Here is a 55076-nt window from a genome sequence, read left to right as displayed (position 1 = left end):
TCATCAGCGCCAGAGCCAGCAGGACAGTTGGCGAAAACAGGGACCGGATGTCGATCTGGGGCACCTAACGCTCCTAATTGAAGGCGATGAACGCGGTTGCAGCGCCCGCGGTTGGTACCAAAGACCCCAATGCGCCGGTGTGGGGCGAGTTCGTCTGTATTGGGATCAAAGGGGTTGCGGCCCCGGTGAAGGGATCGCGGGGCATGGCCGCAAGCCGGGGCTGGGCCGAGTCTTCAAGCTGTGCCAGTACCGTTTGAAACCGCCCTTTGTAAGCTTCGGCCAAGGACGTGGTGCGGGAATGATAAGCCCCGGCGGCGGCAGGCCACGAGCCAAGCTCGGCATGCAGGTCTTTCAGGAATTGGGCGGCGTAGGTTGCGTTTTCATCCGGATCGAACATCGCGTCGATCGAGCGGAATGCCTTGCCATGCCATCGATAGTTGATCTGAAAGCAGCCCACATCAAAGTTGCGCGTCCCCGCTTTGAAGATTTTGAACACGTAGCCCTTGGCCGCATCTTCGGACTTGAACCAGTATCCCTGACCTTCGACATTGATGGTCCAGGGCCAGGGCAGAAATTGACCCTTTAGTGTGCGGCCCGTTTCAACGCGCGAGATGGCGCGCAGAACGTCCAGGGGTACTCCTTGGGACAAAGCTGCACGTCGCGCAGCCTGATCGCACAGATGTCCTATGCGGGCATTGGGCGCGGCAAACACTGCCTGGGCCAACGTCACAAGCAGGAACACGAGAACGAGCGGGATCTTTTAATTTGGCATTCTGCCGGTCCGGGATTCTGAACTGTCCCGGCTAAGCTAGCCATTGATCGGTTTACAGACCGTTAACGCCGCTTCAGTTTCGGTCGATTTTGCGCCCGAAAACAATACTGGTATTTGTACGCAAAACACCTGGGATCTTGGCCAGTTCGTCGACCAGAACATCCAGATCTTCCAGCCGGGGTGCTTCGGCCGAAAGCATCAGATCGAATTCACCGTTGATAGACAGGCACAGTTTGACCTCGGGGTAGGCCTCAAGCCGCTTGATGATCCGGGTCGTTTCTTTCTGCTGCACTTCGAGCATGACGATCACCTGCACTTTGGGTGTATCTTCCGTTGACCCAAGGCGCACGGTGTAACCCGTGATGACGCCGCGCTGCTCCATTCGGTTGATCCGTTCATGTACCGTTGTGCGGGCCACACCCAGCGCGGCTGCGATCTGAGTGGTCGAGGCGCGCGCGTTGGCTTGCAGGGCGGCGATGATGCGACGGTCAAGCTGGTCCATTGGGGCTCCGGTTTGTGGCAAGTCCGGGTTTAGATCAGATTGAAGCCCTTGCTCAAGGCTCACTCGGGATGCGCGGGTGCAGATCGTCGATGATGATCGGATGAGCGTGGATGCCCGATCCGGCCAGATGCGGGTGATTGGGTGGCAGATCGGGATGTTCGTGGACGACGGGGTCCTGATCGACACGTGGCCACAAGCTGATCGCGCCAATCACACCCACCACGGACAATGTCGCCATGCTGCTGAGCGCGACAGTCGATCCAAACACCGTCATCAGCCACCCTGCAAGTGGGTAAAGCACCAGCCAGCACCCATGCGAAAGGGTAAACTGTGCGGCGAAAACGGCAGGGCGGTCTTCGGGATGGGCTGATCGGGTCAAAAGACGCCCCGAGGGTGTGAGCGTGGTAGAGTACCCGAAACCGGTAAACGCCCAAAACACGGTCAGAAGGCCCAGCGACAGAGGAACGGTTGTGGTCAGTATTGCGGCCAAGGCCATGGAACCGGTGGCAAAAACGGCCCCTACGACCATAACCCGACGGTCTTCGATCCGATCCAGAAGGCGGGGTAAGGTAAACGCCGCCAGCATCGATCCACCTCCGAACCCGGCCAAGGCAATGGCCACGGCGCTTTCCGACAGGCCCAGATTCGCGCGCACGATAACCACTGTGTTGACGATCACCATTGCGCTCAGCGCGGCCGCACTCCAGTTGAGCGCAAGCAACCCGCGCAGCCGGGGTGTTTTCAGATAGATGCGGATACCACGGGTGGTGCGGTCATATATGCCACGGGGTTTGCTTGGTTTGGGTGAAGGTAGTACGACCGAAACCACCAAAAGTGCGGAAGCAACGAATCCCAGTGCCGTACCCAAAAACAGGTTGTTGAAGCTGACCAGCAGCAACAATGCGGCGGCGAACATCGGGCTTAACAGGCTTTCCATGTCGTAAGCCAGACGTGAAAGGGACAAAGCGCGCGTGTATTCGCCCTCATCAGGTAATACATCTGGGATTGTTGCCTGAAACGCGGGTGTGAACCCGGCCGAGGCCGATTGCAGCACGAAGATCAGCACGTAAACCTGCCAGACTTCGGTCACGAAAGGCAGGCACAGGGCCACCACAGCGCGGATCAGGTCCAGCACGATCAGCATTTTTCGGCGGTCCAGCCGCTCGGCAAAAGCGGCAGCGAGCGGGGCAACGGTGACGTAAGCCACCATCTTGATCGTCAGTGCCGTGCCCAGAACCAGACCCGCAGCATCCCCGGCCAGATCAAAGGCAAGCAGCCCCAGCGCAACCGTGGCCAGCCCGGTTCCGGTCAGGGCGACGATCTGGGCGGCGAACAGGTGGCGGTAGGTTCGGTTTTTCAGAATGCTCAGCATGGCTCAGAGATACTTTGTAATCGCTTTGAAATCTTCAATTCCGCTGCCATCACCGTCGGCGGACAGGCAATGGTCGATGTGATCGTGAATCAGAGCGCGTTTGGCATTCGTGACGGCTTTTTCAACAGCAAACAGCTGCTGGGCGATGTCCGAACAGGGGGCCTGTCCCTCCAGCATGGCAATGACCTTGGCCAGATGCCCATGGGCTCGTTTCAGCCGGGCCGTGATCTGTGGATGTGACTCGTGGAGTTGATTTGACATAGCCTATCCTTATCCCCCCCATGGGGATATGATCAAGTGCCCGGCGCTGATTTGCCCGCGACTTTCGGACGGCGTTGAGTTTAGGGACTAAACCGCCTATCTCGGGGGCGATATCGCACAAAGGAATAGTCGCGTGGCGAACCATTTGTACAAAAACGACCTGCCGGACGGGCTGAATCTGGGCCCCGTCGTGGCCATTGACTGTGAAACCATGGGGCTGAACCCACATCGCGACCGTCTGTGCTTGATCCAGATGTCGGGCGGCGACGGCGACAGCCACATCGTTCAGGTGGAAAAGGGTCAGACCGAGGCACCGAACCTGTGTGCCATGCTGGAAAACCCTGACGTACTTAAGTTGTTCCATTTTGGACGTTTTGACATCGCCGCGATGTACCACACGTTCGGTGCGCTGGCTGCGCCAGTCTATTGCACCAAAATCACCAGCCGGTTGGTGCGCACCTACACCGATCGTCATGGCTTGAAAAACCTGTGTCAGGAACTGATTGGCGTCGATATCTCGAAACAGCAGCAGATGAGCGATTGGGGTGCTGAAGCCCTGACGGAGGCTCAGCTGGACTATGCGGCCTCGGACGTTCTGTACCTGCACCGCCTGCGGGACGAACTGAACAAGCGGCTGGCCCGCGAGGATCGGACCGAGATGGCACAGGCTTGTTTTGACTTCCTGCCGATGCGTGCGAAGCTGGACCTCGCCGGTTGGCCCGAAACGGATATCTTTGCGCACTCATGACCGATACCGAAGCCTTTCTGAGAACCGCCCGTCAGGTCATCACAGACGAAGCCCGTGCGCTGGACGTGCTGGCCGATAGCCTGGATGAACACTTTGCCGAGGCCGTGCAACTGATCCTGCAAGCAACGGGTCGCATCATCGTCAGCGGGATCGGCAAGTCCGGCCATATCGGCCACAAGATTGCGGCGACGCTGGCGAGTACTGGGACGCCTGCGTATTTCGTACACCCGGCCGAAGCCAGCCATGGCGACTTGGGTATGGTGTCCAAGGGCGACGTGGTCTTGGCGATCTCAAACTCGGGCGAGGCACCGGAACTGGCCAACCTGTTGGCCTTTACACGCCGCTTTGGCATCCCGCTGATTGGCCTGTCCAGCAAGCCCGAGAGCACGCTGATGAAACAGGCGGATGTGCATCTGCTGATCCCGTCGATGGGTGAGGCATGTGGCTTTGGCATGGTACCGTCGATCTCGACCACGTTGACTCTGGCGATGGGCGATGCGCTGGCGATTGCGCTGATGAAATATCGCGACTTCCGCCCCGAGGACTTCCGCGCCTTCCATCCCGGTGGCAAACTGGGTGCGCTGTTGAGTACAGTGCAGGACCTCATGCATTCCGGCGCGGCATTACCTCTGGTGGCAGCCGATACGCCCATGGGGGATACGCTGATTGTCATCAGCCAGAAAGGCTTCGGTGTGGCCGGTGTTACCGACGCCTCGGGCGCGTTGGCCGGGATCATCACTGACGGCGACCTGAGGCGGCATCTGGACGGTCTTATGGGCAAGTCAGCCGCACAGGTGATGACCTCGAACCCGACAACCATTGCCCCCGGCGCATTGGCTCAAGAGGCCGTCGCCATCATGAATGACCGCAAGATCACATCATTGTTCGTGGTCGAGCCCGAAGGCACCGGGCGAGCGCTGGGCTTGCTGCACATTCACGATTGCCTGCGCGTCGGTTTGGGTTGAGGAGAGCGACGTGGACAGGTATTCCCGCATGGTGCAGTTCCTGAAGGTGCTGTTGCCGCTTGCGGCCATCGTGATGCTGTCCACTGTTTTCCTGCTGTCCCGCAGTATCGAAACAAACGTGTCCGTGCCATTTGCGGAAAAAGACATTGATGAACGGTTGGCGCAGCAGGTGGTTACGCAGCCCAATTATCAGGGGACGACCCGCAAGGGTGAAAATGTGCATATCGAGGCTATTCAAGCCGCCCAGGGCAGCGAGGACACGACCCCGACGGCGTCCGAATTCCGGGGCCGGTTCGGTCTGCTGAGCGGTGGAACGATCACGCTGGATTCAAACTCCGGTTTGATCCGTCCTGACGAAGGCACGGCAACTTTTGTCGGCGACGTGGTGATCACCACTGCTGACGGGCTTCAGGTTACAACGGATCTGCTCAACACGTCTCTGGACGAAATCCGGGGCGACACTCCGGGGCAGGTGAATGGAACTGGGCCTATCGGTGACTTTTCCGCCGGTCGCATGACGTTTGGGACTGAAAAAAAGGATGGTCCAGTCCATATTGTTTTTACAGACGGTGTGAAGCTGGTATACGAGCCTGAAAAAGCAGAAAGATAACGTGTGTTCGATTTTCGTTTTGTTCCTTTGTGCCTCGCTTTGATCGCGGGTGCCGCGACGGCTCAGGAGGCGCAGGTGGCCTTTGGCTCTGCGAATGCCGATCCCAGCCTTCCAGTCGAAGTGACTTCGGAAACGCTAAACGTCAATCAGGACGACGGGTCTGCCGAATTCCTCGGAAATGTCATTGTCGTGCAGGGCGAAATGCGGCTGACCGCTGAACGGGTGCTGGTGATTTACAATCAGGAACGCTCGGCCATCGAACGGATGGAAGCGACCGAAAACGTGGTTCTGGTCAGCCCGCCGGATGCGGCTGAAGGCGATTGGGCGGAATACACAATCGATTCCGGCGTGATCGTGATGAAGGGCAATGTCCTTCTGACGCAGGGCCCCAGTATCATCAGCGGCGATCAGATGAACGCCAACCTGACGACGGGCACTGCGACGATGACCGGGCGTGTCAAAACGATCCTGCAGCAGGGCAACAACTGATGGCGCGCCCCAGCCTGACTTTGGCCGAAGGCAGTTCAGGTCTTTGCATCGAGAAGCTGCGTAAATCCTACCGGAAGAAAACGGTCATTCGCGACGTGTCGATGACATTGGACCGGTCCGAGGTCGTGGCACTGTTGGGGCCGAACGGGTCAGGTAAAACCACAACTTTCTATTCCGTGGCCGGCCTTGTGTTCCCCGAGGCGGGTAAGGTGACAATCGACGGGCAAAACGTCACGACTTTGCCCATGTATCGGCGCGCTCGAATGGGGATTGGGTATCTGCCGCAGGAAATGTCGATTTTCCGCGGTATGAGCGTAGAAGACAACATCGCCGCTGTTCTGGATATCACGGTCGCACACGCCCATAGGCGCAAAGAGCGGTTGGAAGAACTCTTGTCGGATTTCTCCATCGAGCATTTGCGCCGTGCCCCGGCCTTGGCGCTTTCGGGCGGTGAACGCCGCCGTGTCGAGATCGCGCGCTGTTTGGCTGCAGATCCGAAATACCTGTTGCTGGACGAACCCTTTGCAGGCGTCGACCCGATCAGTGTCGGGGACATCCGGCATCTGGTGGCCGACCTCAAAAAACGAGGAATCGGTGTGCTGATCACGGATCACAACGTCCGGGAAACGCTGGAAATTGTGGATCGCGCATATATCCTGCATGACGGTCAGGTTCTGATGTCCGGCACACCCGATGAGGTTGTCGAAAACGAGAACGTGCGTCGGGTTTATTTGGGCGAAAACTTCCGTATTTCATAGGTTTGCGCCGGTTTGCGTCGGGTGCATGGCGGAAATCGCGTATATACACGCCTGTTTTGATTGACTCTTCCTTCGTCTCTTGCCTCAATTGGTCCATGGCATTTACTCGGTTCCAGTCTGGATCTCGATGTCCCTTCATTGAAGGGCAGGTATTGAGGCAACCGCAGAAAATGTCGCGACCCCCCACCCGATAAAAACAAGTTCGTCGCGGCCTGCGACGTCAGAATGGGTGTGAATTGTGAAGGAGATCACATGCGTTACCAAATCAGCGGAAAACAGATCGACATCGGCGCGGCCCTGCAGACACATGTGCAGACCGAGCTGGGCGAGGTTGTGGGCAAGTATGCTCAGCGGCCAACAGATGCCAACGTCGTCTTTTCCCGTTCAGCGCATGAATATGTATGCGAAACAACTGTGCACCTTTCCACGGGCCTGACGGCACAGGCCAAGGCGCACGCGACCGAGATCTACGCAGCGTTTGAGGCATGCTGCGATAAGATGGAAACCCAACTGCGCCGCTATAAGCGCCGCCTGAAGGACCACCACAAGGACCGGGCAGAGCCGGTTGAACTCTTTGGTGCGTCCTCTTATATCCTCGCTTCTGACGAATCGGATACAGCGGATGAGCCCGAATCGCTGCAGCCCATGATTGTGGCTGAGATGGAGACGAAGATTCCATCGCTGAGCGTTGGGGAAGCCGTGATGCAAATGGAACTTGCCGGTGCTCCGGTACTGGTGTTCCGGAACGAGAACAAGGATGGATTGAACGTTGTTTACCGTCGTGATGACGGTAACATCGGCTGGATTGATCCATAACAGGCAAGAAAAACGGGACCGCACCCGCATAGGCGGGTGCCGTGCCATGGAGCGTGATCATGGAGCTTTCGAGCATACTGAAGCCCGAGGCAGTGCGTGTACTTTCTGCCGCTTCCAGCAAGAAGCGGTTGTTTCAGGAAATCGGCGACGTGGCCGCCGCAACCCGGGGCCTTGATGCTCAGGCCGTGGTCGATTCCCTGCTGGAGCGCGAAAGCCTTGGACCAACAGGCGTTGGGCATGGTGTGGCGCTGCCGCACGCGCGCCTGTCCGAACTCGAGTCGGTTTCGGGTGTATTCGTCATGCTGGAAAAACCCATCGATTTCGGGTCGGTTGATCGCCAGCCCGTGGACATTGCCTTTGCGTTGTTTGCGCCGGAAGAGGCGGGTGTGGATCACCTAAAAGCGCTGGCTCTGGTGTCGCGTACTTTGCGGGATACCTCGGTCTGTACCAAGCTTCGGGCAAATCCCGACCCGGTCAAACTTTATGCGATCCTGACCGAAGCCCAATCCGTGCAAGCTGCATGATGGAATAAAAAAAGCCCCCGAAATCCGGGGGCTTTTTTGTGTAAACCGTGATCGGGATCAGCCGCCTGTTCCCATTTCCAGCGTCCACCAGATTTTCCCGCCGCTTTCCTGATGCCAGGCGAATCCCATCTGAGTTGCCTTTGGATCCAAGATGACCGCCCGCGGTCCGGGTTCTTGCATCCAGGCGGCCAGGGTTTCGGTCTCGGTCTCGTAGGTTTCAGAAATGGTCTCGCCCAGGAATGTGCCGAAGTAACCCACCCGTGCGGCCCGATCGATCGGGGATGACCCATCTGATCCAAAGTGCCAGGGTCGGTTCTGCCGGGCCATATCTTTAGAATGAGTAGCTGCGGCAGCGTTCAGCTGAGAGTTCAGTTGCACAGATTGGAGGCCCTGAGCCTGACGCAGCGCATTGACCGAATCAAGCATTCGGAATTGCAGCTTTTCCGGGTTGCCCCGGATTTTGTAAACCGACGGCAGGGGGCGGCCATCTGCGCCAAGGGCTGTCGTGCGGGTGTCAGTACATGCCGCAAGCGCGACAAAGCAAATCAACAGTAAAGAAACGATACGCGTCATGATCGACCTGATAATTGTGTTGTCACCCGGCATAGCGTGCCTGACGGCGCTGAGCAAACGTACAATCGTCTATACTTGCGTGATTCTGCCGGTTTGGTTTGCGACTGAAGCATTCTCGCAATAGAATAGGTCAGATTTCAAAGCTCTCTAGAACACAGGACCCATTGTCATGGTCAAAAAGCGTTTTCTGTCGCCCACACGCCGGGGGTTCCTGGCCGGGGCCACCGCATCGATGGCGTCACCGGCGCTGGCGCAATACACTCCCGGTGATCCGCTGCGCCCCGCGCCCGAACCCGAGCCGTCTGTGCGTCGCAACGTGTCCGGGTTCCGGGCTTTGGACTGGCAGCCGTATTTTTCAAACACCAGAAACGGCGCCATTCTGGTCGACACCGTGTCACGCGCGCTGCATTATTGGTCAGATGATCAAGCAATATACAAACTCTACCCATCCTCGGTGCCTTTGACCGAAGAAATGACCCGCCGCGGACGCACAAGCGTGATCCGCAAAGTCGAAGGCCCCAGCTGGTCGCCGACACCGTCGATGAAGAAAAGAAACCCGGAATGGCCCGACCATATTCCACCGGGTCCGGATAACCCGCTGGGAACACATGCTTTATATCTGGGTTGGAAGTATTATCGCATTCACGGCACACACGATACACGCAAAATCGGGCGACGCTCGTCAAATGGCTGTATCGGGCTCTTCAATGACGATATCGCCGAGCTCTTTTCTATGACGAAGGTCGGTACGCAAGTGTTGCTAATATGACGACATTTTCCTGCGCGAACCCGCTTAACGCTCAAGTTGCAATTGCATTCCCGCGCCAATGCTGATTAGAAAAAACCACGAGGTAAGTCTTAGATGTGCGGTTCCGGGCATTGGAACTGTGCAAATTCTGGAGGTTAATATGAAGAAACTCGTTCTCGCTGCTGCACTGACTGCTGCTGCTTCGACCGCTTATGCTGGTAACCTGGAAGAGCCGGTTGTTGAAGCACCTGTTGTTGTAGAAGAAACTCAGGGTTCGTCGCAGGGCATCATCCTGCCGCTGATCCTGTTGGTCGTAGTTGCTGCTGCTGTTGCTGCAAGCTAAGCCGACACGGAATTCGTGAGAAAGGCGGTGGAGCAATCCACCGCCTTTTTTTTGTTTTGAGTATCTGTTCCGGCGTCCGGCGTTTCTTTGCTGAACGAATCACCTGTGCAAAGTGTTGCGGCGATTTCCCGAACTGAACTATTCCAGCCAGCCGCGCAGGTTATCCTCAACGACCTTCCCAAGGGCCGCAATGTGCGCGTCGTCGTCGTTCAGGCAAGGAATATAGGTGAAGGTCTCACCACCGGCTTCTTCGAAACTTTCCTTGATTTCTTCGTTGATCTCTTCCAGCGTTTCGATGCAATCGGCCGAGAATGCGGGAGCAATGACGGCAATGTTTTTCTTGCCCTGTTTTGCCAAGTCCGCCACGTGATCAACGGTGTAAGGCTTCAACCACTCTTCGGGGCCGAATCGAGATTGGAAGGTCGACACCAGTTGATCATCCGACCAGCCCAACCGCTCTTTCAGCAGACGTGATGTCTTGGCGCACTGGCAGTGATAGGGATCCCCCTGCTGTAAATAGCGTTCGGGCATTCCGTGGTAGGAACAGACCAGAATGTCCGGTTTGACCTCCAGTGCCGCATAGGCGTGTTCAACCGATTGCGCCAACGCGTCGATATAGCTGGGCTCGTCGAAATAGGCGGGCACGGTGCGGGTTGCCGGTTGCCAGGTTTCCTCCATCAAGGCGCGGAAGAACTGGTCATTGGCGGTGGCCGTCGTCGCGCCTGCGTATTGCGGATAGAGCGGGAAAAATAGAATGCGGTCGCACCCTGCGGCCACCATCTCGCGCACCTTGGATTTGGTTGAAGGGTTGCCATAACGCATACAGAAATCGACCATTACCTGGTCACCATATCGATCATGCATCGCCGCCTGCAGCTTGGCGATCTGATTCTTGGTGATCGTCATCAACGGGCTTTCGCCTTTGTCGTGATTCCAGATCGATTTATAAGCTTCTCCCGAGCTGAAAGGTCGTTTGCTCAGGATTATGGCCTGCAGAATCGGCTGCCATTTCCATTTCGGATAGTCGATAACGCGCTGGTCCGACAGAAACTCGTTCAGATAACGGCGCATCGGCCAATAAGTGTAGTCGTCCGGTGTACCCAGATTAGCCAGCAGAATGCCGACGCGACCCATCCTGATCTTGGGATGATCCGTAGGAGCGTGTGCAGGGCGGGTAGCGTCGAACATATGGGACTTCCTGAATTTCTTGTGGTCCGGCCTGAGATAAGGGAATTTATCCGCACGTCAATCAGGCAGTTTGCCCTCGGTGGTGCGCAAGGCGTCTGCCAGACGGGCTTGGGCCGATCCCGCGCGCAACGGTTTGGGTTGGCTATCGTGCGGCGACCATCCGGTCAGGCAGATCAGCTCGAACGTCGTGGTCAGGCGGCCTGAATCGGTTAAAAAGTGATCCGCATAGATACGCTGTGCGGCCTCGAACACAGCCCGCCCGGTTGGGCGCTTCAGCCGGGCAGACAACGCGTTGGTTTCGCCCATATGGCGCAGATCGCGCATCAGATGCCAAATGTCGCGATATTCTGCGGTGAGTGGTACAGAGTCCGCCACGGGCAAGGACAGACCTGCCCGCTGTAGCAATCCGCCCAGATCGCGTAGCTCAGCCATTGGTGCGATGCGTGGGCTCAGCCCGCCGTTAATTTCGACTTCGGCCTGACCCAAAGCCGCACGCAGTTCATGCAGCGTTTCTCCGCCCAAACACACGACCAGCAATAGCCCGTCGGGCTGTAACGCCCTGTGGCATTGGATCAGCTGCCCAACAGGGTCATTGGCGCTATGCAAGGCCATTGCGTGGATGATCAGATCATGGGCACCGGGCTGAAGTGCCAGCACGTCATCATCCTGGGCCAGGGCCGCACCTGGTAAAATACCGTCCCAAAACTTTGGAAACGGGCTCACGATGGCGGGCGCCGTAAAGGCTTTGTTAACCATAGAGAGCCGATCCTGCACTTCGTCCATTGCGGCCCGATGCAGGAACAGGGCGTCTTCCTGCACACGGGCGCGGTGGCGCAGGATGGTTTTACGATCAAACAGAGAGGGTGCGTTGGGTTCTGGCAGTTTCATAGCTCGCAAGTATCGCATAGCGCAGCGGATTCAAACCGCACTTGTACTGATTTACCCGCCCCGCTGCATGGGATGCGGCGCGCTTACAGAGTCCGACTTTGGCCTGTGCGGGGCCTGCTGGTGTGAAACGCCGTTTATCGGTGGCACCGTATGCGAAGGCTGCGGGGTGCCGCTGATGGGCGCACAGGATGGATTCCGGATCGAGTGTGATGACTGTCTGAAAGCCCCGCCGCTCTGGAAGTCGGGCCGATCGGCGCTGTTGTATGATGGCAAGGCGCGTGCCTTGATCCTGGCCTTGAAACATGGCGACCGGCCCGAACTGGCCCGCTTGGCAGCCCGTTGGATGGCGCAGTCGGGGCGTGAGCTGTTACAGCCGGATATGGTGATTGCCCCGGTGCCATTGCATTGGTCTCGCCTGCTCAAACGGCGTTACAATCAGTCGGCGCTGCTGGCGCAGCATCTGGGGCAGGACACCGGGCTGGACTGTGTGCCCGATCTGTTGGTGCGTAAAAGGCGGACACCGGTTCTGGATGGCAAAACCGCGCAAGAACGGGCCAAGGTCCTGAATGATGCGATTCGCGTCCACCCGCGCAGAGTACATCATCTGAAAGGCCGGGACGTATTGCTGGTGGATGATGTGATGACCTCTGGCGCGACACTGGCAGCCTGTACCCGTGTATGCCAGGCCGCAGGAGCAAATCATATTTTCGTGTTGGCACTGGCGCGCGTTGCCAAGGATGCCTAATTCGCCCAAGATTGCGCGAATTCCAAAGGGAACGGAAAATGAAGCCGGTAGAAATCTACACCTCGCCGCTATGCGGTTTTTGCCATGCGGCCAAACGTCTGCTGAAACAGAAAGGCGTTGAATTCAAAGAAGTCGACGTGCTGATGCACCCCAAACGCAAACCCGAGATGATCCAGCGGGCCGGTGGCAAGCGCACCGTGCCGCAGATCTTCATCGGCACGCAGCATGTGGGTGGCTGTGACGATCTGTACGAACTGGAACGTCAGGGCAAGCTCGACCGGCTACTGGCGGCCTGATGAAGACCGCGCTGCTGCAGATCACCTCGTCGGATGATCCGGCAGAGAATCTGGATATGGTGCGCGCCATGATGGCCGAGGCGGCCGCACAAGGCGCGCGGTTCATCCTGACCCCCGAGGTCACGAACTGCGTTTCGACCAGCACCACACGGCAGCACGAAGTTCTACAGCATGAAGAAGACGACATCACTCTGGCGGGCTTGCGCGAAGAGGCCGCCAAACTGGGTGTGTGGCTTCTGATCGGTTCGCTGGGGATCAAAACCCATGATGCGGATGGCCGTTTTGCAAATCGGTGCTTCATGATCGACCCGCAGGGACAAGTTGTGGCACGATACGACAAGATTCATATGTTCGACGTTGCGGTTTCCGAATCCGAGACCTTCCGCGAATCGAAGAACTACCGCCCGGGCGAGAAAGCCGTGATTGCCGAGACCGATTTCGGCAAGGTCGGCCTGACCATCTGCTATGACATCCGGTTCCCCCATCTGCACGCTGCGTTGGCGCAGTCCGGCGCGCGCACCCTGACGGTTCCCGCGGCGTTTTCGCCCGTGACCGGTGCCGCGCATTGGGAATCGCTGCTGCGCGCCCGCGCCATCGAGACCGGGTGTTGGGTGCTGGCTCCGGCCCAGACCGGAGAACACCCGAAGACGCGCGGAAAAACACGATATACTCATGGTCACAGCATGGTTATCGACCCGTGGGGAGAGGTGCTGATCGACGCAGGTACCGATCCGGGCATTCACATTTTCGATTTGGATGATAGTTCTGTGACAGAGGCACGCCGTCGCGTGCCCTCCTTGACGCATGTGCGGCCCTTTGACGGGCCCTGATCCAGAACCGGACTAATGACGGACGAAAAGAATGCCTTGGCGGTCACGCTGTTCAGCGAGATTCTGACTGCAGACCAGTTATTGCGCAACCGGCTGAGCCGAGTGCTGCCCAAAGGCATGGAAATCTCGCATTTCTCGGTGCTGAACCATTTGGTGTTCGTTGGCGACGAGCGCAGTCCGGCGCAATTGGCCAACACGTTCCACGTGACCCGAGGCGCGATGACCAACACTTTGGCCAAGCTGGAATGGGCCGGATACATCCACATCCGCCCTGATTGGGATGATGCCCGCCGCAAGATGGTCGCGATCAGCCCCGCTGGCCGGAGGGCGCGGGATCAGGCGATTTCGTCGATTGCCCCGCTGATCAACCGCGTGGTCGGAGAGCTGGGGTTGGAGCGGGTGCGCAGTACCTTGCCCGTGCTGCGGGATTTGCGGTTGCAGTTGGAGGGGGAGTAGGGCCAAGAGTCTTGGGCGGCGTTCACCGCCAAAGCTTTCCCATCAGCCTTTTCTATTGATCACTGTAGGCAAGTGTTTGGGGTGCCCTTCGCAACAACTTCAGCCAAATTTGCTCCTAATGTAGTTCTCGCATCGATTGCGTTCTTGGCTTCAGGATCTTGTTGCTTAAACATTATAGCCACAATAGCCGCATCTTGCGTGCCACCATAGATCGGCGTCGCAGTCGTGTATCCGGTGTTTCTGCCAGTATTTCCATAAGTGTTCAACGTCCCGGTTGTATTGTAGTTCGCGCCGACAACGCGAACATTGTTCTCGGCATCCATCGCAGCAATTAAGTACTTGTCGTAGCCCAAACGGATTGTCTCTACTGCGGCCATTCTGGAGACAAGTTTTCGTGCACCGGATGAGCCGCAAGCGGGAGCCGTGCTTACGTCGATTCGGACAATGTTCTGAGCAAGTCGTGTCGTGGTTGAAGAAGAGCATGCGCCCAAAAGCGCAATTGCTGACAAGACAACAATTAGTCGGGGTAGTCTCATCGGTTTCCTCGTGAGTGCACTTCAGTGCAATAAATCAATGCGAGACTTCATTTGGGTAATGATTTGGGTCAAATCTTGATTAGATTCTGTCGGATTCAAGGCTAAGGTCACTCAATTGATGATAAGAGTTCGAGCACCCGCCCTAAGCTTATTCGATACTCTAGCTCACCCCGGCTTCACACTCGCCGTCACATAATTTACACTCAAATCCCGGTCCGAGATCGACCAGCTCCAGAGGATCGGGTTGAAGACGAAACCCTTGCGGTCTACCGGCTCCAATCCGGCCTGACGCAGCAGGTCGAACAATTCATCCGGAGTGATGAACTTGTTCCATTCGTGCGTGCCGCGCGGCAACCAGCGCATGACGACCTCGGCCCCGAAAATGGCCATCGCATAGGATTTCGGGTTGCGGTTGATAGTCGAGCAGAGCAACAACCCGCCGGGTTTCAACAGCTGCTGCGACGCGGTCAGGAAGCCTAAAGGATCGGCTACATGCTCGACGACCTCCATGTTCAGCACCACGTCGAATTGCTCGCCTGCGGCAGCCATGTCCTCGGCCGTGGTGTGGCGGTAGTCGATCTCAAGCCCGGATTGCTCCGCATGGATACGCGCCACAGGTAGATTGCCCTCAGCAGCGTCAGCACCCACGACCTCGGCCCCTAAACGGGCTATCGGTTCGCTCAACAAGCCGCCGCCGCAGCCGATATCCAGCAGGCGCAGGCCCTTGAACGGGTTCGGCGCCTTCAGATCGCGGTCAAACTCACCCGCAATCTGCTGTGTGATATAATCCAGACGGCACGGATTGAGCATGTGCAAAGGTTTGAATTTCCCATGGGGATCCCACCATTCTGCCGCCATCGCCTCGAATTTTGCGATCTCGGATGGGTCCACCGTGTTCGGATGCGCTTGCATTCCTGTCTCCGTGTGCTCTTTTACGCTAAAGGACTATATAGGGCCATAATGGACAAGTACCCGGACCAAAAGCGCGCAGTTCAATATCTGTACCCGCCGATCGATCCTTTCGATCAGCGTGTGGTCGATATGGGCGATGGACACCGTATTTATGTGGAACAATGCGGCAATCCCGATGGGATACCGATTGTCATCCTGCATGGGGGCCCGGGCGGCGGCTGCAGCCCTGCGATGCGGCGGTATTTCGATCCGCGCACTTTCAGGGTGATTCTGTTTGATCAGCGCGGATGTGGTCGGTCCAGACCCACGGCGTCGGTCGAAAACAATACGACGTGGCATCTTGTCGCCGATATCGAACGTTTGCGCGATTTGTTCGAAATTGATGAGTGGATCGTGTTTGGCGGCAGTTGGGGGGCGACACTGGCGCTGATCTATGCACAGACGCATCCTGACCGGGTCAGTCGTTTGGTGCTGCGCGGTGTGTTTCTGGCCACACAGGCCGAGCTGGATTGGTTCTATGGCGGCGGGGCTGGCCGGTTCTGGCCTGAGCTCTGGCAGAAATTCACCGCTCTGCTGCCCGATGGTGAGCTGGACGATACCATCGCCGCATACAACAAGCGTCTGTTTTCGGGCGATCGGGCGACCGAGATTCTGTACGCGCGCGCATGGTCGCATTGGGAAAATGCGCTGGCCTCGATCCATACCAACGGGGCGGTTGGCGAAAGCCCGGGCGAATACGCCCGAACTTTTGCGCGACTCGAGAATCACTATTTCATCAACAGAGCCTTTCTGGAAACGGATGGGCAAATTCTGGAACAGATGGACCGGATCGCGCACATTCCCGGCAACATCGTACAGGGGCGGTATGACATGATCTGCCCGCCTCAGGCCGCCTGGAACCTGGCCGAACGCTGGCCAAATGCCGAGTTGAAGGTGGTCCGGCGGGCGGGCCATGCGTTGTCTGAACCCGGCATCAGCGCCGAGCTTGTGCGCATCATGGATCGCGTGGCGGAGGGTGTGGCATGACCCGGATTGACCGCCGTGCTCTGTTTGCCTCGGGTGCTGCTGCTGCGCTGTTGGCGGCGACGGGAGCGTCCTTGGCTGATACGCCCAAAAAGGGCGGGACTTTGCGTCTGGCCGTTCCCCGCGACGACAGTCTGGAACAGGTGGCGCGCGGGGCTGTCTTCGACACATTGACCGAGATCGCGCCCGACGGAACGCTGCGGGGCGAACTTGCAACGGGGTGGCAAACCGATGCCGAAGCACGGGTCTGGACATTTGATCTGCGCGATGATGCGGTGTTCCATGACGGAGAACCGTTGGAGGTTACGGACATTCTGGCCGTTTTGGCGGACGTTGGTCACGTCGAGGTTCTGGCCCCCAATCGCCTGCGACTGGAACTGGCTCAGGCCAATCCGGGCCTGCCCTTCATGTTGGCAGACAGTCGGTTTGTCATCACGCGCATAGGTCAAACTGTTTCGCCGTTGCAGGCCGCCAATGGCACCGGGTGTTACCGCGTTGAACGGGCCGAGGACGGGCGACACTTCCTCGGACGTCGAGTGGCAGGACATTACAAGGATGGTCAGGCCGGGTGGGTCGATGCGATTGAAGTTATAGTGATTCCGGATGCCAGGGTGCGGGCCGAAGCACTGCGCGACGGCTATGTCGACGTTGCGGCGTTGCCGGACAGGGCCGAAATGCAGGACGTGCGCGGTCTGCGGTTCCATCCGTCTGAGGCGGACATGGCTCTTGCCGTGGCTGGCGCTGTCGGGATGCCACGTCAGATCGCAGGGCCCTCGGCTTTGGACGATGGCCGTATCGCCGAACGGTGGTGGATGGCGTAAATCCGATTGTGAACCCGCCAGGGGTTGCAGACTCGGACCATCCTGCGTATATGCAGTTTCAACAGCGGCGCGTTGGACTTCTGGTTCAAGGCTCCACCGGAAAATTCGACGGGCCGCGCGCCCGTTTTTTTGTGCCCGATTGAAGGGTAGAGCACCAGATGACAAACGACCTGATAGCCAAGGCTGCCATCGACCGGCGACTGGCCGAGATCATAACCCCCGTGATTGAGGATCTGGGGTACGAGCTCGTCCGTATCCGCCTGATGAGCGGCAAGCAGACCACCATGCAGATCATGGCTGACAAGCCCGACGGCGGTATCGAAGTTGATGACTGCGCGGAAATCTCGAACGCGGTCAGCGCCACGCTGGACGTCGAGGACCCGATCCTCGACGCCTATACGCTTGAGGTGTCCAGCCCTGGTATCGACCGTCCTTTGACTCGTCTGAAGGACTTCGAGGCGTTCGAAGGCTATGAGGCCAAGGTTGAGACCGCCGAAATGATTGACGGCCGCCGCCGATTCAAGGGTGAATTGGCTGGGATCGAGGGGGATGAGGTTCTGATCAACATCCCCGAGGGAGATGAAACGATCACCATCGGTCTGCAATTTGACTGGCTCAGCGATGCCAAGCTGGTCCTGACCGATGATCTGATCAAGGAAATGCTGCGCCAGCGCAAAGACGCGGGCGCCCTGAACGAAAACGCTTTCGACGAGATTGAGACCGAAGGGTCCGAAGAGGAGACGAACTGATGGCAATCACCTCAGCCAACCAGCTGGAGCTGCTGCAGACCGCCGAGGCCGTGGCCCGCGAAAAGATGATCGACCCCGGTCTGGTCGTCGAAGCGATGGAGGAATCGCTCGCCCGTGCCGCCAAGAGCCGTTACGGCGCGGAAATGGACATCCGTGTCAGCATCGACCGCAAAACCGGCAAGGCGACCTTCACCCGCGTCCGCACCGTGGTTGAGGATGAAGAGCTGGAAAATTATCAGGCCGAGATGACCGTCGAGCAGGCGCGTCAGTACATGGAAGCGCCCGAAGTCGGAAACGTCTATGTCGAAGAAGTTCCCCCGGTCGAAATGGGCCGAATCGCCGCTCAGTCCGCCAAGCAGGTTATCCTGCAGAAGGTCCGCGAAGCCGAGCGGGATCGCCAGTACGAAGAATTCAAGGATCGCGCAGGTACCATCATCAACGGTGCCGTCAAGCGCGAGGAATTTGGCAACGTCATAGTCGATCTGGGCGGGGCCGAAGCCGTTCTGCGCCGCAACGACAAGATCGGTCGCGAAAGCTATCGCCCGAATGACCGTGTGCGTGCGTATATCAAGGAAGTCCGCCGCGAGGTTCGTGGCCACCAGATCTTCCTGTCGCGCACCGCGCCCGAATTTATGGCCGAGCTGTTCAAGATGGAAGTGCCGGAAATCTATGACGGCATCATCGAGGTCAAGGCAGTGGCACGTGACCCCGGTTCACGCGCCAAAATCGCTGTGATTTCCTATGACGGATCGATCGACCCTGTCGGGGCCTGTGTTGGTATGCGCGGTAGCCGCGTGCAGGCTGTTGTGAACGAGCTGCAGGGCGAGAAAATCGATATCATCCCGTGGAACGAAGATCAGCCGACCTTCCTGGTGAACGCGCTACAGCCCGCTGAGGTCTCCAAGGTGGTTCTAGACGAAGAAGCTGGCAAAATCGAAGTTGTTGTCCCCGAAGAGCAGCTGTCGCTGGCAATTGGTCGCCGCGGTCAGAACGTGCGTCTGGCCAGCCAGCTGACCAATCTGGACATCGACATCATGACCGAAGCCGAAGAATCGGCGCGTCGTCAGAAGGAGTTCGAGGCCCGCACCAAGCTGTTCATGGACAGCCTGGACCTGGACGAATTCTTTGCACAGCTGCTGGTTTCCGAAGGGTTCACCAACCTCGAAGAAGTTGCCTATGTCGAAATCGATGAGCTGTTGGTCATCGACGGTGTTGACGAAGGTACCGCGCAGGAGCTTCAGACACGCGCGCGTGAATTCCTGGAAGCACAGGCCAAGGCAGCTTTGGATGCTGCACGTGCATTGGGTGCCGAGGACAGTCTTATTGAATTTGAAGGTCTGACGCCCCAGATGGTAGAGGCGTTGGCCAAGGACGATGTGAAGACCTTGGAAGACTTCGCGACCTGCGCGGACTGGGAACTGGCCGGTGGCTGGACCACGGTCGATGGCGAACGCATCAAGGATGACGGTGTGCTGGAGCCTTTTGGCATGACGCTGGAAGAGGCACAGGATCTGGTCATGACCGCACGCATCATGTTGGGCTGGGTTGATCCGGCCGAGCTGGAGCAGGCGGAAGAGGATGTCGACGGCGACGTAGAAGACGAGGAGGTCGGGGCCTGATTTCGGGCCTCGGGTGGCGCGTATGGGTCGCAGTGGCGTCCATAAGGATCGGTCTGACGGACCTGAACGCAAGTGCATCGCCACGGGCGAGGTCCAGCCCAAATATGGGTTGATCCGCTTTGTGATGGGGCCGGATGGTCAAGTCGTTCCCGATGTCGCGGCGAAATTGCCGGGACGCGGGGTCTATGTGGCGGCAGATCGCGCCGCGTTGGACAAGGCCATTGGCAAGAAGTTGTTCGCGCGCGGGTTCAAGGCGCAGGTGAGTGTGCCACAGGACCTGACCGAAGAGGTCGAAAAGCAGATCGCGCGCCGTGTGGTTGAGTTGCTCAGCCTGGCGCGCAAGTCCGGCGATGCAGTTGCCGGGTATGAAAAGGTCAAGACGTGGCTAGACCGGGAAGAGGCGCAAGTGCTGCTTCAGGCCATTGATGGATCGGGGCGCGGCAAGTCCAAACTCAGCACGCCGCACTTCGGAAAATACATCGGTTGGCTGACGGCAGACGAATTAGGGCAGGCATTTGGGCGCCAAACGGTGATTCATGCGGCCTTGGCCTCTGGCGGACTCGCCAAACGTGTTGTAGAGGAAGCGCAGCGCCTGCGTGGCTTGCGCGAAACGGATGACGGCGGCAAGGGCCGCACGGAAGGGTAAGAAGCTTTATGAGCGATAGTGACGGCAAAAAGACATTGGGTCTTCGTGGCGGGGCACGCCCCGGAAATGTGAAACAGAGTTTCAGCCACGGACGCACCAAGAATGTCGTGGTGGAAACCAAACGCAAGCGCGTGGTGGTCCCCAAGCCGGGCGCGGCAAAGCCGGGTGGCGGTGCTGCACCTTCGGGTGATCCGTCGCGTCGCCCTGCGGGTATTTCCGACGCGGAAATGGCGCGCCGCATGAAAGCGCTGCAAGCAGCCAAGGCGCGCGAGGCTGAAGAGGCCGCCGCCCGCGAGGCCGCTGAAAAAGCGCGCGAAGAAGAGCGCGCCCGCCGCCGTGCGGAACAGGAAGCCAAGGAACGCGAGCAGCGTGAGGCCGAAGAACGTGCCCGCGCCAAGGCCGAAGAAGAAGAACGCAAGCGCAAAGAGGCTGAAATTGCTGCCCAACGCGCTGCTGCGCCTGCCGCCCCGGCAGAGCCCAAGGCCGCTGCACCCCGCAGCCCGGCCAACAAGCCTGCACCGGCTGCGACGCCTCGGAAAAACGATCGCGAGCGTGAGCAACGCGGCAATCGTGGTAAAGGCCGTGATGACAACCGTCGGTCCGGCAAGCTGACACTGGGTCAGGCCACCGGTGGCGAAGGCAACCGCCAACGCTCAATGGCTGCGATGAAGCGAAAGCAAGAGCGTGCGCGCCAGAAAGCCATGGGCGGCGCGGTTGAGCGGGAAAAGGTTATTCGTGACGTTCAGTTGCCCGAGGCCATTACGGTCTCCGAGTTGGCGAACCGTATGGCCGAGCGCGTGGCCGATGTTGTCAAATCGCTGATGAACATGGGCATGATGGTAACGCAGAACCAAACCATCGATGCCGACACGGCTGAGTTGATCATCGAAGAATTTGGCCACAAGGTGACTCGTGTCTCTGATTCGGATGTCGAGGACGTCATCAAAGAAGTCGAAGACGACGATGCTGATCTGAAGCCGCGTCCTCCGGTCATCACCATCATGGGTCACGTCGACCACGGTAAGACCTCGCTGCTGGATGCAATCCGCGACGCACGCGTCGTGGCGGGCGAAGCTGGCGGCATTACTCAGCATATCGGCGCCTATCAGGTGAAAACCGATGGTGGCACAACGCTGACCTTCCTGGATACACCGGGCCACGCGGCCTTTACCTCGATGCGTTCGCGCGGGGCTCAGGTGACGGATATCGTGGTTCTGGTCGTCGCCGCCGATGACGCGGTGATGCCGCAAACCATCGAGGCGATCAACCACGCCAAGGCGGCCGAAGTGCCGATGATCGTGGCGATCAACAAGGTCGACAAGCCTGGTGCCAACCCGGACAAGGTGCGCACCGATCTGCTACAACACGAAGTGATCGTCGAGAAGATGTCGGGTGAGGTTCAGGACGTCGAAGTGTCCGCCATCACCGGTCAGGGTCTGGACGAACTGCTGGAAGCCATCGCGCTGCAATCAGAGATTCTGGAGCTGAAAGCCAACCCGAATCGCGCCGCCCAAGGGGCCGTGATCGAGGCGCAGCTGGATGTGGGCCGTGGCCCCGTGGCCACCGTTCTGGTTCAGAACGGCACGCTGCGCCAGGGTGATATCTTCGTCGTGGGTGAGCAATACGGTAAGGTCCGCGCGCTGATCAATGACAAGGGTGACCGCGTCAAGGAAGCTGGCCCGTCGGTCCCGGTCGAGGTTCTGGGTCTGAACGGCACGCCAGAGGCTGGTGACGTTCTGAACGTGACCGAGACCGAAGCACAAGCCCGTGAGATCGCCGAGTACCGCGAGCAAGCCGCCAAGGACAAACGCGCCGCCGCCGGTGCCGCGACCACCCTTGAGCAGCTGATGCAGAAGGCCAAGGAAGACGAGAATGTCGACGAACTGCCAATTCTGATGAAAGCAGACGTTCAAGGCTCGGCTGAGGCCATCGTTCAGGCGATGGAGAAGATCGGCAACGACGAAGTGCGCGTGCGCGTGCTGCACTCGGGCGTAGGTGCAATTACCGAAACCGATGTCGGCCTGGCCGAAGCATCCGGTGCGCCGATCCTTGGCTTCAACGTGCGTGCCAATGCGTCGGCGCGGAACACTGCGAACCAGAAGGGTGTCGAGATTCGTTATTACTCGGTGATCTATGACCTTGTGGATGACGTGAAAGCCGCCGCATCCGGTCTGCTGAGCGCCGAAATCCGCGAGAAGTTCATCGGGTACGCCGAAATCCGCGAAGTCTTCAAGGTTACCGGTGTTGGCAAGGTTGCCGGCTGTCTGGTCACCGAAGGCGTTGCCCGCCGTTCCGCAGGCGTCCGGCTGCTGCGCGACAACGTGGTGATCCACGAAGGCACGCTGAAGACACTCAAGCGCTTCAAGGACGAAGTGGCCGAGGTTCAGTCGGGTCAGGAATGCGGTATGGCGTTCGAGAACTACGACGATATCCGACAGGGCGACGTGATCGAAATCTTCGAACGCGAAGAGGTCACCCGGACGCTGGACTGATGTGGTTCGGGATTAGTGATTGAAAACAGCGGCTCGATTGGGTCGCTGTTTTTTTTTGAAGGTCGCGAAAACTCGATCGTAAGTCTGCGTATTTCTGGGCTTCGTCAGTACCAAGCACCTTACAATCCTGGCCTAAACGTTAAGTTGTCTAACCTAGTGTCCGCTCTGCGGGACACAGCGGCCATCGTAAAGGGTCGATCCGTTATTCGAATCCCCGCCAATCCCTCTCTTTCGGTCCAGACTGCCGACTCTATTGCCAAAAACCTCGGTGACCCTTGGCGACTTCGTCCTCAATTTCGCTGTAAGGACCACGGGTTTCGACGGTACGTTGGCCTGCGCTGAAAACGGTCTCGCAGGACAGATTCAGCGTTAAGTTTTCCGGATTGTCGCGCGTCAATACCGCCAGGCGCTTTTCGGTCATGCCGTAGACGACCGTGCCGACTCCGGCCCAGTAACAGGCTCCCGCGCACATGCAGCAAGGTTCTACAGAGGTGTATAGCGTGCATTTTTCCAGGAATTCAGGATCATAGAGACGACTCGCCTGCCGGGCGACATTCAATTCAGCATGGCCGACACCCTTGTCCTTTCGATAGCTATTGCCGGTACGGATAAGAATCTCTCCGTTTGGACCGACCAGCGTCGAACCAAAGGGATGATTGCCAGCCTCACGGCTTTCCCGCGCTATCCTGATAGTTTCGCGTAAATGCTTGAGGTCTCTTTCTTTCATGTCAGTTTCCTGTGTGTTGAGGAGCACCAGCGCAGATTTCCGCTCGTGTTGGCAACATTGAACCCAACGCGATTGCGCGTGGGTCTAAATGGTCAGCCCGATGGAGTGTTCATCGACTGAAAACCTCTTCACCAGAATGATAGCACGGTCTGAAGAGAGCGTCTGCTACGGGCTCGAACCGGACCATTTTGTTTCAGCCACAATTTTCCGGTTCGTGGTGGTTGCTTCCGATTTAGAAGCAAAGGTCAGATTTGACAGACGTCCAACACGTGTGACTAGCGAGATGTGGGCAGAAACGTTTCTGAATGCATGATGATATCAAAATGCTGCATCCCTTTTTTCAGATCGAAGCTGACGGAATGCCCGGCCTTGCGCAGCCGTTCCGCATAGTCGCGGCTTTGGCGGATGAACTCGGGAGTGTCCCGTTCGGCCACTGTCACGTAATAGCGTGGCCCGGGTCGGGGAAGGTTTCGAATGGGCGAGAGGTCGTTTACTTCAACCGGTGTCAATTGCAGCGGGTCGTTTACAGACATCAGGCTTATAGGCTCCAGATCGTAAATACCGCTGATTAGAATCACATCCCGAATCCGCAGCCCTGCTTTGGCCAGCGCGTCAGACGAGGTCGCTATGATCATCGCCGCCAGGTGCGCTCCGGCACTGTGCCCTGACAAGGTGATCCGTGAGGGATCGAACCCAAGCGTTCCGGCCTGAGCCGCCAGCCACAACAGCGCGTCGCGGCATTCCTCGATCATCTCGCCGATCCGCGCGTCCGGGGCGAGTGTGTAGTTCAGAGTTGCAAAGGAGTGTTCTGCCTCAATCAGCGCCGGGGCCATCATCGCCGACTCTCGTTGGCTGAGCGCCTGCCAATAGCCGCCGTGAATGAAGACATGCAGCGGTGCGCCTGCCCCTTTTGCTGGAAAGTAATCCAGAACCTGGTTCGGGCTGTCGCCATAAGCCAGCTTTTCCTGCACGGGAAACTCTGACCGCGCCTGCGCGCTCAGCGCCTGATAGCTTGCAAGATAAGGTGACAGGTCGCCGCCGATCATCGTGCTTGGGGAATATTCCTGTTCCAGCTCGGTTTGCGAAAAACCACGATACAGCATGTTTCAGCCCTGCTCGCTATACATAAGTTCGGTGCGCATATCATAGAGGTCGTGGAAAAATCGCAGTTCAAGTGCTTTGCGCAAAAATGCGACGCCGCTGGATCCCCCGGTACCCGGTTGCATCCCGATCACGCGTTCAACGGCTGTGGCGTGGTCAAAGCGCCAACGCTGAAACTGGCTTTCCACGTCCATCAGTTTTTCAGCCAGTGCATACAGATCCCAGTACTTGTCCGTATTGCGGAACACTTCGACCCAGATCTGCACCACGCGTGGATCACCAGAGTAAGGCTGGGCATAGTCGCGTTCGATCAGTTCCGCGGGCATATCGAATCCCTGACGGGCCAGCATATGCAGCACTTCGTCATAAAGCGACGGTTTGGTTAGGGCGGCATTCAGCATCTCCATCACCTCGGGGTCATGCTGGTGCACTTTCAGGGTCGAAGGATCCTTGTTGCCCAGAATGAACTCGATTTGCCGATACCCATAGCTCTGAAATCCCGAAGAGTTGCCCAAAGCTTGCCGGAACGTCATGTAATCGGCGGGCGTCATGGTCAGCAGGGTTTCCCAGGCCGCGATCAACTGTCTCTGGATCGCCTTGATCCGATCCAGGTTCTTCATGGCCGGGCCGAACTCATCCTGCTGCAGAAACCGGCGCACTTCGACCAGTTGGTGATGCATCAGTTTCAGCCACAGCTCACTGACTTGATGGATGATGATGAACAGCATCTCATCGGGTTGCGCGGGGTCCTGAAAGGTCTTTTGCAGGTTCAGCAGCGTTTTGAGCTGAAGGAAATCACCATAGCTTTTGCGATGGGTCTGCGCGAAGTCCGTGACTAGCGAATCCTCGATCCCGCGTTCCAGAAACCTGTCATCCTTGTCGCCCATATGCTCCTCCAACGCGGGTTTACCTCTGTTTAGGGTCAAATCCCGCGCAGTTCCAGAGCCTTAGGTCCAATCCAAAACAACCTTGCCGGACTGCCCGGATTTCATGGCTGCAAAGCCTTGAGCGAATTCATCGACCTTGACTCGGTGCGTGATCACACTGGATACATCCAGCCCGTTTTGTAACATGGCGATCATCTTGTACCAGGTTTCGAACATTTCACGCCCGTAGACACCCTTGATGGTGATGGCCTTGAACACGATGCGCGACCAATCGACCGGAGATTTACCCGGAGGAATCCCCAGCAAGGCGATTTTCCCACCCATCACCAATGCCTCAACCATCTGGTCCAGCGCCGCTTGAGAACCAGACATTTCCAGACCAACGTCAAAGCCTTCCTTCATGCCCAATTCTGTGACGACATCTTGCAAATCTTCCTTGGACACGTCGACTGTGCGGACGGTTGGCACCACATGCTCGGCTAGTTTCAGACGGTCGGGGTTGATGTCGGTGATCACCACGTGACGCGCGCCTGCATGACGGGCGACGGCTGCGGCCATGATACCAATCGGTCCAGCGCCGGTGATCAGAACATCTTCGCCAAGCAGATCGAAACTCAGCGCCGTATGAACAGCATTGCCCAAAGGGTCGAGGATGGCACCGATTTCATCCGGCACGTCATCCGGCAGAGGCACGACGTTGAAGGCGGGAAGTTTCAGATATTGTGCAAATGCCCCTTGTTCGTTCACGCCTATCCCGCGCGTGCCGGGGTCGAGGTGGAACTTTCCTGCGCGGCTCTGTCTACTGTCGGTCGTGATCAGATGACCCTCTCCGGAACACCGTTGGCCGATCTCAAGCCCGGTTACGTTTCGCCCTATTTCCACGATCTCTCCGGCGAACTCGTGGCCCGTGATCATCGGGACCGGCACAGTGGCGGCAGCCCAATCATCCCAGTTCCAGATATGGATATCGGTGCCGCATATACCAGTCTTGTTGATCTTGATCAGCACCTCTTCTGCGCCAATTTCGGGAACCGGGGCCTGAACCATCCACAGCCCTTCCCGAGGCTTGGATTTCTCCAGTGCTTTCATCGTGTTGGGTCGCATTTTGTTACTCCCACAAATCGGTCGAAAGGTATTTCAAGCCGCTGTCGCACATGACGATTGCGATGCAGCCGCCTTCTTCAGGGCCGCGAAGCAGCTCAATTGCGGCAGAAAGGTTCGCACCTGCCGAGTAGCCGGCGAATATTCCTTCGGTACGGGCCAGAAGTCGCGCACATTCCCGCGCAGCCTCTCCGGACACAGCGAGATGTCCGGCAAGTGCGGTGCCATTCATATGCACCAGTTCACTCATGGCATATCCGCCACCCTGTATGGGGTGGTCGGGGGTCGAAATCGTTTCACCGGCGAGGGCCCGTGCGCCTTCGGGTTCAACGGCATAGCAGCGCACGCCATGTCGGTTTAGGAACTTTGCGGCACCCGCCAGCGTGCCGCCGGATCCGGCAAAATCGCAAAACGCGGTGACGGCACCTTCGGACTGCGCCCAAATCTCGGGTCCGGTTCCTGTTTCATGGGTTTTGGGGTTTCCTGAATGCCCGAATTGATCGGCGCGAAACGCATTGCGTTCGGTTGTGATACGCTTCGCCTCGGCATCGACCAGTTCAAGATCAGCCCCCGAGACTTCACCTGGCTTGCTGCCGTGGGCTTGGGGCACAATGATCACTTGTGCCCCCAGGGCTCGCATCATGCGCGCTCGCTCGACTGAGTTACCGGCACTCATGACCGCGATGAAAGGGTGCCCGAGGATACCACACACAATCGCGAGCCCTGTGCCCATGTTGCCGGATGTCAGCTCGACCACAGTTTGTCCCGGCGCAAGCGTACCATCCGCACGGGCCATTTCGATGATGGACCTTGCAGCCCGATCTTTCTTCGAGAAACCGGGCAGCAAGTAATCCAGCTTGGCGACGATACGCCCGTTCAGGTTTAGCCGGGCACACAGACGCGACAACTCGACCATTGGGGTGTTGCCGATTGCGTCTATGACCGATGGCAGGATCATTCGATGACCCCTAGTTCCTTGCCAACCTTGCCAAAGGCCGCCAAGGCGCGATCCAGTTCATCCTTTGTGAGCGCCGCATTCATCTGCGTTCTGATCCGTGCTTGCCCGCGTGGGACGACCGGAAAGAAGAAGCCTGAAACGTAAACGCCCTCGCCGAACAATCGTGATGCCATTTCCTGCGCCAGCGCTGCCTCACCCAGCATCACCGGGATGATCGGGTGCTCGCCGGGCAGCAGGTCAAAGCCCAGCTTTTCCAACCCGGCGCGCCAGTATTTGGCGTTTCCGAACAACTGGGCGCGCAGCATGGCACCTTCTTCGACCAGGCGGATCGCTTCCAGCCCGGCGGCGACGATGGAAGGCGGCAGCGAGTTTGAGAACAGATAGGGCCGCGCCCGCTGCCGCAGCAGGTCGATCACTGGCTGCGGCCCGGCGATGTAACCGCCGATTGCCCCCCCAAGTGCTTTGCCCAAAGTGCCCGTCAGAATGTCCACGTCGACGCCAAAGTGATCCGGCGTACCCGCGCCGTTCGGCCCCATAAAGCCGGTGGCATGGCAGTCATCTACCATGACAATTGCATCATACTGGTCAGCCAACTCGCGGACTTTCGGCAGATTGGCCAGATAGCCATCCATCGAAAATACGCCGTCGGTCGCAATCATGATATGCCGTGCGCCATCCTCGCGCGCCTGTTTCAACCAGGCTTCGAGGTCGTTCATGTCATTGTTCAGATAGCGATAGCGCTTGGCTTTGCACAGGCGTACCCCGTCGATGATCGAGGCATGGTTCAGACTGTCCGAGATAATGGCATCTTCGGGCCCGAGCAGCGGTTCAAAAAGACCACCATTGGCATCGAAACAGGCAGCAAACAGGATGGTGTCGTCCTTGTTCAGGAATGCCGCCAGTTTCTGTTCCAATTCACGATGAATATCCTGCGTGCCGCAAATGAACCGAACCGAGGCCATGCCAAAGCCTTTTGGGCCCATGGCTTTCGTAGCGGCATCGATCAGCGCGGGGTGATCGGCCAGACCCAGATAGTTATTGGCGCACAGGTTGATGACCTGTTTTTCGCCTACCGTAATCTCACCGCCCTGAGGCGAGGTGATCATTCTTTCGCGCTTGTACAATCCTTCGGATTCGATCTGCGCGAGTGTGTCCGTGATGTGGGACAGGAATGCATCTGCCATGGCGACCTCCGTTCAACTGAGTCGCACATCTAACATAGCGGATGAATTTCCCAAATAGGGGAATTACAATATGGAGGAAAAATTTCCGTGAAGGCGGAAATCTGCCGGTTTCAGGCGTTTTTCACGATCAGGAAGACTCTTGCGGGCCCTTTGGCGGAAATGGAATGTGCAATGTCTGCGGCATAGCGGGCGGTGTCTCCTTGGCTGAGGTCCGAGACGGCGCTGCCGGACGTGACTCTGACTGCGCCTTCCAGCACCGTCAGTTGTTCACGAGCGCCACGGGCGTGAGGCTGGCTGTTCAAAGCTCCGCCTTCTTCAAACTCAATATCGTAGACCTCGTGCCCTCCGGCCTCTTCCGGCGGGGATAGGATGCGAATTCGGCAGTTTTGTCCCATATTATCGATGCTGGGGACCTCGGACGTTCGCAGAACCTCAATCTGGTCACTGGCTTTTGCGCCTTCCAGCAGACCTGCAAAATCCACCTGCAAGGCGCGGGTCAGGTTCCATAGGGTCGAGATCGTAGGGCTGCTTTCTCCGCGCTCAATCTGGCTGACCATGGACCGGGAAACGCCGCTGAGGTTCGCAACTGCCTCGAGGGATAGCCCTTTGGCCCGACGCGCTTCTTTCAGGCGTGCAGGTAAAAGGTTCAGGATATCGTCTGTATTTTCCGTCATGACGGAATCCATGCGTGTTGCGCAACGTAATGTCAATTCCGGGCGTGACAGTGAGTCAAATTTGAAGATCATGCTGCACGTGCATAATGCGCGCGGGTTTTGGAGGAGAAAACATGACTGACGTAGTGATTCTGGATGGTGCGCGTACCGCCATCGGCACATTTGGCGGCACTTTGGCCTCAACGGCTCCGATTGATCTGGCCACTGTTGCAACGGAAGCGGCCCTTGAACGCTCGGGAGTCGAAGGTGGGCAGATCGGCAGTGTTGTCTTTGGTCATGTCATCAACACCGAACCACGTGACATGTATTTGTCGCGTGTGGCCGCGATGCAGGCGGGCATTCCCAACGGTACACCGGCGATGAACGTAAACCGTCTGTGTGGTTCCGGGGCTCAGGCTATCGTATCCGCAGTGCAGTCCTTGATGCTGGGCGACGCAGAATTTGCCGTGGCGGGCGGTGCTGAGAGCATGTCGCGTAGCCCTTACATTGTTCCTCAGGCGCGCTGGGGCGCGAAGATGGGCGACGTTTCTTCGCTGGATATGATGCTGGGCGCGCTGAATTGCCCGTTTGGCACAGGGCATATGGGTATCACGGCCGAAAATGTGGCGGATGAACACCAGATCAGCCGTGAACAGATGGATGAGTTTGCCATGACCAGCCAGGCCCGTGCGGCAGCTGCGATTGAGGGGGGATTTTTCGAAAACCAAATCGCGTCGGTGCAGGTCAAGGTCAAGCGAGACATGGTCGATTTCAAGGTCGATGAACACCCCAAAGCAACGACGGTAGAGGCGCTGGCTGGCTTGAGGCCGGTATTCAAGAAAGACGGGCGCGTGACGGCAGGGAACGCGTCGGGCATCAATGACGGCGCTGCGGCGATGGTTCTGGCAACGGCGAGCGCGGCAGAGAAAGCTGGTCTGAAACCAAAAGCACGAGTGATCGGCTATGCTCATGCCGGCGTGCGGCCCGAAGTTATGGGTATTGGCCCGGTTCCGGCTGTTCAAAACCTGTTCAAGAAGACAGGTTTGTCGGCTGGCGATTTCGATGTGATCGAAAGCAACGAAGCCTTTGCCGCACAAGCACTGGCTGTGAATCAGGAACTCGGTCTGGACGCCGCCAAGGTGAACCCGAATGGGGGTGCCATTGCTTTGGGCCATCCGGTTGGCGCAACCGGCGCGATCATCACCTTGAAAGCGCTGTATGAGTTGGAGCGTACGGGTGGATCAAAAGCTTTGATCACCATGTGCGTTGGCGGTGGTCAGGGGATTGCACTTGCCATAGAGCGGCTCTGAGCCAGACCGGGGGAGGGGGGCTGTCTGCCCCCCATTGCGCCGTGGCGCAATTCCCCCCGAGGATATTTTTAGCCAGATGAAGCCGGCGGGTTTGCCTTAGCTGAGTGCTATGGCAATCAGCGTGGCGGCTATGCCGAACCCGGCGCCGAGAACCGCAGATAAGACATACGTGCCAAGGCCATTGTTCTTCTGATCGTCTTTTTGGGTTTGCGCAATCAGCGCGTTTTCGACGAGTGCCGGCAGGCGCGGGCCGAAACGGGCAAGAACCATTGCGGTTTTTCCAAAATCCCGTAGAGCGGCGCGTGGACCGATAGAGCGTTTTATATAGTCTTCGACCACCGGGCGGGCGACCTCCCAGATGTTCATGTGATCGTCAAGTGAGCGCGCCACGCCTTCAACCACCACCATCGTGCGTTGCAGCAGGATCAGTTCGGTTCTAGTTTCCATGCCGAACCGTTCTGTCACCTCGAAGAGGTAGTTCAGCAGGCGGCCCATCGAGATATGAGAGGCATCCATCCCGAAAATGGGTTCACCGACCGCGCGCAGGGCGCGGGCGAATTCATCCACGTCCCGGTTGGCGGGGACATAGCCCGCTTCGAAATGCACCTCGGCCACGCGCTTGTAGTCGCGGCGGATGAAGCCAAAGAGAATCTCGGCATAGACCCGGCGGGTATATTCGTCGATATGACCCATGATGCCGTAATCATAGGCGATGATGTCACCGTTCGCGGCGACCTTCAGGTTGCCCTGGTGCATGTCGGCGTGGAAATAGCCGTCACGCAGGGCGTGCAGCAAGAACAGGCGCAGCACACGTTCGGCCAGATCGCGGCGGTTATGACCTGCCGCATCAAGTGCGGCGTTATCGCCCAGCGGAATACCGTCGGCCCAGCTGAGCGTCATGACACGACGGGCTGAAAGGGACCATACCACAGGTGGCAGCCAGAACCCGGCATCATCCTTGGTATTCGCGGCGTATTCCGATGCAGCGGAGCTTTCCAGCCGCAGATCAAGTTCACCTCGGACAACGCCATCGAAATGTTCGATCACCTCCATCGGGCGCAAGCGGCGCGCGCCGGGGGCAAAAAGCTGCACGATTCGGGCCGCGAAATAGAACGCGTCCACATCCTTACGAAAGGCGCGTTCAATATTGGGGCGTAGGACCTTGACGGCTACATCCTCACCGTTGCTGACCAGTTTGGCTTTATGGACTTGCGCGATTGATGCGGCGGCAATGGGTTCACTGAATTCACTGAAGATCTCGGCGACAGGCTGACCCAGTTCCTTTTCCACCTCGGCCATGGCTTCAGATTTGGAGAATGGGGGCAATTTGTCCTGAAGCACGCGCAACTGCTCGGCCAGTTCGTTGCCGACGACATCGGGGCGGGTAGACAGCACCTGACCAAACTTGATGTAGGCAGGACCCAGCGCCGTCAGGGCACGGGTGGCCGGCGGCATATCAGGATCGCCTTTGTAGCCCAGCCATTGGAACGGTTTGCCCAACGCATGGGCAACAAACCGCAGCGACCGGGGGGCCTCAAAGGCGTCCAGCACCACGTTCATGGCTCCGGTGCGCTCCAAAGTGGCGCCGGTGCGGATCAGGCGGATGATGTTGTGAGGGCCACGCATCAGATTTTCCAGCCGGAATGCAGCGCGGCGATGCCCATGCTCAGGTTTCGGTATTTGGCGTTCTCGAAGCCCGCGGTGCGGACCATGCCCAGAAATGTCTCTTGATCGGGGAAATTGCGGATCGATTCCACCAGGTACTGGTAGCTGTCATAATCGTTGGCGATCAGCTTGCCCATGCGGGGGATGACGTTGAAGCTGTAGAGATCATAGAGCTTTTGCAGCCCGTCATTGGGCAGCTGACTGAACTCCAGAACCATCAGACGGCCACCGGGTTTCAACACGCGGTAAGCTTCGTTCAGGGCGTCTTGCGGGCGGGTCACGTTCCGGATGCCAAAAGAGATCGTGTAGACATCAAACGTGTTGTTTTCGAACGGCAGGGCCATGGCATCGCCGACCACCCAGTTCAGGCTGTCCGACATCTGATCTGCCTCGGCGCGTTGCCGGCCTTCGACCAGCATCGGTTCGGTCAGGTCCAGAACGGTGGCGTGGCCATGGCCTGCGCGTTTGAGGAAGCGGAAGGAGATGTCGCCCGTGCCGCCCGCCACGTCCAGAAGAAGTTGGCCGGGACGCGGTGCCAGCCAGTCCATCATCGCGTCTTTCCAGACCCGGTGGATGCCCATCGACATGACATCGTTCATAACGTCATATTTCGAGGCAACCGAGTTGAACACGCCCTGCACGCGCCCGGCCTTGTCGGCCTCGCGCACGGTTTCGAACCCGAAATGAGTGGTCTTGTCGCTGTTGTCGGACATTTGCCTTGCCGTTTGTCGAATTTCGTCTCTGTTATAGGGCCAAGAGAGACGGGCACAATGCGGCCCTTTGAATTAGGAGCCGTGTAATGCCGGAACTGCCCGAGGTCGAGACAGTAAGACGCGGCCTGAGTCCTGCGATGGAAGGGGTGGTCATCGAAAAGGCCGATGTGAATCGCCCTGATCTGCGCTGGCCGTTCCCCGAGCGCATGGCCGAGCGGTTAACCGGGCAGCGGGTGGATCGTTTGCGACGGCGGTCGAAATACATTCTGGCAGATCTCACCAGTGGCGAGACGCTGCTGATCCATCTGGGCATGTCGGGCCGCATGACCGTGTCGGGCGATCCGTTGGGGCAGTTTGTGCATGAGCATCCGATGACTGAGAAACATGACCACGTCGTTTTTCACATGGCTAACGGTGCCCGCGTGACATTCAATGACCCGCGTCGGTTCGGTGCTATGGACCTGCTGCCGACAGCAACGGCCGAAGACCACAAGCTGCTGTCGGTTCTGGGGCCAGAACCTTTGGGCAATGATTTCCACGAACAACACCTGATCGACGCATTCAATGGAAAGAACACCCCGGTTAAATCGGCGCTGTTGGATCAGGGAATCGTTGCCGGATTGGGGAATATCTATGTCTGTGAGGCGCTTTATCGCGGCAAGGTGTCGCCACGTCGCAAAGCCGGACAAATTTCGGCATCACGTGTCGCAGCTTTGGTTCCGATCATCCGGCAGGTGTTGCAGGACGCCATCGAAGCGGGTGGCTCATCCCTGCGGGATTTTCGCCAAGCCGATGGAGAACTTGGATATTTTCAGCACAGCTTTGACGTCTATGGGCGCGAGGGAGAGCCCTGCCGGACAGAGGGCTGTAGCGCCGCAATCAAGAGAATCACCCAGTCCGGTCGCTCATCCTTCTATTGTGCGCAATGCCAAAGATAACTTGATCCAAGTTTTTCGCGTGGTAAGGAATCGTACTTGAACGGAACAACCGGAAGCTTACACCTCATGGCTTTTGAGACGATCATCGTCGAAATCGAAGACCACGTCGCCCTTATCAAGCTCAATCGACCGGACGCGATGAACGCGCTGAACACCCAGTTGCTGGGTGAGCTGTGCGAGGCGCTGGAAGATGCAGACCGCAACGACAAGGTGCGGTGCATCGTGATCACCGGATCGGACAAGGCTTTTGCCGCAGGCGCGGACATCAAGGAAATGTCCGAGATGAGTTTTGTGGACGTCTACAACGTGAACCTGTTTGCCGATGCCAATGATCGGGTTTCGGCGATTCGCAAGCCGGTCATTGCGGCTGTTGCAGGTTATGCGCTGGGCGGCGGATGCGAATTGGCGATGCTGTGCGATTTCATCATCGCGGCGGACACGGCCAAATTCGGGCAACCCGAAATCAATCTGGGCGTTATTGCCGGTCTGGGCGGCAGCCAGCGCCTGACGCGGTTCGTGGGCAAGTCCAAGTCGATGGACATGAATCTGACCGGTCGTTTCATGGATGCCGAAGAGGCCGAGCGCGCCGGGCTGGTCAGCCGTGTGGTTCCGGCCAAGAAGCTGATCGAAGAAGCTGTTGGCGCGGCCCAGAAGATTGCCGAGAAATCGCAACTGACCGCGATGGCGGCCAAAGAGGCGGTGAATCGCAGCTATGAACTTCCGCTGAGCGAAGGCATGTTGTTCGAACGCCGCGTGTTCCATTCGATGTTCGCGACAGAAGATCAAAAGGAAGGCATGGCAGCTTTCCTTGAAAAGCGCGCGGCGCAGTTCCGCGACAAGTAAGCCAAACTTAGCGGATACAAAGCAGGCGGGCCCGGCCCGCCTTTTTTGTGGCCAAAGCCCCGACGGGAAGAATCGGCTTGGCAAACACTGAAAACTTGGGTAGAGACCCCCGCTATACATGCGCGTGCGGCCCGCTTGGCCCGACTCACACTCGTGATTTCTGATCCGGTGCGGATATGTCCGTGGCGCGCAACACAAGATAACCGTACCGAACGAAGGTCAGAAACACATGGCAAATTCGCCCCAGGCAAAGAAACGCGCACGTCAGAACGAAAAGCGTTTCGCAATCAACAAAGCGCGTCGTTCGCGCATCCGTACCTATCTGCGCAAAGTCGAAGAAGCGATTGCTTCTGGTGACAAGGGCGCGGCAACCGATGCTCTGCGTGCGGCTCAGCCTGAACTGATGCGCGGCGTCACCAAAGGTGTGTTCCACAAGAACACCGCAGCCCGCAAGATGTCGCGCCTGTCGGCACGCGTCAAAGCACTGGGCTAATGCCTCAGATTGACCATGGGTCATGTCAGCAGGGCTGATATAATATTCAGGGCGTCGCGTAGAGCGGCGCCTTTTTTCGTGTTGCCCGAAAACCGCGCCTTCACAAATCTGAGAGATTCTTTCGGTCAAAGAACCGAGTCAATATCAGAGTTTCGTTGCCGGGCCCTATCCCATCTTGCTACCACTGATGTCAGCGATTCACTCGCTTGGGGGGACAGGCTGTTTCTCTGGTCGGACTGACGGGCATCAGGGCGATTGGAAGAAGTTGTCGACGACTGGCTGTTGTCAGGCTGCCGATCTGCCGTGAACTCCGGGATAAACCCGGTACTCTCGGCCCTGTCTAATAAAATGAGAGTACGAAATGCAGCCCGGTTTCCGGACGCTCGCCTATTGCCGAGCGTCTGCTTCCGGACATGCGCGTATTCGTGAAGACATCCCGCCAAACCGGTCAGGTTTGGCGACGGGATAGCTTTGAGCGTGTGAATTCTTAACCGGGCAACCGGGTTGTATGAATAAGGCCGACAGGCCAATAAGAATGGGATGCGTGAGGCGCTGAATGACACAAGAGAAATGGGGACTATTGCGAAACAAGTTGCTGAAGGCTGTTGGTCGGAACAATTACACTACCTGGATCGAGCCTTTGGAATTCAAGGAGCTGCAGAATGGCGTAGCGGTCTTTTCCGTGCCGACCAATTTTATGGGCAACTACGTCAGTCAGAATTTTGCAGACCTTATCTTGTATGAGCTGAACACAGCGGGTGAAACTGTACAGCGACTGGATTTCCATGTTGCTGCAAATTCCCCGGCACGTCCGAAGCCGACGGTTCCGGCGACCCGTGCAGCAGATCCGGAACGCGTTACCGCACCTGTGACGGAAGTTGCGCAAGATGCACTGGATTCGCTGCAGGCCGCGCCGCTGGATTCCCGCTTTACCTTTGACAGTTTTGTTGTGGGCAAACCCAACGAACTGGCCCATGCCGCCGCGCGCCGAGTGTCGGAAGGTGGTCCCGTGACGTTCAACCCGCTGGTTCTGTATGGCGGCGTGGGTTTGGGTAAAACCCACCTGATGCACGCCATCGCATGGGAACTGAAAACCAAGCATCCTGAGTTGAACGTGCTCTACCTGTCCGCCGAGCAATTCATGTATCGCTTTGTTCAGGCCCTGCGCGAACGCCGGATGATGGATTTCAAACACCTGTTCCGGTCGGTCGATGTGTTGATGGTGGATGACGTGCAATTCATCGCGGGCAAGGATTCGACCCAGGAAGAGTTCTTTCACACCTTCAATGCGCTGGTGGATCAGAACAAGCAGATCATCATTTCGGCCGACCGCGCTCCGGGTGAGATCAAGGATCTGGAAGACCGTGTGAAGTCGCGCCTGCAATGTGGCTTGGTGGTTGACCTGCACCCGACCGATTATGAACTGCGGCTGGGCATCTTGCAGAACAAGGTTCAGCAATACAGCAGTTCGTATCCCGATTTGTCGATTGCCGACGGTGTTCTGGAATTCCTGGCCCATCGTATCTCGACCAATGTCCGCGTGCTGGAAGGCGCTCTGACTCGCCTATTCGCCTTCGCTTCGCTGGTTGGTCGCGAGATCGATATGGAGTTGACGCAGGATTGTCTGGCAGATGTGCTGCGGGCCTCGGAACGCAAAATCACCGTTGAAGAGATCCAGCGGAAAGTGTCCGAGTACTACAACATTCGCCTTTCTGATATCATCGGCCCCAAGCGCCTGCGCTCTTACGCGCGTCCGCGTCAGGTGGCGATGTATCTATGCAAACAGCTCACCAGTCGCTCTTTGCCAGAGATTGGCCGCCGTTTTGGCGGGCGGGACCATACAACAGTCATGCATGGTGTGAAACGCATCGAAGAGCTGAAGTTGACCGATGGTCAGATCGCTGAAGATGTGGAAATGCTGCGCCGGGCGCTCGAAGCCTGATCCGCGCCTGCATTGTAAGAAAATGCCCCGGACATACATTCCGGGGCATTTTCTTGTGCGCATTTATCCACGGTTGGACCGGAACTGATGCCTGCCGGGCACGCTGCCCTTGACGCTTGGGGTATTCCAACCCAGAAATCCGTAAAAAATCCTTGTGCCTCAGGGTGGAACCGCTAACGTGCCAGTCCCGCCCATGTCGGTACGCAAGTCAGAGGAACTGAGGGTATGAAGATCAGCATCGAACGCGGCACCCTTCTCAAGGCCGTTTCGCAGGCCCAATCCGTAGTGGAACGCCGCAATACCATTCCCATACTTGCCAACGTGCTGATTGAGGCTGAAGGCGATGTGGCGCAGTTCCGCGCCACCGATCTGGACATTGAAGTGGTCGACAAGGCTCCGGCGCAGGTCGAGAAAGCCGGGGCGACCACAGTTGCGGCGACCACCTTGCATGAAATCGTGCGCAAACTGCCCGACGGTGCGTTGGTCACGCTGACCGCTGACAGCGCTGCAGGCCGTCTGACGGTTGAGGCGGGGCGGTCGAATTTCTCGCTGGCGACGCTGCCAAAAGAGGATTTCCCGGTAATGGCGTCCTCGGAATATCAATCGAATTTCACCGCGTCGGCGGCACTGCTGCGCCGGTTGTTCGACAAATCGAAATTCGCCATCTCGACGGAAGAGACCCGGTATTATCTGAATGGTGTCTACATGCACGTCGCTGACGGCTCGGACAGCGGTAAGGTTCTGCGCTGTGTGGCCACCGATGGCCACCGTCTGGCGCGTATCGATGCGGATCTGCCGGACGGGGCGGCAGACATGCCCGGAGTGATTGTTCCGCGCAAAACCGTGGGTGAGTTGCGCAAGCTGCTGGATGACGATGAAATGGATATCGCCGTTTCGGTCAGCGAAACCAAGGTGCGCTTTGCCACGCCGGATATTACGCTGACCTCGAAAGTCATCGATGGCACCTTCCCCGATTACACACGCGTCATCCCGCAAGGGAACACCCGCAAGCTTGAGGTCGATGCTGCCGAGTTCGCGCAGGCCGTCGACCGAGTGGCCACTGTGTCTTCGGAACGGTCTCGGGCGGTGAAGCTGCAACTGGACGGTGACAAGCTGATCCTGTCCGTCAACGCGCCAGATAGCGGCGCGGCTGAAGAAGAGCTGGCCGTTGCATACGGCGACGAACGGCTGGAGATCGGGTTCAACGCCAAATACCTGCTGGAGATTGCGTCTCAGGTCGATCGTGAGAACGCGGTTTTTCTGTTCAATTCGGCTGGAGACCCAACGCTGATGCGTGAAGGCAATGATCTCAGCGCGGTTTATGTGGTCATGCCGATGCGCGTCTGATCGCGCTGACGCGCCAAGCCTCCGGCGGGAGTATTTTTGAAAAGATGAAGGGAGGGGTCATGGGATTGGCCCTGACCGAACTTACGGTCTCGCATTTTCGATCTCATAAACTGGCGCGGTTGTCGTTGGATGGACGGCCCGTTGCCATTCATGGACCCAACGGCGCGGGCAAGACCAACATATTGGAAGCGGTGTCCCTGTTTTCACCCGGGCGCGGGATGCGACGGGCGAGCGCGGCTGAGATGGCGCGACGGCCCGAGGCGCTGGGCTGGAAGTTGTCTGGGGTATTGGACGCGCAGGGGCAGCGTTATGAGATCGAAACCTGGTCCGAGGGCGGCGCGGCGCGGCAGGTTCGGATTGACGAAAAAACCTCGAACCAGATCGAGTTGGGGAAACTGGCGCGGGTTGTGTGGCTGGTGCCTTCGATGGACCGGCTATGGATCGAAGGGGCCGAGGGGCGGCGGCGGTTTCTGGACCGTATCGCGCTGAGCTTTGACCCGGCCCATGCCGAAGCGTCTTTAACCTATGAAAAAGCCATGCGGGAACGGAACCGTCTGCTGAAAGAGCAGGTGCGTGATGCGCATTGGTATGCCGCGCTTGAGGGGCAGTTGGCCGAGACGGGACATCGCATTCATATGGCGCGTCTGGCGGCGCTGGAGCATCTGCGCGCGGCACAGGAACTTGCGGAAACGGCTTTTCCGTCTGCTGAACTGGAACTGGTGCAAACGGAAGGCGCGATGCCCCGGTCGACAGAGGATCTGCGTGAGGCTTTGAGCGAAAGTCGGTTCCGTGATCTGGCGGCAGGCCGGACTTTGGTTGGGCCTCATCGTTCAGACTTGTACGGTGTGTTTGCGGCGAAGGGCGTTCCGGCCAAAGATTGTTCAACCGGAGAACAGAAGGCGCTTTTGGTTTCGTTGATCTTGTCGAACGCGCGGGCGCTGGCCGGGATGGTGGGGGCGCCGCCAATTGTTCTGTTAGATGAGGTGGCCGCCCATCTTGACGCGGATCGGCGCGCGGCGCTTTATGACGAGATTTGCGCGCTGGGGGCTCAGGCCTGGATGACGGGCACCGGGCCTGAACTGTTTGCGGAACTGGGGGACCGAGCTCAATCGCTGGTGGTTACCGAAGGCGTTGAGGGCTCGGTCGTGGCTGCTTAGGCCGGTTCGCTGACTTTACGTTCCCACAGGAAGCCGCGCATAACTTCGTCGACCGGGGTTTTGGCCATGTGGTTGACGTAGTTCGACATGGTTTTCTGCGCCAGACCCAGCACCACATCCAGAACCGCACGGTGCGAATAGCCCGCGTCAAAGAACGCCTGCAGCTGTTCCTCGGTCGGGTTGCCGCGTGTTTCCATCACCTGCAGGGTGAAGGTACGCAGCGCCTCAAGCTTGGCTGAGGGCAGCGGAGTTTCGTTGCGCAGGGCCTCGGAAATCTCGTCCGAGACCTTCATCATCTTGGCGATGCCGGTGTGCGCGGGCACGCAGTAGTGGCATTCGTTTTCCACGTTGATGGTCTGCCAGACGACGGTTTTCTCTTCATTGTCGAAATCGGTCTGCAGGAACAGGCCATGCAGGACCTGATAACCTTCCAGGTGTTGAGGGCTTTCGGCCATCACCTTGTGCAGGCCAGGCAAGCGACCAAATGCGGCCTGAGATTTTTCAAGAAGTGGTTTTGACCTTTCAGGGGCGGTTTCGAGGTCATGAGACGGGAAAGTGGCCATGTCGGAACTCCTGTTTGTGGCGCGATGGATCGTATTTAGGGTTTCTTGAGCGATCACTCAAGTATATATTTGAGCGAACGTTCAAGAATTGGTGATGCTGATGCCCCGCAAACCCGCATATGACCGTGACGCATTGATCGCAAAGGCGAGAGATATCTTCTGGCGTCAGGGCTGGGCTGGGACATCGCTGAAGGATCTGGAGCGGGAATTGAAACTGAAACCTGGCAGTTTCTATGCGGCCTTCGGGTCGAAGGATGCGCTCTATGCTCTGACGCTGGAGAGCTATGCGAATGAGGGTGTCGCACGCATAAAGGCCCTGGCGGAGAAGCTGGGCCCGAAGGAAGCGCTGAAAGCGCAACCTCGTTTGGTAATTGAGGCCGTCGAGAACCCGACGAAGGCTTGCATGCTGGCAAAGACATTTGCCGAGTTGCAGGCGAAGGATCACGATCTTGCGGATCAGGCTGCGCGCCACATGACTGAGATGAAGGCATGTTTTGCTGAGTTGTTTCGAAGTGCTCAGGAAACAGGCGAAATCAGGGCTGATCATGATCCGGATCGGCTGGCAGCGCGGTATCAGTCAGACATTCTCGGGCTGCGATTGTCGGCGGAACGCAAGGATGTCGATGCGCTGGAAATTGCTGCGGATATCGCGTCTGATATCGACCGGCTATGAGCCGGGCCCGGGCGGGCAAAAAACAACTCATACAAACACAAAATATTGGGGGATCGCGTGACAATCCCCACAAGAAAACGTATAAGTTACCAAAATAATATAGGTACTGACTGAATGTCCGAAGACGCACAGGCTCCTCAAGAATACGGCGCAGATTCCATCAAAGTTCTCAAAGGCTTGGAAGCCGTTCGTAAGCGCCCCGGCATGTATATCGGGGACACGGATGATGGTTCGGGTCTGCACCATATGGTGTATGAGGTTGTCGATAACGGGATCGATGAAGCCTTGGCTGATCACGCAGACCATGTAACAGTAAAAATCCACGCGGATTCGAGCGTTTCGGTCAGCGACAACGGACGCGGAATTCCTGTCGATATTCACCCTGAAGAAGGCGTCTCGGCCGCTGAAGTCATCATGACTCAGCTGCATGCTGGTGGTAAATTCGACAGCAACTCGTACAAGGTGTCGGGCGGTCTGCACGGTGTGGGTGTTTCGGTGGTGAACGCATTGTCGGATTGGCTGGAGCTACGTATCTGGCGCTCTGGCAAGGAGCATGTCGCGCGCTTTGAAGGCGGAGAGACGGCAGAGCATCTGAAAGTGGTCGGTGAGTGCGGCGACCGGACAGGAACCGAGGTGCGGTTTCTGGCCTCGACCAATACGTTCTCGAACCTTGAATACTCGTTTGAGACGCTGGAAAAGCGTCTGCGCGAGCTGGCCTTCCTGAACTCGGGTGTACGGATCATCCTGATCGACGAACGCCCCGCCGAGCGGTTGGAGACCGAGCTTTTCTATGAGGGTGGCGTCAAGGAATTCGTTAAGTACCTGGACCGCTCGAAAACCCCGGCCATGTCTGAGCCGATCTACATCAAGGGTGAGCGCGACGATATCGGTGTCGAAATCGCGATGTGGTGGAATGACTCGTATCACGAGACTGTGCTGCCCTTCACCAACAACATCCCGCAGCGGGACGGTGGAGCCCACGTGGCGGGCTTCCGGGGTGCGTTGACCCGGACGATCAACAACTATGCCCAGTCCAGCGGGATTGCGAAGAAGGAAAAGGTCAGCTTCACCGGTGACGATGCGCGCGAAGGTCTGACCTGCGTGCTGTCAGTCAAAGTACCCGACCCGAAATTCTCGTCTCAAACTAAGGACAAACTGGTCTCGTCCGAGGTGCGGCCGGCGGTCGAAGGCTTGATGAACGAAAAACTGGCCGAGTGGTTTGAGGAAAACCCCAATGAAGCCAAGGGCATCGTCGGCAAGATCATCGAGGCCGCCTTGGCCCGTGAGGCTGCGCGAAAAGCCCGTGAACTGACCCGCCGAAAGACGGCGATGGATGTGAACTATCTGGCGGGCAAGCTGAAGGATTGTTCTGAAAAAGATCCGTCCAAGACCGAAGTCTTCCTGGTAGAGGGCGACTCGGCCGGGGGATCTGCGCAGACAGGTCGAGACCGGTTAACTCAGGCTGTTCTACCTTTGCGCGGGAAAATCCTGAATGTGGAACGGGCCCGGTTTGACCGGATGCTTTCGTCTCAGGAAATTGGCAACCTTGTGATGGCTCTGGGTACCGGCATCGGCCGCGATGAGTTCAACATCGAAAAACTGCGCTACCACAAGATCGTCATCATGACTGATGCCGACGTGGATGGCGCGCATATCCGGACGTTGCTTCTGACCTTCTTCTACCGGCAGATGCCTGAACTGATCGAGGGCGGATACCTCTACATCGCTCAGCCACCGCTTTATAAGGTTTCCCGTGGTAAATCAGAAGTTTACCTGAAAGATCAGGCCGCACTGGATGACTACCTGATCAATCAGGGCGTCGATGGGGCCGTGTTGAAACTCGGCTCGGGTGAAGAGATTGTCGGCCAGGACCTCGCCCGCGTGGTGGACGAAGCGCGCCAGTTGAAGCGTGTGTTGGACGCCTTCCCGACTCATTATCCGCGCCACATTCTGGAACAGGCCGCCGTTGCCGGGGCCTTTGTGCCCGGCGCGGTCGATGCAGACTTGCAAGGTGTGGCCGACAAAGTCGCGGCCCGTCTGGACCTGATCGCACTGGAATACGAGCGCGGCTGGCAAGGTCGCATCACGCAGGACCACGGCATCCGTCTGGCCCGCATCTTGCGCGGCGTGGAAGAGGTGCGCACGCTGGACGGTCCCATGCTGCGCTCAGGCGAAGCGCGTAAGACCGGCAGCTTCACGCAAAGCCTGCAAGAGGTTTACAACACTTCGGCGACACTGGTCCGCCGTGACCGGTCTCAGCTCATTCACGGCCCGCTGGATCTGCTTCGCGCGATTCTGGAAGAGGGCGAAAAGGGCCTGTCGTTGCAACGCTACAAAGGTCTGGGTGAAATGAACCCGGATCAGCTATGGGAAACCACGTTGGATCCGGATGCACGTACACTTTTGCAGGTGCGCGTAGATGACATGGTTGAGGCAGATGATCTATTCACCAAACTGATGGGCGATGTTGTCGAGCCCCGCCGCGAATTCATCCAGAAAAACGCACTGAGCGTGGAGAATCTAGATTTCTAACTGTGTGTAGGTTTGCGCATAACACTTCGCGCACCCCATAAGTTTGCGTAGTTCGCCCATAGTTTTGCGCTGCGCGTTTGTCTGCATTAGCGACGAATTCAATCAGTTTATGGCTTAGTCGTCGCGATTATGGCCCTTTGCATTGCTCAATCCCACAAAGGGCCTCCCTAAGGAACCTTGGATTCTCGCGAAGGTCTGCGATGCGCAGAAAGCTGACTTTGCAAAGTCTAGCTTGAGCCCAAAACGAACGTGCACTGAATTAAACGAAATTGGCTTTCGCCGCTTTCAGAAAAAAGGGTTATGAGTTTCCTTCTTTAATTCGAAGTATCCCAAATCATACCTAGGTAGGAGGAGTTACCATGAAGACAGCGGTTGTGACCGGCGCCGCGGGAGGGATGGGGCAGGCCATCTGCCGCCAATTGCAGACAAACGGATTGCATGTGATTGGTCTGGACCTCAAAGAAGAGCGTCTGAACGAACTGGCATCAGAATTTAGTTCGGACTTCACACCTATTTACGTTGACTTAACTGATCCTATGGCCGTGGCTCAAACGTTTGAGCGCATAAGGACAGCCCATGGAGGTCTGGATGCTTTGGTAAACAACGCTGGCACCTGCTTTATGTCTGACTTCCCGCACATTCCGCCCGAGGAACTCGAAAAGCAGATGGCAATCAACTTTAATTCTGCATTCCATTGTTGCCAGCAAGCGGTCCAATTGATGTTAGAACGCGAAGGCATCAAAAAGATTGTAAATATCTCATCGAACGGTGCTTACAATTTCGATGTGTTCGACCCTCCGCACTACCGCGCGTCAAAAGCAGCGATGGATACCCTTACAAAAGACCTCGCCCGTCGATACGCACAGGATAAAATCTGTGTAAATTCTCTGGCACCTGCCATGACTGAGACACCGTTGTTCAATGTCTTGACCGAGGAAGTCTTGAGGAAAGCCGTTAGTGCCATGCCACATGGTCATGCGATGCTACCTGAGCAAATCGCCTCTTGGGTTGGTTTTCTCATTTCACCGGCAGGGGACGTTTCCAGTGGGAATGTGATTATTCTGAACCAAGGGCGCGACGTCAGATAATTCTTTGGTGCGACATCACTTTCCGGAAAAATGGTCCAAGGGGTGGGATCAGCTGTAGACTTCTGGTGCTTTCTTCAGAACACCCCACTGCTTTGGACAATGCCCATAGATTACAAAGGCATCTCGCTCGGATGCCAGACGCATCAACCTGTCTGCGCTGGCAATTGCTGCATCTTCGTCCCAAGACCCGGCAAACTTCTCGTCGATTTCTGCTGGTCGGGAAATCGCATCACTGGTCAATAAAATCGCCCCCGACGGAAGATCGACCATTACCGCGATCTGGCCAGGCGCATGACCGGGTGCCATCAAAACGAAGATACCTGATCCAATTTCTACGTCGTCATCAATAACCAGGTAATCCTGCTCGGGCCATTCCATCGGCCGCATATCGCCCCAATACAAGGGGCGAGGTAAGGCTCGCTCGGCAGAGGAGATGAGAATGGGACTGTTTGGAAAGTCGCCCAATGCACCGATATGGTCGATATGGGAGTGCGTACAAATCTGTAATGTAATGTCTGACGGAATAAGCCCGAGTTTTGCCAGCTGTGCGCGTGGCAGATTATCAGGTTCGCACTTCAGAACCTCGCCAAACTCGAACAATCGATCTTCTTTGACCGCAGCGTCGGTATCAATGGCGTATTTTTCAGGAAATCCAGTGTCGATGAGTATTGCTTCTCCCAAATCTGTTCGGATCAGAAACCCGCAGATACCTATGATGCGGCCAGTGGAATGGACCTTGAACAGCCCGTAGTCCAAAACCACAAGGTCAATCGGTCGCCCTTTGACAAATCCCTCTGCTTGCACAGACTCTCTCCCTGATTGACTACAAAGATTTTGAGTAGAGCATGAAAGTCAAGATACACACACTTTTTCAATACCTACTGGATACCACGGAAGCGGATCCAGAAGCTTTCGTTGGGTTTTCCTTGTCCGAGTCGCCGCGTTTGGGTGAGTTCATGGATGCGCTGGATCCAGCGCTGCCGTTGGATTGGAACCAAAAGAGCTTTCGGGGTCTACCTGCTTTACGACGGCATGTTTTGGACCGCGCCGGCTTGTCTGATGTTTGCAAGCCAGACGACGTTCTGATCACCGCCGGCGCCGCGGAAGCCAATTATCTTGCATTCATGCAATTGGTCCAACCGGGCGACGAAGTCGTAACGGAACGCCCGGGCTGGCCACAAGCGGGCGTATTGGCAGAGGCAGTTGGCGCGACGCTAAAAATTGTCGACCGCGAAGAGAGTGCTGGTTGGGTATTGCCCCTCGACAAAGTTGAGGCCGCAGTAACAGCGCGCACGCGGCTCATCTTTATGACCAACCCCAATAACCCCACCGGGCAGTTGATGACACAAGCAGAGATGGAAAGGCTTGTCCAAATCGCAGATCGCGTAGGTGCATGGCTGGTTGTTGACGAGGTTTACGCGGGATTGGAGTGGGACGGGTCCCGTGCCCCTTCGATTGCTGGTTTGTATCCAAGGGGTATCACGACGGGCAGCGTTTCCAAGGCACTGGGGCTCCAGGGGCTACGCACCGGCTGGATGATATGCCGTGATTCAGATCTCATTTGGGACGCTATTGTTCTGCGGGAAAACTCGAGCGAAATTATGAATATTCTTGGCGAAGTCATCGCCGAAATCGCCTTGAGGTCTGACCGATATAATCAGGCTTTGAAAACTGCACGGGCAGCTGGGGTGAAAACGCTGGAACGCCTGGATAGGTTTGTTGCCGATCAGCCCAACCTCGATTGGGTCAAACCTCAGGCTGGATTAATTGGTTTGGCACGGCTCGATGGGATTGATGGCGACGTGTTCGCCAAACGCTTGCTCGCCGATCCCTATCGGACATTTCTACTACCGGGTTCGTCTTACGGGATGCAGAACCACATCCGACTGGGTGTGGGGGGAGGTGCTGCTGCCAACCTCGACCTTGGCCTAGAGCGCATGGGCGAACTATTGGCAAACTGGTAGATTTAGGACACTCATTTCGACGGTTCGGGCTGCAAAGTCGGTCAAATAACGTTGCCCGTCCCAAGCTGACACTAAGCCCAATTTTGGTGCAAGTTCACCTGCCATACGCTGAAAGCTCTATCGCTAGAATAACGCTGTCGGCGCGCTAGTTCGAAGATGGAACAACTGATTCATACCCAAGGTTCGAAATGACAGGTTGGACAACTGCAAACGTCCAAGACTATCCGCGACCACCTGCGCTGCGGGCAGTGCCTCATCGAGTGCGGATCGAGCTCGGCGGTCAAACAATCGTGGAAACCGATCAGGCGTTTCAGGTTCTCGAAACCCACCACGCCCCCACGTATTATATTCCGCCGCAAGACATTGATGCCGTTCTGACAAAGGCCTCGGGTAGATCATTCTGCGAGTGGAAGGGTGTTGCGAGCTACTGGGACGTTCAGAGCGGGGCAGCTGCGGCTAAGAAAGCTGCGTGGAGTTATGCTGCACCAACCATCAAATTTGAACGGATTAAGGGCTATCTCGCCTTTTACGCCGGACTTATGGACGCTTGTTTTGTTGGTGAGTACCGGGTGATCCCGCAACCCGGGGACTTCTATGGAGGTTGGGTCACCGAAAACTTGAAGGGTCGCATTAAAGGCGCTCCGGGCACGGAATTTTGGTGAGTATTGATGACCGACCCTAAATCCTCACCAACCCCTTTGGCAGTTCCTACAAGCCGTTTGGTCCGTGTTGCCGGTTTAAGCAGCATGACGGCAGGCATTGCGGGGAACATGGCAGTACGCGCCCTAAGAGAGATCGGCCGCGGCGCGCGACCCGATATGCGTGGTTTGTTGATGACACCCGGCAACGTGACACGAGTCGCGGATCAACTTGCTCGCATGCGAGGCGCCGCGATGAAGGTGGGTCAGTTGATTTCGATGGATGCAGGTTAGGTCTTGCCGCCTGAACTGGCTGACATCATGGCGCGTTTACGATATCAGGCGCATTTCATGCCACCGAAACAATTGCGTGACGTCCTGAACCGAGCTTGGGGTGCAGATTGGCGAAAATCCTTCAAAAGTTTTAACGTTAGGCCCATAGCGGCAGCGAGCATTGGGCAAGTACATCGTGCGACCTTGAAAGACGGACGCGATGTGTCGATCAAAGTGCAATATCCCGGTATCGCGCGCAGTATCGACAGCGACGTGGCCAACGTTGCCACTCTGGTTCGCATGTCAGGTCTGCTTCCCCAAAGCTTTGATCTGGCTCCGTATATCCAAGAGGCGCGCAGTCAATTACATGAAGAAACGGACTATGAACGCGAGGGGCAATATATGCGCTGTTTTGCTGACCTATTGCAGGGCGATGAAGCGTTTAAGATCCCAGAGTTCTATGCAGATTGGAGCACGCCAGAAGTTCTGACGATGTCCTTTCTGGAAGGTCGCCCTATCGAGGCCGTGAGTGATGCGACAAGCGAGGAACGCAATCGAGTCTCAGAGGCCTTGGTCAATCTCACGCTGCGCGAGGTTTTTGAGTTCGGTATGATGCAGAGCGATCCAAACTTTGCCAATTACCGATACAACCCATCCAATGGAAAAATCGGTCTCTTGGATTTTGGCGCGGCACGCGCACTGCAACCATCTGCAATAGATGGATACGTGGATCTGTTGCGCGCCGGTTTGCTTGAAGACGGCGCGGCGCTTCGTAAGGCTGCCATACAACTTAAGCTTATTGAAGGTGATGGCCCATTTGACGACCGGATCCTCGGAATGATCCGCAGCGTTTTCGAAGCAATTCTATCTGCGAATGAATTTGATTTCTCCGACCTAACGCTTTCCCACCGCCTGAACAAAGAGAGTATGGCCCTGGTCGAGGTCGGCTATATCCCACCCCAGGTGCCAATGGACGTTCTTTACCTTCAGCGAAAGATTGGGGGAATGTTTCTGTTGGCTACTCGATTGAATGCCTCGCTGCCCGTGAAGATGCTGCTTGAAAAGTACGTCATCTGAACTAACCCAATTCACTCAAAACCAACAAGCCGAACAACTACATACCTGCGTCACTGATCAGCGTGACCAACCCAAGACGAAGTGTGAATACGGCGCGAATGTTGCCAAACGCGGATTCGAGAACGCCTTTGAAGAGCCAATCCAGCCATTAGAAATGCCCATCGTTTAGGTTTATCATGTCGACGAACTTGTCCTGTTAACCGGCTTCGCTCCGAACCAAGAGGCGATCTTCGAAAGCTTCGGTCTTAAGGGCAGGAAAACTCGGTATGCAAGTTCCAGCAGGGACGTTACCCCGGGTAAGCCTGCCAGACGCGCCAGCCAACGCCATTTGGGTAAAGTGCCCCAGAGTTCCGTGAACCCGCGCGCACCGGACACAAGTTCTCCATCTGGTCGGCGCACAGTGAGTCGATCCATCGCTTCTTGCCGCGTTAGATTTGCACCAACACGAGCATTGGGTTCTGAAACGTCGACAAACCGCAGGTGTTCAGCGCCCTTGCAAGAAGCATAATGCCCGATCTCAACGGAGCAAAGCGGGCATGATCCATCGTAGTACTCCGTAGTGTGCGGTTGATCGGCGTCATCGGATGTGAGTGCAAACTCAGCATTGTCTGTTTTGTGCATTTTGTTTGACCTTGCCCATTGGGTTTCGCCGGTACGCTCGTGAGAGTTAGCGCGAAAACCAAAGAAACAATGGGGCAGTCGTGGAACACAGATACGCTATGAAGCCGCAACTTGGGATGCCGCAAGTCATAGTTAACGGCAGCTTTGCTCAAATTGCAGGCGTATAGGCAAAATTTTTGCATAGTGCGCGAGGTTTGTAGTTATCTCGCGGTTTGCTGAAGAGAGCTTAAAATTCGCCGCCACAAAAAATTGACTACGGCAATCAAATAAATTCAGTGGTTTCCGTATCGAATGATCGACGAGGCTAAATGCTGCATGAGCCTAATTTACCGATTTCAATGCGCAAACGAGATGACTCGGTTTAGATTTAGCTTTCTCCCATTAACGGTGCATTGGGGGTAGATGTTCTGGGGATCGCTGCCAATCGCGCTCACGGTGCTTGGTGGCGTACAGGTCGTTGTGGTGGTCTCTCTAACCTGTGTTCAGAAATCAGAGTTCAAACAAACTAAAGTTGGGCCAACCCGGTTCTTGGCATGGTGTTTTAGGGCTCAGAGCCGTTACCAATCTATGTCACTTTCGCCAAGGTCTCATTCTCCAGGCCAGACGCTCATCAATGAGTTCGCGGAAGCTTCCGACCTTCAAGTGCCGAAGGCCGATGGCGTCTGCGCAAAGGCCGCGCCCACAGCGAAGTGGAGAGATGGTTGAAACAAAGATCCAATTTCTGTGGCCATACGTACAGTACTCGAAGAACGGAGGTATCGTGCAGGTCGTTTGGTTCAAACGGGATTTACGGGTAAATGATCATCCGGCACTTTCGCAGGCGTCTGAGGTCGGGCCAGTTTTGCCACTCTATGTTGTTGAACCGGAGCTTTGGCAGCAACCCGACGCGTCAACACGGCAGTGGAACTTTGTTGCTGAGACAATCGCCGGACTTCGAAAAGACCTTGGGGAACTTGGCCAGCCTCTTGTTGTGCGCACCGGGCAGATTGTGTCGGTCCTATCCGAGTTGAAGGATCGTGGTCTAGTCGACGTACTTTGGTCACACGAGGAAACAGGGAACAATTGGACGTATCAGCGGGACCGTCAGGTCGCAGCATGGTGCAGGGATCATGGTGTGCAGTGGCACGAAGTGCAAAACCACGGCGTTTTTCGCAGGCTCAAGTCTCGCGACGGCTGGGCGGAACGGTGGGACAGGTTTATGGCATTGCCCGTTTCGTCACCAGTTGCGCTGAAACATATCGATATAGAACCAGGGTATATTCCCACGGCGCGCGACCTCGGCTTGCGGGATGATCTGTGCGTTGGTCGTCAAGCCGGTGGACGAGCTGCGGGTTTGGAGCGGCTGAACAGCTTTCTGACATACCGAGGCAAAAGATACCAACGCGAGATGTCCAGCCCTTTGGAGGGAGCCGTTGCGTGTTCGCGGCTGTCGGCCCACCTGGCTTGGGGCGCGCTTTCTATGCGCGAGGTCTCGCAAGCGACTGAAAGGCAAATACGCCAATTGCCGCCGCAAGCAAAGGACTGGCGCAAATCGCTGCGCTCGTTTTCGGGCCGGTTGCATTGGCATTGCCATTTTATTCAGAAACTTGAGGATGAACCTCGGATCGAGTTTGAAAATCTGCATCGCCTTTACGACGGGCTTCGACCGAAAGCGCCAGATTGCGAGCTTTTGGCTGCCTGGTCCATAGGCGAAACGGGATATCCGTTTTTGGACGCATGTATGCGGTCATTGCAAGCGACGGGGTGGCTCAACTTTCGGAAGCGCGCGATGGTGATGGCCACGGCGAGCTATCATCTTTGGGTGGATTGGCGAGCCCAGGGTGAGCATTTGGCGCGCATGTTTACGGACTATGAGCCAGGCATTCACTGGAGTCAGGTGCAAATGCAATCAGGCACCACTGGCATCAATACCGTGCGCATCTATAATCCAGTTAAGCAGGGCTATGATCAGGATCCAGAAGGGGTGTTCATTCGGACATGGTTGCCGGAACTGGCCCATATTTCGGATCGGTACATCCACGAACCCTGGAAAGCCCAAGATGGGAAACAAATCATCGGAGCGCATTATCCAGAGCGTGTTTTTGACCATCTCGCAGCAGCCAAAGCCGCGCGCGAGCGGGTATGGGGCGTCCGCCGGAGCACTGAGTTTCGCGCCCAAGCGCAAGCCATCGCGGCAAAGCACGCGAGCCGAAAGACCAGGCGGACTGCTCGCAAAGATGCGCGGTCGGCTCAAGATCAAGAGCAACTCGGCCTGCCTTTGGGGGACCAATGATGAGGATGCGGAAGAAAGCCGATTTGCCCCTGAAAATCTGCCCGATCTGCAAGCGCCCGTTCACCTGGCGCAAGAAATGGGAAAACGTTTGGGATCAAGTGAAATACTGTTCGAAGAAATGCAGGTTGGCCGCATGACCGAGATTTTTCCAGAACTTGCGGAAGCGAAAGAGACGATCAGTTTCAAGCCCACACGAACCAATGGCCTTAAAAGGCTGAAGCAGTTCGTGGGACGCGCCGGTCGGCATTATACAGGTAAGCGGGACTACGATTTTGGGACCGATCAACGCAGCAATGTATCGGGTTTGTCACCTTGGCTGCGCCACCGTTTGATAACGGAACAAGAGGTACTGGCAACTGTACTAGCGTCCCAAAATTCCGACGCGGCGGAGAAGTTCGTTCAAGAAGTGTTCTGGCGCACTTACTTCAAGGGCTGGCTGGAACAGAGGCCCAGCGTCTGGACACATTATCAGCGGGATCTGTTGAGTGCTTTAGAGCGACTAAAATTCGATCAGGGCTTAGAGACCCGTTTCAACGATGCAGTGAACGGCAATACCGGCATCGACTGTTTCGATCATTGGGCGCGGGAACTGATGACGACCGGTTACCTCCACAACCAAGCGCGCATGTGGTTTGCATCAATCTGGATTTTTACGCTCCACATACCCTGGCAGCTTGGCGCGGACTTCTTTTTGCGGCATTTGCTGGATGGCGATCCCGCGTCGAACACGCTGAGCTGGCGGTGGGTCGGCGGATTGCACACAAAAGGCAAAACCTACCTCGCGCGACCTGATAATATTGCCAAATACACCGAAGGACGGTTTCAACCAAAAAACCTCGCCAAATTTGCGGAACCTCTGACCGAGACAGCAGAACACCCGCTTATTCCGCTTTTGACTCCGCAAGAGCCCCCAGAGGGCCCTTACCTCATGCTGTTGACCGAGGATGATCTGTCAGCCGATAGCTTAATGCCGACATCGCCTGCTGCCGCGATTGGACTTTTGGCGACGCATGGTCGGTCTCCAAATCCGATTGCAGGCGCTGTAACGGATTTTGCCGAAGGCGCGATGAACAGCGCCCTGGAACCTCACGGAAAGCGCGTGCAATCCGCCGAGGATTGGAGTGATCCGTTGATCGAGGCAGCGCGGAATACCGGTGTCAAAACCATTGCAACAGCCTATGCGCCCGTCGGTCCCACTCGGTCACGACTTGATCGTGCGGAACCTCTGTTGAGGGACGCTGGCCTGTCTTTGAACCGGATAATACGACCCCACGACACGATAACATGGCCTCATGCAAGGGCAGGCTTCTTTGGTCTTCGAAAGAAGATCCCATCGCTTTTGAGCCAATTGAACCTGGCCACCCAACCAAGGCCATAGCCGGTGTCCACTGCCGCGCTTTTACTTCCCAACCAATTGTTTGCCCAGCACCCCGGTGTGGCCGCCCGACCCGACGCGGTTGTGCTTTTCGAAGACCCGCTTTTCTTTGGCGATGCGTTTTATCCTGCCACGATGCACAAGCAAAAGCTTTGGCTGCACCGTGCTTCCATGACGCGCTATCGCGATGGCTTGGTCGCCAAGGGATTTGATGCCGCGATTTGGCCCTTTGAGCGGCAGCCGGGCGCTTGCTTGCGCCTGTTTCAAAGTCTGCGGGACCGCGGCATCAGCCATATAATCATGGTTGATCCGGTAGACTTAATTGCAGAAAAACGTCTTCGGGCGGCGGCTGGCAGAACCGATATCACGCTCGATTTCCAGCCATCACCTGGTTTTTTGAACACTCGGGCCGACAATCAGGATTGGTTTGCCGGTCGCAAACGCTGGTTCATGGCAGAGTTCTACAAAAGCCAACGCCGCCGCTTGAATGTGTTGATGGACGGCGGTCAACCGGCGGGGGGACAATGGAGCTTTGACAAGGAAAACCGTAAGAAAGTGTCCAAGGCGCTGTTGGGCAGCCTGCCTTGGATCGACTGGCCTTCCCATGACGCGGTTGATGAAGCCGCGAAAGCAAGCGTACTTGCTGACTTTCCAGAAGCATTGGGCAGCCTGGATACGTTGTACTATCCGACATCACACAAAGCTGCGTCCGACTGGCTGGCGCAGTTTCTGGAACGGCGGTTTGATCACTTTGGCGACTATGAAGATGCCATTGTTGCGGGTGAAAGCTGGCTGTGGCATGCCGTTCTCACGCCAGCCTTGAACATTGGATTGTTGACGCCCAAACAGGTTTTGGACGCTGCGCTGGCGCATGCGGATCGAAAGGGTATTCCTCTCAATTCGTTAGAAGGTTTCGTCCGTCAGATCATTGGCTGGCGCGAGTTTATGCGCGCGACCTATGAGAGCCTGGGTGTGCCGATGCGCACTACAAATCATTGGGGCCATCACCGCCCAATGCCCCGCGCTTTCTACGACGGAACCACTGGTATTGATCCGCTGGACGACACGATCAAAAGGGTGCTCAAGACAGGGTATTGTCATCATATTGAACGCCTCATGGTTTTGGGTGGATTTATGTTTCTGTGCGAAATTGATCCGGATCATGTCTATCGCTGGTTCATGGAAATGTTCGTCGACAGCTATGATTGGGTGATGGTTCCCAATGCCTACGCGATGAGCCAGCATGCCGATGGCGGGTTGATCACCACCAAACCGTACTTTTCGGGATCAAACTATGTTCGCAAAATGAGCAATTGGGGCAAAGGGCCCTGGGCCGACATTTGGGACGGGCTTTATTGGCGCTTTATCCTGAATAACAGCGATAGACTGGCTGGCAATCCCCGATGGGCGATGATGTGCCGTACGGCTGAATGGATGTCGCCAGAGGCCAAGAGCACGCACATAAAGACGGCTGAAGCTTTTTTGCGACTGATGACACAAGCATGAACACAATGGTGGCGCGTGGCTGATATTGAGGTCACATCCCGTGATCAACTGTGGGAGTGGCTGAGCACGCATTTTGCCCAACGTAATAGCGTCCGCCTGATCACGTGGAAGGCGGCACATCCGCAGAAATATGTCAGTCGGGACGAGGTGCTGGATGCGCTGATCGCGCATGGTTGGATTGATGGAAGACGATTTACAATCGATGAAGACCGGACGGCGCAACTGATCAGCCCGCGAAAACAGCAAGCTTGGTCCAAAAGCTACAAGGGCAGAGCAGAGCGCCTTAGGCAAGAAGGCTTAATGCACCCCGCAGGAGAGGCGTCCATAAAATCCAGTAAGGCGTCAGGACTATGGAACTTCTTTGATGACGTCGATGCTCTGATTGTGCCAGACGATTTATCCGGTGAATTGGACCTGAACAAATGGGAGCAATTGCCCCCCTCGTACCGGCGCAACGTCCTTCGCTGGATCAAGATTGCCAAGAACCCAACAACGCGCCAACGGCGGATCAACAAGACGGTCGAAACAACGCATGCTGGAAAAAGAATGCAGCAAATGTAGCGCCTTCTGGTTTGCCCTTGGTTTGCAATCGCAATCTGAGCTTTCGTAGTGAAAGCGTGTGGACATCAAACGAACCTGTGCTGAAGACGACCGCGTTGTTGTGCTGTCCCATCAGATCTGGCCCGATGGTCTGGTGGACGTGGGGATCGATTTAGGTGCGGTGCATGGAACTTCGAAAAGCCCTGTCGGCTAAACCGCGATAATCAAACGGCATAAGTCTGATCCAAGAAAT

General features: G+C 56.9%; 60 protein-coding genes and 1 pseudogene (1 of these 61 running past the window's edge). 39 read left to right on the top strand and 22 right to left on the bottom strand.

The features are described 5' to 3' along the window. The 5 genes and pseudogenes from ALB80_RS21970 to ALB80_RS18525 form a co-directional block, all read right to left on the bottom strand. Positions 1–64 (bottom strand): annotated as a pseudogene (locus ALB80_RS21970) (FHIPEP family type III secretion protein) (its annotated part extends 488 nt beyond the left edge of the window); the annotation flags it as partial. 9 nt (positions 65–73) lie between these two features. Beyond that, positions 74–742 carry a transglycosylase SLT domain-containing protein gene (locus ALB80_RS18540; RefSeq protein WP_083445362.1) on the bottom strand — a complete coding sequence of 223 codons (669 nt, stop codon included), beginning with the start codon at positions 740–742 and terminating at the stop codon, positions 74–76. Between the two features lie 103 nt (positions 743–845). Beyond that, positions 846–1274 (bottom strand): Lrp/AsnC family transcriptional regulator, encoded by a 429-nt coding sequence (locus tag ALB80_RS18535; protein WP_050605585.1) that lies wholly within the window; start codon positions 1272–1274, stop codon positions 846–848. Between the two features lie 52 nt (positions 1275–1326). Continuing rightward, a complete protein-coding gene (locus ALB80_RS18530; protein WP_050605584.1) occupies positions 1327–2646 on the bottom strand; it encodes an MFS transporter in 1320 nt (439 codons plus the stop codon). A gap of 3 nt (positions 2647–2649) precedes the next feature. Continuing rightward, a complete protein-coding gene (locus ALB80_RS18525; protein WP_050605583.1) occupies positions 2650–2907 on the bottom strand; it encodes a metal-sensing transcriptional repressor in 258 nt (85 codons plus the stop codon). Positions 2908–3040: 133 nt separating this feature from the next. On the opposite strand from ALB80_RS18525, the gene ALB80_RS18520 reads away from it, so the two are divergent. The 7 genes from ALB80_RS18520 (at position 3041) to ALB80_RS18490 (ending at position 7817) form a co-directional block, all read left to right on the top strand. Then, a complete protein-coding gene (locus ALB80_RS18520; RefSeq protein ID WP_050605582.1) occupies positions 3041–3655 on the top strand; it encodes a ribonuclease D in 615 nt (204 codons plus the stop codon). Beyond that, complete coding sequence (locus tag ALB80_RS18515; protein ID WP_050605581.1) at positions 3652–4620, top strand: SIS domain-containing protein; 969 nt, start codon at positions 3652–3654, stop codon at positions 4618–4620. Before ALB80_RS18520 ends, ALB80_RS18515 begins: the two co-directional genes overlap by 4 nt. 10 nt (positions 4621–4630) lie before the next feature. Continuing rightward, positions 4631–5230 carry an LPS export ABC transporter periplasmic protein LptC gene (gene lptC, locus ALB80_RS18510; protein WP_050605580.1) on the top strand — a complete coding sequence of 200 codons (600 nt, stop codon included), beginning with the start codon at positions 4631–4633 and terminating at the stop codon, positions 5228–5230. Positions 5231–5233: 3 nt separating this feature from the next. Beyond that, positions 5234–5719: an LptA/OstA family protein gene (locus ALB80_RS18505; protein ID WP_050605579.1), complete on the top strand. Its 486-nt coding sequence runs from the start codon at positions 5234–5236 to the stop codon at positions 5717–5719. Next, positions 5719–6477 carry an LPS export ABC transporter ATP-binding protein gene (lptB, locus tag ALB80_RS18500; protein ID WP_050605578.1) on the top strand — a complete coding sequence of 253 codons (759 nt, stop codon included), beginning with the start codon at positions 5719–5721 and terminating at the stop codon, positions 6475–6477. Before ALB80_RS18505 ends, lptB begins: the two co-directional genes overlap by 1 nt. A gap of 252 nt (positions 6478–6729) precedes the next feature. Next, the gene (hpf, locus tag ALB80_RS18495; protein WP_050605577.1) at positions 6730–7293 is read left to right on the top strand and encodes a ribosome hibernation-promoting factor, HPF/YfiA family; all 564 of its coding nucleotides are present in this window, start codon (positions 6730–6732) and stop codon (positions 7291–7293) included. 59 nt (positions 7294–7352) lie between these two features. Further along, on the top strand, positions 7353–7817 hold the full coding sequence (locus tag ALB80_RS18490; protein ID WP_050605576.1) for a PTS sugar transporter subunit IIA: 465 nt from the start codon (positions 7353–7355) through the stop codon (positions 7815–7817). 57 nt (positions 7818–7874) lie between these two features. Here the strand turns inward: ALB80_RS18490 and ALB80_RS18485 are convergent, their stop codons facing one another. After that, entirely contained in the window at positions 7875–8390 is a 516-nt protein-coding gene (locus ALB80_RS18485; RefSeq protein ID WP_050605633.1) for a CAP domain-containing protein, read from the bottom strand. A gap of 169 nt (positions 8391–8559) precedes the next feature. Between ALB80_RS18485 and ALB80_RS18480 the strand changes: the two genes are divergently transcribed. Further along, positions 8560–9159, top strand: a complete 600-nt coding sequence (locus tag ALB80_RS18480) for a L,D-transpeptidase (protein WP_050605575.1) — start codon at positions 8560–8562, stop codon at positions 9157–9159. 139 nt (positions 9160–9298) lie between these two features. Next, positions 9299–9481: a hypothetical protein gene (locus ALB80_RS18475; RefSeq protein WP_010442520.1), complete on the top strand. Its 183-nt coding sequence runs from the start codon at positions 9299–9301 to the stop codon at positions 9479–9481. A 138-nt stretch (positions 9482–9619) separates the two neighbouring features. On the opposite strand, the gene hemH is transcribed toward ALB80_RS18475, so the two are convergent. Together hemH and ALB80_RS18465 are read right to left on the bottom strand one after the other, a co-directional pair. Then, the gene (gene hemH, locus ALB80_RS18470) at positions 9620–10669 is read right to left on the bottom strand and encodes a ferrochelatase (protein ID WP_050605574.1); all 1050 of its coding nucleotides are present in this window, start codon (positions 10667–10669) and stop codon (positions 9620–9622) included. A 57-nt stretch (positions 10670–10726) separates the two neighbouring features. Continuing rightward, positions 10727–11557, bottom strand: a complete 831-nt coding sequence (locus ALB80_RS18465) for a hypothetical protein (RefSeq protein ID WP_050605573.1) — start codon at positions 11555–11557, stop codon at positions 10727–10729. On the opposite strand from ALB80_RS18465, the gene ALB80_RS18460 reads away from it, so the two are divergent. Genes ALB80_RS18460 through ALB80_RS18445 form a run of 4 tightly spaced genes read left to right on the top strand, consistent with a single transcriptional unit; the run spans position 11538 to position 13884 of the window. Beyond that, positions 11538–12302 carry a ComF family protein gene (locus tag ALB80_RS18460; protein ID WP_253276921.1) on the top strand — a complete coding sequence of 255 codons (765 nt, stop codon included), beginning with the start codon at positions 11538–11540 and terminating at the stop codon, positions 12300–12302. The genes ALB80_RS18465 and ALB80_RS18460 overlap by 20 nt on opposite strands. Before the next feature lie 38 nt (positions 12303–12340). Further along, complete coding sequence (grxC, locus tag ALB80_RS18455) at positions 12341–12598, top strand: glutaredoxin 3 (RefSeq protein ID WP_050605571.1); 258 nt, start codon at positions 12341–12343, stop codon at positions 12596–12598. Further along, a complete protein-coding gene (locus ALB80_RS18450) occupies positions 12598–13428 on the top strand; it encodes a carbon-nitrogen hydrolase family protein (protein WP_050605570.1) in 831 nt (276 codons plus the stop codon). The genes grxC and ALB80_RS18450 overlap by 1 nt, the downstream gene beginning before the upstream one ends. 15 nt (positions 13429–13443) lie before the next feature. Next, positions 13444–13884 carry a MarR family winged helix-turn-helix transcriptional regulator gene (locus ALB80_RS18445; RefSeq protein ID WP_010442526.1) on the top strand — a complete coding sequence of 147 codons (441 nt, stop codon included), beginning with the start codon at positions 13444–13446 and terminating at the stop codon, positions 13882–13884. 59 nt (positions 13885–13943) lie between these two features. Here the strand turns inward: ALB80_RS18445 and ALB80_RS18440 are convergent, their stop codons facing one another. Continuing rightward, a complete protein-coding gene (locus ALB80_RS18440; protein ID WP_157054254.1) occupies positions 13944–14420 on the bottom strand; it encodes a hypothetical protein in 477 nt (158 codons plus the stop codon). A 165-nt stretch (positions 14421–14585) separates the two neighbouring features. Then, positions 14586–15332: a bifunctional 2-polyprenyl-6-hydroxyphenol methylase/3-demethylubiquinol 3-O-methyltransferase UbiG gene (ubiG, locus tag ALB80_RS18435; RefSeq protein WP_050605568.1), complete on the bottom strand. Its 747-nt coding sequence runs from the start codon at positions 15330–15332 to the stop codon at positions 14586–14588. 48 nt (positions 15333–15380) lie between these two features. Between ubiG and pip the strand changes: the two genes are divergently transcribed. From pip to infB, 6 genes are all read left to right on the top strand, one after another. Then, positions 15381–16358 (top strand): prolyl aminopeptidase, encoded by a 978-nt coding sequence (gene pip, locus ALB80_RS18430; protein ID WP_050605567.1) that lies wholly within the window; start codon positions 15381–15383, stop codon positions 16356–16358. Next, positions 16355–17176, top strand: coding sequence for an ABC transporter substrate-binding protein (locus ALB80_RS18425; RefSeq protein ID WP_050605566.1), 822 nt, complete (start codon positions 16355–16357; stop codon positions 17174–17176). The genes pip and ALB80_RS18425 overlap by 4 nt, the downstream gene beginning before the upstream one ends. 158 nt (positions 17177–17334) lie before the next feature. Beyond that, the gene (gene rimP, locus ALB80_RS18420) at positions 17335–17925 is read left to right on the top strand and encodes a ribosome maturation factor RimP (RefSeq protein WP_050605565.1); all 591 of its coding nucleotides are present in this window, start codon (positions 17335–17337) and stop codon (positions 17923–17925) included. Next, positions 17925–19544, top strand: a complete 1620-nt coding sequence (nusA, locus tag ALB80_RS18415) for a transcription termination factor NusA (protein WP_050605564.1) — start codon at positions 17925–17927, stop codon at positions 19542–19544. Before rimP ends, nusA begins: the two co-directional genes overlap by 1 nt. A 22-nt stretch (positions 19545–19566) precedes the next feature. Beyond that, complete coding sequence (locus ALB80_RS18410; RefSeq protein ID WP_050605563.1) at positions 19567–20190, top strand: RNA-binding protein; 624 nt, start codon at positions 19567–19569, stop codon at positions 20188–20190. Positions 20191–20198: 8 nt separating this feature from the next. After that, on the top strand, positions 20199–22682 hold the full coding sequence (infB, locus tag ALB80_RS18405; RefSeq protein ID WP_050605562.1) for a translation initiation factor IF-2: 2484 nt from the start codon (positions 20199–20201) through the stop codon (positions 22680–22682). A 250-nt stretch (positions 22683–22932) separates the two neighbouring features. Here infB and ALB80_RS18400 read toward each other — a convergent pair whose 3' ends face one another. From ALB80_RS18400 to ALB80_RS18370, 7 genes are all read right to left on the bottom strand, one after another. Beyond that, positions 22933–23409, bottom strand: a complete 477-nt coding sequence (locus ALB80_RS18400; protein ID WP_050605561.1) for a nucleoside deaminase — start codon at positions 23407–23409, stop codon at positions 22933–22935. Between the two features lie 275 nt (positions 23410–23684). Further along, on the bottom strand, positions 23685–24512 hold the full coding sequence (locus ALB80_RS18395; protein WP_050605560.1) for an alpha/beta hydrolase: 828 nt from the start codon (positions 24510–24512) through the stop codon (positions 23685–23687). 3 nt (positions 24513–24515) lie between these two features. After that, a complete protein-coding gene (locus ALB80_RS18390) occupies positions 24516–25397 on the bottom strand; it encodes a tryptophan 2,3-dioxygenase (RefSeq protein ID WP_050605559.1) in 882 nt (293 codons plus the stop codon). 60 nt (positions 25398–25457) lie between these two features. After that, positions 25458–26486 carry an L-threonine 3-dehydrogenase gene (gene tdh / locus ALB80_RS18385; RefSeq protein ID WP_050605632.1) on the bottom strand — a complete coding sequence of 343 codons (1029 nt, stop codon included), beginning with the start codon at positions 26484–26486 and terminating at the stop codon, positions 25458–25460. 19 nt (positions 26487–26505) lie between these two features. After that, positions 26506–27456 carry a PLP-dependent cysteine synthase family protein gene (locus ALB80_RS18380; RefSeq protein WP_050605558.1) on the bottom strand — a complete coding sequence of 317 codons (951 nt, stop codon included), beginning with the start codon at positions 27454–27456 and terminating at the stop codon, positions 26506–26508. Continuing rightward, a complete protein-coding gene (locus ALB80_RS18375) occupies positions 27453–28640 on the bottom strand; it encodes a glycine C-acetyltransferase (protein ID WP_050605557.1) in 1188 nt (395 codons plus the stop codon). The genes ALB80_RS18380 and ALB80_RS18375 overlap by 4 nt, the downstream gene beginning before the upstream one ends. Before the next feature lie 110 nt (positions 28641–28750). After that, positions 28751–29314: a helix-turn-helix domain-containing protein gene (locus ALB80_RS18370; RefSeq protein WP_050605631.1), complete on the bottom strand. Its 564-nt coding sequence runs from the start codon at positions 29312–29314 to the stop codon at positions 28751–28753. A gap of 113 nt (positions 29315–29427) precedes the next feature. Here ALB80_RS18370 and ALB80_RS18365 point away from each other — a divergent pair, with 113 nt between their 5' ends. Next, a complete protein-coding gene (locus tag ALB80_RS18365; protein ID WP_050605630.1) occupies positions 29428–30603 on the top strand; it encodes an acetyl-CoA C-acyltransferase family protein in 1176 nt (391 codons plus the stop codon). Positions 30604–30699: 96 nt separating this feature from the next. On the opposite strand, the gene ubiB is transcribed toward ALB80_RS18365, so the two are convergent. Next, positions 30700–32229 carry a 2-polyprenylphenol 6-hydroxylase gene (ubiB, locus tag ALB80_RS18360; protein WP_050605556.1) on the bottom strand — a complete coding sequence of 510 codons (1530 nt, stop codon included), beginning with the start codon at positions 32227–32229 and terminating at the stop codon, positions 30700–30702. Further along, positions 32229–32981, bottom strand: coding sequence for a bifunctional demethylmenaquinone methyltransferase/2-methoxy-6-polyprenyl-1,4-benzoquinol methylase UbiE (gene ubiE, locus ALB80_RS18355; protein WP_050605555.1), 753 nt, complete (start codon positions 32979–32981; stop codon positions 32229–32231). The genes ubiB and ubiE overlap by 1 nt, the downstream gene beginning before the upstream one ends. 86 nt (positions 32982–33067) lie before the next feature. Between ubiE and mutM the strand changes: the two genes are divergently transcribed. From mutM to recF, 6 genes are all read left to right on the top strand, one after another. Next, positions 33068–33919 (top strand): bifunctional DNA-formamidopyrimidine glycosylase/DNA-(apurinic or apyrimidinic site) lyase, encoded by an 852-nt coding sequence (gene mutM / locus ALB80_RS18350; RefSeq protein ID WP_050605554.1) that lies wholly within the window; start codon positions 33068–33070, stop codon positions 33917–33919. Between the two features lie 66 nt (positions 33920–33985). After that, positions 33986–34762 carry an enoyl-CoA hydratase gene (locus tag ALB80_RS18345; RefSeq protein ID WP_050605553.1) on the top strand — a complete coding sequence of 259 codons (777 nt, stop codon included), beginning with the start codon at positions 33986–33988 and terminating at the stop codon, positions 34760–34762. A gap of 229 nt (positions 34763–34991) precedes the next feature. Further along, the gene (rpsT, locus tag ALB80_RS18340; RefSeq protein ID WP_050605552.1) at positions 34992–35255 is read left to right on the top strand and encodes a 30S ribosomal protein S20; all 264 of its coding nucleotides are present in this window, start codon (positions 34992–34994) and stop codon (positions 35253–35255) included. 556 nt (positions 35256–35811) lie between these two features. After that, positions 35812–37197 carry a chromosomal replication initiator protein DnaA gene (gene dnaA, locus ALB80_RS18335; protein WP_050605551.1) on the top strand — a complete coding sequence of 462 codons (1386 nt, stop codon included), beginning with the start codon at positions 35812–35814 and terminating at the stop codon, positions 37195–37197. A 225-nt stretch (positions 37198–37422) separates the two neighbouring features. Continuing rightward, complete coding sequence (dnaN, locus tag ALB80_RS18330; protein ID WP_050605550.1) at positions 37423–38544, top strand: DNA polymerase III subunit beta; 1122 nt, start codon at positions 37423–37425, stop codon at positions 38542–38544. A 59-nt stretch (positions 38545–38603) separates the two neighbouring features. Then, on the top strand, positions 38604–39701 hold the full coding sequence (gene recF, locus ALB80_RS18325) for a DNA replication/repair protein RecF (protein WP_172677918.1): 1098 nt from the start codon (positions 38604–38606) through the stop codon (positions 39699–39701). On the opposite strand, the gene ALB80_RS18320 is transcribed toward recF, so the two are convergent. Beyond that, entirely contained in the window at positions 39698–40264 is a 567-nt protein-coding gene (locus tag ALB80_RS18320) for a carboxymuconolactone decarboxylase family protein (RefSeq protein WP_050605548.1), read from the bottom strand. The two genes, recF and ALB80_RS18320, sit on opposite strands and share 4 nt — an antisense overlap. A gap of 100 nt (positions 40265–40364) precedes the next feature. Here ALB80_RS18320 and ALB80_RS18315 point away from each other — a divergent pair, with 100 nt between their 5' ends. From ALB80_RS18315 to ALB80_RS18305, 3 genes are all read left to right on the top strand, one after another. Then, positions 40365–40937, top strand: coding sequence for a TetR/AcrR family transcriptional regulator (locus ALB80_RS18315; protein ID WP_050605629.1), 573 nt, complete (start codon positions 40365–40367; stop codon positions 40935–40937). A gap of 114 nt (positions 40938–41051) precedes the next feature. Then, positions 41052–43469, top strand: a complete 2418-nt coding sequence (gene gyrB / locus ALB80_RS18310; protein ID WP_050605547.1) for a DNA topoisomerase (ATP-hydrolyzing) subunit B — start codon at positions 41052–41054, stop codon at positions 43467–43469. Positions 43470–43828: 359 nt separating this feature from the next. Next, positions 43829–44557 (top strand): SDR family NAD(P)-dependent oxidoreductase, encoded by a 729-nt coding sequence (locus tag ALB80_RS18305; RefSeq protein WP_050605546.1) that lies wholly within the window; start codon positions 43829–43831, stop codon positions 44555–44557. Between the two features lie 48 nt (positions 44558–44605). On the opposite strand, the gene ALB80_RS18300 is transcribed toward ALB80_RS18305, so the two are convergent. After that, positions 44606–45361: an N-acyl homoserine lactonase family protein gene (locus ALB80_RS18300; protein WP_050605545.1), complete on the bottom strand. Its 756-nt coding sequence runs from the start codon at positions 45359–45361 to the stop codon at positions 44606–44608. A gap of 41 nt (positions 45362–45402) precedes the next feature. Here ALB80_RS18300 and ALB80_RS18295 point away from each other — a divergent pair, with 41 nt between their 5' ends. The 4 genes from ALB80_RS18295 (at position 45403) to ALB80_RS18285 (ending at position 48509) form a co-directional block, all read left to right on the top strand. Then, a complete protein-coding gene (locus ALB80_RS18295; protein WP_050605544.1) occupies positions 45403–46521 on the top strand; it encodes a pyridoxal phosphate-dependent aminotransferase in 1119 nt (372 codons plus the stop codon). Positions 46522–46709: 188 nt separating this feature from the next. After that, positions 46710–47183: a DUF427 domain-containing protein gene (locus ALB80_RS18290; RefSeq protein ID WP_050605543.1), complete on the top strand. Its 474-nt coding sequence runs from the start codon at positions 46710–46712 to the stop codon at positions 47181–47183. Positions 47184–47189: 6 nt separating this feature from the next. Then, complete coding sequence (locus ALB80_RS22745) at positions 47190–47453, top strand: hypothetical protein (RefSeq protein ID WP_253276920.1); 264 nt, start codon at positions 47190–47192, stop codon at positions 47451–47453. Between the two features lie 27 nt (positions 47454–47480). Beyond that, complete coding sequence (locus tag ALB80_RS18285) at positions 47481–48509, top strand: ABC1 kinase family protein (RefSeq protein WP_371256003.1); 1029 nt, start codon at positions 47481–47483, stop codon at positions 48507–48509. Between the two features lie 174 nt (positions 48510–48683). On the opposite strand, the gene ALB80_RS21965 is transcribed toward ALB80_RS18285, so the two are convergent. Continuing rightward, positions 48684–49130 carry a thiol-disulfide oxidoreductase DCC family protein gene (locus tag ALB80_RS21965; protein WP_083445361.1) on the bottom strand — a complete coding sequence of 149 codons (447 nt, stop codon included), beginning with the start codon at positions 49128–49130 and terminating at the stop codon, positions 48684–48686. A gap of 697 nt (positions 49131–49827) precedes the next feature. Here ALB80_RS21965 and ALB80_RS18280 point away from each other — a divergent pair. Genes ALB80_RS18280 through ALB80_RS22840 form a run of 6 tightly spaced genes read left to right on the top strand, consistent with a single transcriptional unit; the run spans position 49828 to position 55037 of the window. Then, positions 49828–51402 (top strand): deoxyribodipyrimidine photo-lyase, encoded by a 1575-nt coding sequence (locus tag ALB80_RS18280; protein WP_253276918.1) that lies wholly within the window; start codon positions 49828–49830, stop codon positions 51400–51402. Further along, positions 51399–51539 (top strand): DUF2256 domain-containing protein, encoded by a 141-nt coding sequence (locus ALB80_RS21960; RefSeq protein WP_083445359.1) that lies wholly within the window; start codon positions 51399–51401, stop codon positions 51537–51539. The genes ALB80_RS18280 and ALB80_RS21960 overlap by 4 nt, the downstream gene beginning before the upstream one ends. Continuing rightward, positions 51479–52780: an FAD-binding domain-containing protein gene (locus ALB80_RS18275; RefSeq protein ID WP_371256002.1), complete on the top strand. Its 1302-nt coding sequence runs from the start codon at positions 51479–51481 to the stop codon at positions 52778–52780. Before ALB80_RS21960 ends, ALB80_RS18275 begins: the two co-directional genes overlap by 61 nt. A gap of 3 nt (positions 52781–52783) precedes the next feature. After that, positions 52784–54283 carry a cryptochrome/photolyase family protein gene (locus tag ALB80_RS18270; RefSeq protein WP_050605542.1) on the top strand — a complete coding sequence of 500 codons (1500 nt, stop codon included), beginning with the start codon at positions 52784–52786 and terminating at the stop codon, positions 54281–54283. A 15-nt stretch (positions 54284–54298) separates the two neighbouring features. Next, positions 54299–54844, top strand: coding sequence for a YdeI family protein (locus ALB80_RS18265; RefSeq protein WP_050605541.1), 546 nt, complete (start codon positions 54299–54301; stop codon positions 54842–54844). A gap of 58 nt (positions 54845–54902) precedes the next feature. Next, positions 54903–55037, top strand: a complete 135-nt coding sequence (locus ALB80_RS22840; protein ID WP_256364029.1) for a hypothetical protein — start codon at positions 54903–54905, stop codon at positions 55035–55037. Positions 55038–55076: the final 39 nt, after the last annotated feature.

This window comes from Ruegeria sp. 6PALISEP08 (assembly GCF_001238295.1).
In the GTDB taxonomy this organism is placed as follows: Bacteria; Pseudomonadota; Alphaproteobacteria; order Rhodobacterales; family Rhodobacteraceae; genus Ruegeria.
The sequence above is the reverse complement of the archived record's forward strand: the minus strand, read 5'-3'. Positions and strand labels throughout refer to the sequence as shown.

Excerpts from the sequence above, each read along its gene's own strand:
- ALB80_RS18535 (WP_050605585.1), bottom strand. The coding sequence starts at position 1,274 with ATGGACCAGCTTGACCGTCGCATCATCGCCGCCCTGCAAGCCAACGCG.
- ALB80_RS18530 (WP_050605584.1), bottom strand. The coding sequence starts at position 2,646 with ATGCTGAGCATTCTGAAAAACCGAACCTACCGCCACCTGTTCGCCGCC.
- ALB80_RS18525 (WP_050605583.1), bottom strand. The coding sequence starts at position 2,907 with ATGTCAAATCAACTCCACGAGTCACATCCACAGATCACGGCCCGGCTG.
- ALB80_RS18515 (WP_050605581.1), top strand. The coding sequence starts at position 3,652 with ATGACCGATACCGAAGCCTTTCTGAGAACCGCCCGTCAGGTCATCACA.
- lptB (WP_050605578.1), top strand. The coding sequence starts at position 5,719 with ATGGCGCGCCCCAGCCTGACTTTGGCCGAAGGCAGTTCAGGTCTTTGC.
- hpf (WP_050605577.1), top strand. The coding sequence starts at position 6,730 with ATGCGTTACCAAATCAGCGGAAAACAGATCGACATCGGCGCGGCCCTG.
- ALB80_RS18490 (WP_050605576.1), top strand. The coding sequence starts at position 7,353 with ATGGAGCTTTCGAGCATACTGAAGCCCGAGGCAGTGCGTGTACTTTCT.
- ALB80_RS18485 (WP_050605633.1), bottom strand. The coding sequence starts at position 8,390 with ATGACGCGTATCGTTTCTTTACTGTTGATTTGCTTTGTCGCGCTTGCG.
- ALB80_RS18480 (WP_050605575.1), top strand. The coding sequence starts at position 8,560 with ATGGTCAAAAAGCGTTTTCTGTCGCCCACACGCCGGGGGTTCCTGGCC.
- ALB80_RS18475 (WP_010442520.1), top strand. The coding sequence starts at position 9,299 with ATGAAGAAACTCGTTCTCGCTGCTGCACTGACTGCTGCTGCTTCGACC.
- hemH (WP_050605574.1), bottom strand. The coding sequence starts at position 10,669 with ATGTTCGACGCTACCCGCCCTGCACACGCTCCTACGGATCATCCCAAG.
- ALB80_RS18465 (WP_050605573.1), bottom strand. The coding sequence starts at position 11,557 with ATGAAACTGCCAGAACCCAACGCACCCTCTCTGTTTGATCGTAAAACC.
- grxC (WP_050605571.1), top strand. The coding sequence starts at position 12,341 with ATGAAGCCGGTAGAAATCTACACCTCGCCGCTATGCGGTTTTTGCCAT.
- ALB80_RS18450 (WP_050605570.1), top strand. The coding sequence starts at position 12,598 with ATGAAGACCGCGCTGCTGCAGATCACCTCGTCGGATGATCCGGCAGAG.
- ALB80_RS18445 (WP_010442526.1), top strand. The coding sequence starts at position 13,444 with ATGACGGACGAAAAGAATGCCTTGGCGGTCACGCTGTTCAGCGAGATT.
- ALB80_RS18440 (WP_157054254.1), bottom strand. The coding sequence starts at position 14,420 with ATGAGACTACCCCGACTAATTGTTGTCTTGTCAGCAATTGCGCTTTTG.
- ubiG (WP_050605568.1), bottom strand. The coding sequence starts at position 15,332 with ATGCAAGCGCATCCGAACACGGTGGACCCATCCGAGATCGCAAAATTC.
- pip (WP_050605567.1), top strand. The coding sequence starts at position 15,381 with ATGGACAAGTACCCGGACCAAAAGCGCGCAGTTCAATATCTGTACCCG.
- ALB80_RS18425 (WP_050605566.1), top strand. The coding sequence starts at position 16,355 with ATGACCCGGATTGACCGCCGTGCTCTGTTTGCCTCGGGTGCTGCTGCT.
- rimP (WP_050605565.1), top strand. The coding sequence starts at position 17,335 with ATGACAAACGACCTGATAGCCAAGGCTGCCATCGACCGGCGACTGGCC.
- nusA (WP_050605564.1), top strand. The coding sequence starts at position 17,925 with ATGGCAATCACCTCAGCCAACCAGCTGGAGCTGCTGCAGACCGCCGAG.
- ALB80_RS18410 (WP_050605563.1), top strand. The coding sequence starts at position 19,567 with ATGGGTCGCAGTGGCGTCCATAAGGATCGGTCTGACGGACCTGAACGC.
- infB (WP_050605562.1), top strand. The coding sequence starts at position 20,199 with ATGAGCGATAGTGACGGCAAAAAGACATTGGGTCTTCGTGGCGGGGCA.
- ALB80_RS18400 (WP_050605561.1), bottom strand. The coding sequence starts at position 23,409 with ATGAAAGAAAGAGACCTCAAGCATTTACGCGAAACTATCAGGATAGCG.
- ALB80_RS18395 (WP_050605560.1), bottom strand. The coding sequence starts at position 24,512 with ATGCTGTATCGTGGTTTTTCGCAAACCGAGCTGGAACAGGAATATTCC.
- ALB80_RS18390 (WP_050605559.1), bottom strand. The coding sequence starts at position 25,397 with ATGGGCGACAAGGATGACAGGTTTCTGGAACGCGGGATCGAGGATTCG.
- tdh (WP_050605632.1), bottom strand. The coding sequence starts at position 26,486 with ATGAAAGCACTGGAGAAATCCAAGCCTCGGGAAGGGCTGTGGATGGTT.
- ALB80_RS18380 (WP_050605558.1), bottom strand. The coding sequence starts at position 27,456 with ATGATCCTGCCATCGGTCATAGACGCAATCGGCAACACCCCAATGGTC.
- ALB80_RS18375 (WP_050605557.1), bottom strand. The coding sequence starts at position 28,640 with ATGGCAGATGCATTCCTGTCCCACATCACGGACACACTCGCGCAGATC.
- ALB80_RS18370 (WP_050605631.1), bottom strand. The coding sequence starts at position 29,314 with ATGACGGAAAATACAGACGATATCCTGAACCTTTTACCTGCACGCCTG.
- ALB80_RS18365 (WP_050605630.1), top strand. The coding sequence starts at position 29,428 with ATGACTGACGTAGTGATTCTGGATGGTGCGCGTACCGCCATCGGCACA.
- ubiB (WP_050605556.1), bottom strand. The coding sequence starts at position 32,229 with ATGCGTGGCCCTCACAACATCATCCGCCTGATCCGCACCGGCGCCACT.
- ubiE (WP_050605555.1), bottom strand. The coding sequence starts at position 32,981 with ATGTCCGACAACAGCGACAAGACCACTCATTTCGGGTTCGAAACCGTG.
- mutM (WP_050605554.1), top strand. The coding sequence starts at position 33,068 with ATGCCGGAACTGCCCGAGGTCGAGACAGTAAGACGCGGCCTGAGTCCT.
- ALB80_RS18345 (WP_050605553.1), top strand. The coding sequence starts at position 33,986 with ATGGCTTTTGAGACGATCATCGTCGAAATCGAAGACCACGTCGCCCTT.
- rpsT (WP_050605552.1), top strand. The coding sequence starts at position 34,992 with ATGGCAAATTCGCCCCAGGCAAAGAAACGCGCACGTCAGAACGAAAAG.
- dnaA (WP_050605551.1), top strand. The coding sequence starts at position 35,812 with ATGACACAAGAGAAATGGGGACTATTGCGAAACAAGTTGCTGAAGGCT.
- dnaN (WP_050605550.1), top strand. The coding sequence starts at position 37,423 with ATGAAGATCAGCATCGAACGCGGCACCCTTCTCAAGGCCGTTTCGCAG.
- recF (WP_172677918.1), top strand. The coding sequence starts at position 38,604 with ATGGGATTGGCCCTGACCGAACTTACGGTCTCGCATTTTCGATCTCAT.
- ALB80_RS18320 (WP_050605548.1), bottom strand. The coding sequence starts at position 40,264 with ATGGCCACTTTCCCGTCTCATGACCTCGAAACCGCCCCTGAAAGGTCA.
- ALB80_RS18315 (WP_050605629.1), top strand. The coding sequence starts at position 40,365 with ATGCCCCGCAAACCCGCATATGACCGTGACGCATTGATCGCAAAGGCG.
- gyrB (WP_050605547.1), top strand. The coding sequence starts at position 41,052 with ATGTCCGAAGACGCACAGGCTCCTCAAGAATACGGCGCAGATTCCATC.
- ALB80_RS18305 (WP_050605546.1), top strand. The coding sequence starts at position 43,829 with ATGAAGACAGCGGTTGTGACCGGCGCCGCGGGAGGGATGGGGCAGGCC.
- ALB80_RS18295 (WP_050605544.1), top strand. The coding sequence starts at position 45,403 with ATGAAAGTCAAGATACACACACTTTTTCAATACCTACTGGATACCACG.
- ALB80_RS18290 (WP_050605543.1), top strand. The coding sequence starts at position 46,710 with ATGACAGGTTGGACAACTGCAAACGTCCAAGACTATCCGCGACCACCT.
- ALB80_RS22745 (WP_253276920.1), top strand. The coding sequence starts at position 47,190 with ATGACCGACCCTAAATCCTCACCAACCCCTTTGGCAGTTCCTACAAGC.
- ALB80_RS18285 (WP_371256003.1), top strand. The coding sequence starts at position 47,481 with ATGGCGCGTTTACGATATCAGGCGCATTTCATGCCACCGAAACAATTG.
- ALB80_RS21965 (WP_083445361.1), bottom strand. The coding sequence starts at position 49,130 with ATGCACAAAACAGACAATGCTGAGTTTGCACTCACATCCGATGACGCC.
- ALB80_RS18280 (WP_253276918.1), top strand. The coding sequence starts at position 49,828 with ATGGTTGAAACAAAGATCCAATTTCTGTGGCCATACGTACAGTACTCG.
- ALB80_RS21960 (WP_083445359.1), top strand. The coding sequence starts at position 51,399 with ATGATGAGGATGCGGAAGAAAGCCGATTTGCCCCTGAAAATCTGCCCG.
- ALB80_RS18275 (WP_371256002.1), top strand. The coding sequence starts at position 51,479 with ATGGGAAAACGTTTGGGATCAAGTGAAATACTGTTCGAAGAAATGCAG.